Origin of the sequence: Micromonospora sp. NPDC005205 (assembly GCF_040608275.1) — a bacterium.
Taxonomy (GTDB): Bacteria; Actinomycetota; Actinomycetes; order Mycobacteriales; family Micromonosporaceae; genus Micromonospora.
Genome location: NZ_JBEXHV010000017.1, coordinates 1 through 55,267, shown reverse-complemented (window position 1 = coordinate 55,267; position 55,267 = coordinate 1). Strand labels below are relative to the sequence as shown.

Genomic DNA, 55,267 nt, shown 5'->3' with positions numbered 1-55,267 from the left:
GTGCTCGACCACCGACAGGTCGGGGAAGAAGTCGATGTCGTCCAGGGCGGCGGCCACCAGCGCCCGCACCTGAGGATCGGTCTCGTCGGCCCGGCGGCCCTGCACCAGCACCTCACCCGCGTCCGGCCGGTCAGCGCCGACGACACACCGCAGCAGGGTCGTCTTGCCGCTGCCGTTCGGGCCCAGCACCACCGCGATCCGGCCCGCCGGGAGCGTGAAGCTCACCTCGTCGAGCACGACCAGGTTGCCGAAGTTGCGACTGAGTCCCCGTACCGAGAGCGCGTCCACGATCACAGAGTCTCCCAGAGCCACGCCACCGACCAACCCGAGCGACCTACGTCACCCGGCCGTCGGCGTCGTTGTCCAGTCGGGCGTCGGCGGCGGCCAGCCCCTGGGCGTCGGCGACCTCCTCGGCCACGGCCGCCGCGTCCGCCCAGTGCCGCCGCGCGTCGGCCTGGTCGCCCAGCGCGGAGCAGGCGTCACCCAGGTAGAGCAGGGTACGCGCCAACCCGGCCGTCGGCCGCGTCTCCTCGCGCAGCCGGCGGCTCTCGGCCAGCAGCTCGTACGCCGTGCGCGCCTGCCCGGGGGTGCTGCTCAGCAGCGTCGCCCCGGCGTTGAGCAGCGCCGTCGCCCGGCTGGTCGGGTCGTTGACGGACTCGTACTCGCGCAGTGCGGCCCGCCACGCCTGGGCGGCGTCCAGGTGCTCGCCGAGCGCCGCGTGCACCAGAACCAGGTTCGTCAGGGCCGCCGCGTACCCGCGCGCGTCACCCACCGACCGGAACGTGTTGGCCGCCCGCACCAGGTGGTGGTGTGCCGTGTCCGGTTCGCCCCGGGCCAGTTGGGCCGCGCCCAGGCCCAGCTCGGTGAGGGCGTGCCCGGCCCGGTCGGCGCCGGAGCGGTGTCGGCGCGACATTTCCAGGTGCTCCACCGCGTCGTCGAGCTGCCCCAGGTCGAGCAGGGCCAGACCGAGGTTCATCCGCGCCTGGGCGTTGCCCCGCCGCCCCCGCTCGTTGACGGCGAGGGTGAGCGCCGCCGCCGCCCCCTGCGGGTCGTGCCGGCGTCGACGCAGCACCCCCAACTCGTTGTGCGCCCACCCGGCGATCTCCGGACGGTCGTCGGCGGTCGGGGTGGCCAGCACGGTGCGGCAGACCTGCTCCCACTCGTCGAGCCGCTCGGCGTACGCCAGCCACCCGCACAGCGCCACCGCCAACCGGAACCACCACCGGCGCACCCGCCGGGGCAGGGTCTCCTTCGCGCCGGCCGGCACCCGCACCACCGCCAGCAGCAGCTCCTGGTGCAGGTCGAACCAGCCGTACGGGTCGTCGTCCAACGGCAGCGACCACTCCCGGTCGGGTGAGGAGCCGAGCACCGCCAGGTTGGCCGCGTGCCGTTCGGCCCGACGGGCCAGGTGCCGGGTCAGCCGGGCCTGCGCGGCGACCCGGGCCCGGACCGGATCCGCGTCCCGCAGGTGCAGCCGGGCGCTGCCGGCCAGCAGGGGGCGGATCTCGTACCGGTCGCCGGGCGCGCCGACCACGAACGCCGCCGCGGCCAACCGGTCGAGCAGTGCGGTCACCAGCTCGGGGTGTCGTCCGGCCAGCGCGGCGATGCTGGGCCGGTCCACCGGGGCGGGGACCAGCGACATCAGCCGGTACAACCGTCGGGCCTGGCGGGGCAACACCCGGTACGCGATGTCCCGTTCGGTGACCAGGCGGGCCGCCGGTGAGACGGCGAGCCGCTGGTGCGGTGGCGTCTGCACCGCGCGGCGCAGCGCGTCCAGCACGTCGGAGTGCCGCCAGCCGTGCTGAGCGGTGCGGTAACCGAGCGCCCGGACGGTACGCGGTTGCCGCCCGCACAGGTCGACGATCTCGCGTACCGCCGGGTCGGTGCGTGGGTCGGCGCGACGGACCCGGGCGGCGGGCGCGGCCCCACCCGCCGTCGCGAACAGCTCCACCGCCTCGGACGTGCCCGGTTCGGCGATCCAGTGCGCGACCACACCCTCCAGACCTACCAGCGCCGGACCACCGGCGAGCAACAGGCGGCAGGTGCGCGCGGTGGGCGGCAACAGAGGCCGCACCTGGTCGGGACGGTCGACGTTGTCCAGCACCAGCACGATCTTGCGACCGTCGAGCTGACCGCGCAGCGCGTCGGCGGCGGCGGCGAGCGCGTCCGGCCGGCCGGAGGTCGGCGGGGCGGTGCCCAGGATCCGGGCCAGCGCGGTGAGCACCTGCCGGGCCGTGCGGGGTCGGCCGCGCCGCCGCAGGTCCAGGTAGTACTGACCGTCGGGGAAATCCTCCCGGCACTCGTTCGCGGCCTGCACAGCGCACGCGGAGGTGCCCACCGCACGCCGGCCCAGAACCGCCACCGCGTGCTCCCGGGCGAGCAGACCGACCAGGGCGTCGACGTGCTCCTCACGACCGGTGAACTCGGCCGTGTAGGGCAGGTTGGGAGCCCCGGCGGCCGGGGTGGTGAGCACCTCCGTCGGCTCGGGGTCGACCTCCCGGCCGGTCCGGCGGCGGCGCACCTCGTACACCACGTAACCGACGACGCCGCCGGAGGCCAGGACGATGGTCACCGGCCCGAGCACGCTGGCCGCCAGCTCGGAGAGGACATTGCCGGCCAGGTTGCTGGCCACGTTGGCGAGGACGCTGCCGACCACGCCGCCGATCGCGATCAACGCCGGCCAGCGTGAGCCGCCGCGCGCACCACCCGGCCCGGTCACCGCACGCCCCCGGAGACGAGCCCGGCGACCAGGTGCCGCCGCGAGAGGACCACCAGCACCACCGGCAGCACCGAGGCGAGCACCGAGCTGGCGGCCAGCGCGCCACTGTTGCTCACGAAACTGCGGGTCTGCTCGGCCAGGAACGGCCCGAGCGGCGAGGACCCCGACGCGCTGAACAGCCGCCCCACCACCAGGTCGTTCCAGACCTGGACGAACTCCAGCACGGACACCGCCACCACCGCCGACAGGTTGTGCCGGGCCAACCGGCGCAGTGTGTGCCACCACCGACGTCCGCCCAACCGGGCGTCGCGGACCTGCTCCACCGGCAGGTCCGCGAACGCGTTGCGCAGCACCAGCACCGCGAACGGCACGCCCAGCGCGATGTGCACCAGGGCCAGGCCCTGGGCCGTACCGGAGGAGAGCACCAGGCCCAGCACCTCGTTGACCGGCCCGGCGATGACCTGGATCGGCACGACGCTGGCCGCCAGCAGCAGCAGCCCGGTGGCCTGCGCGGCCGGCCCGGTCAACCAGGCCAACGGGTACGCGGCCAGCAGCGCCACCACCAGCACCGTGGCGGTCACCGCGGTGGCCAGCAGCAGGGTGAAGCCCAGCGTGCGCCACAGCTCGGTGCCCGTGATCAGGTCGCGGTAGGACTCGCCATTCGGCGGCGCTGACCACCAACCGCGAGCGGCCGCGTCCACCTGGCCGTGGGCCGACGTGGCGACCAGCACCACCAGCGGCACCAGCCAGGCGATCGCGGCACCCGCCGCGAGCAGCCGGAACACCCGTCGGGGCGGGGCGACCGGGGCGGGCTCCGGTGCCGCCTCGACGCGCGGCGGGGGCCAGGCCTGCCGGACGAAGAGCGCGGCCACCATGATCCCGCCGATCACCGCCACCAGCCACACCACGCCGAGCGCGGCGCCGTCGCCGGTGGTGGTGCCCCCGGACGTCTGCCAGATCCGCAGCGCCAGCACCGAGGCCTCGTCGCGGACCGAACCGGGGGTCATCACCAGGATGAGGTCGAACGTGCGGCTGGTGCCCACCGCCACCAACGCGAAGACCACAGCGGTCGTACGCAGCAGCAGTGGCCGCCACTGCGCGTCCCACAGCACGTGGCGACGCGTACCGCCGTAGGCGCGGACCGCGTCGGCGAGGCTCGGCGGCACCGCGTCCAGCGCGGAGCGGAAGACCAGCACCGCCAACCCGACCCAGGCCCAGACGAACGCCGACATCAACGCGACGGTGACCATTCCCGGCCCGAGCAACTGCGGGGCGTCCTCGACCGGGCGGCCGGCCAGCCGGGTCGCGACCAGGGTGGCCAGCCCTCGGCTCGGGTCCGGGTCGTACATCAGCCGGAAGGTGACCCCGGTGACGACCAACGGCAACGCCACCGGCACCAGGAGGATCAACCGGACCAGGCCGCCCTCCTGGGAGCGGCGGGACGCGGCGGCGAGCAGATAGCCCAGTGCCGTCACCACCGCCGGCACCAGCAGCGCCCAGAGGACCGTCCGACCGACCACCGCGCCGGTGCCCGGGGCGGCGAGCGCGGTCCGGAAGTGCGCCGCACCGACCCAGCGACCGTCGGTGGTGACGCTGGCGTGCAGGGTCCGCAGCACCGGCCACAGCACCAGCCCGCCGAGCAGCACCGCGGCCGGCAGCAGCAGGGCCGACGTGGCCCCCGCCGCCGGATAGGCCCGACCGCGCCGGGCTGGACCGACGTCGTCGAGGACCGCCAGCTCGCCGAGGACCCGCACCTGGCTCATCGGCCGCCCCCCGCGCTGCGGGCCGCCGCGGCGAGCAGGCCGGTGGCCCGGCGGATCGCCTCGCCGGCGCGGACCCCGTCGGTGACGTCGGCGAAGAAGCCCTGCATGATCCGCCAGATGCCGACCCCGTCCGAGCCGGTGAACGCCCCGCGCAGTTGGTCGGAAAGGTCGAAACGCAGGGTGCCGGGGGCCCGCATCTCCGTGGCGAGCTGCTTGCCGACGCCGTCGGTGTAGCTGGTGATCGAGACGTTGGTGTTGGGCGACAGGTAACCGCCTTCGCGTAGCCACGGCTGGAACGAGTCGGCCCTGGCCAGCCATTCGACCAACTCGACCCCGCCCCGGGCGTCGGCGAACGCCACTGCCGCGTCCCCACCGACGATCAGGGGACCCCCGCCCGGCTGGGTGCCCGGGAACCGGAACGTGACAGGTGCCTCCGGGCCGCGCCGGAACGGACGAACGACGTCGGCGGTGAAGTCGGCTCCCAGGAGCATCACCGCCCGCTTCGTGTGCACCACCTGGATCACCGACTCCTCGTACTGGGTGAGCAGGGCACGACGACCGCCACCGACGAACGCGCCACCGATGCTCCACAGCCCGGCGAGGCGGTCCAGGGCGTCGCGTACCGGCGTGTCCTGCCAGTCGGCACCCTGTTGGGCGAGGGCGTAGTAGCTCCCGGGTGCCATGTCGGCCAGAACGTTCTCGAACCAGTCGGTGAGCACCCAGCCGTCCGCGGCGCCGATGGCCAGGGGCGCCGGACCGCCGTCGCGTCGGGCACGCGCGGCCAGCTCCCTGGTCTGGTGGAGCAGTTCGTCCCAGGTGGTCGGCGGCGCGGGCAACATGGAGGGCAGGTGCCAGACCAGCGACTTGTGTGCCGCCTTGACCCAGACGCCGTAACGTTCGCCCTCGGTCATCAGCAGATCGCTCAGCTCGACGCGCACGGCATAGTCGGTGGACGGGCGCACCGGGCTCAGCCAGCCGCGCTGGGCGTACTCGGTGACCAGGCCGGGGCGCGGCAGGATCGCCACGTCCGGGATGGTGCCGGCGAGGTGTCGGGCGCGCAGGAACGCGTCGATGTCGTTGCCGGCGCTGATCACCTGCACCGGGGCGGGGTAGCCGGCGACGACCTCGCGGAACCGGTCCAGCTCGCTCGTGCTCCACACCACGGCGACCTGCACCGACCGGGTTCCGCCGGAGCAGCCGGCGGCCAGGGCGGTGGCGCCCGCGGCGGCGGCGCGCAGCAGCGTACGGCGACCCACCCGGGCGGCCGGCCTCATCGGGCCGCCTCGCTCGGCTCGGTGACCAGCTCGTGCCGCACCGGTATCTCGGCCAGGGTGGCCGGGTCGGCGGTGCAGACCAGCACCGCCACCCCGGGGGCGTCCGGCGGCGAGAGGCGAGGCATCAGATCACCGAGGCGGCTGTCGCCCGCCGAACCGGCCGGCAGGTCGACCACCAGCACCTCCGGCAGGCAGGCCGCCGCTCGGGCGAGCGCCACCCGGAACCGCTGGGCGTCGGAGATCTGGTGCGGCAGCAGGGCGAGGGAGAGCGCCAACTCGAGCCGGTCGACCACTGTGGCCGTCCAGTCGTTGGCCACCTCGTGCACCCGTTCGCGTTTGCGCTGGCCGTACTCGATGTTGCGCCGCACGGTGAGCTGCGGCAGCAGCGCGCCACCGGCGGGCACGTAGCCGATCTGCCGGCGCGGCGGCGGCAGGCTGGTGACGTCCCGGTCGCCGACGAGGACGCGGCCGGTCACCGGCGGGGCCAGCCCGGCCAGCACCCGGGCGACCGCCGTGCCGAACCGGGGCGGCGCCACCAGGGCGGCGAGTGTGCCGGCGGGAACGTCGAGGGTCACCGGCCCGGTGCCGGGGACGGCGACCAGTGCGCGTAGCCGTAACGTGGCCCTCACCTCCGGTGACCATTGATGACCGTCCCAGGGTGGCATACCGTGCCGACAACCGACGCCCCCGACCTTTCCACTGTGGAGACGGTCGGGGCTGTTCAGGCGGGGGAGTAGAGCGCGGCGAGCCCGGCCGCCGTGGCGGCCAGCCGTTCGCGCAGCGCCACCGGGGTCAGTACCTCGACGTCGGCACCGAGGCGCAGCAAATCACCGTGGGCGTGGGTGAGCGACTCGATGGGCAGCACCGCTGTCACCCACCCCCGCGCGTCCGGTGGCCCGGCGCTGGTGTCCATCGCTGTCACCACCGGATCGCTGCCGATCTCGCGCAACCGCTCCCGCCCGGCGGGGGAGAGCCGGACGTGGGCCTCGTCGCGGTGCAGTCGGGCCCGGAACTGCACCACGTGCGCCCGCCACCAGGACGGCAGGTCGAAGTCGTCCGGGCGGTCGAACTCCTGCGCCAGCGGGGTCAACGCGAGGATCTGGTTGACCCGGTAGGTCGCCGGCGCGCCCCGGCCGGGCTGGTCGGCCACCACATACCAACGGCCGCCCTTGAGGACCAGGCCGTACGGCTCCAGGACCCGGGTCACCTCGCCGTTCCAGCCGCGGTAGCGCACCTCGACGCGGTGCTGGCGCCAGACCGCCTCGGCCGTGCGGGCCAGCTCGGGGGAGGCGTCGCCGTCGGCGTACCACCCGGGAGTGTCCAGGTGGAAGCGTTGTTGCAGTCGGGTCGCCCGGTCGCGCAGCGGCGCGGGGAGCGCGGCGTGCAGCTTGAGTTGCAGCGCCGCCACCACGTCGCCGTAGCCCAACTCGTCGGCGGGGCCGGGCAGACCGGCGAGGAACAGCCGGTCGGCCTCCTCGGCGGTCAGCCCGGTCAGTCGGGTCCGCCAGCCGTCGACCAGTTGGTAGCCGCCGGCGTGCCCGGCCTCGCCGTAGAGCGGGATGCCGGCGGCGTGCAGCGACTCGACGTCCCGGTAGATGGTGCGGGGGGAGACGGCCAACCGCTCGGCGAGCTGCGCGGCGGTCAACCGCCCGTGCGACTGGAGCAGCAGCAGGACGGAGAGAAGTCGAGAGGCCCGCACTTCACTGACACTAGTTGTCAGGGGACCCGTCCTACCGTCCCGGCATGGCATTTCGCGACAAGGAACTACGAACGCCCGGGCCAGTGCTGATCGGCGGCCGGCAACTCAAGCGCTACCACATGGACCAGCCGGAGCGGCCGATCGAACCCGAGGTGGAGAGGGCCGCGTACGACCTGCTGCCCGACCTGCTGGCCGACGTCGTCGACGACGGCACCCCGGCCGCCGGGTGGGTGGTGCTGCACCGGGGCGCGGACACCGGCGCCTATCTGCTGGCGTACACCTGGGTGTGGGACAACGCGCTGGAGATCCGTGTCGCCGCGGCCGGGCAGCCGGCGCTGGACTGTCCCGACGACGACCCGGCACACTTCGTCCACCTACGCCGCCCGGCGGTGGGCTGCGTCTGGGAGTTGGCGGTTCTGGAACACGAGCGGGCCGCCTGGGTCCGGCACATGCTGCTGCCGGAGAGTCCGAATCTGACCGAATATCTGCGTGACACGCGAGCGGAAGGGCCGGTGGGCCGCTGATGGGCGACTTCGACTTCTTTGTGGGCACCTGGAACGTCGTCAACCGGCGGCTGCGCAAGCGGCTGGTCGGCTCCGACGAGTGGGAGGAGTTCCCCGGGGTGTCGGTAGCGCACGGCTTCTTCGCCGGCGGCGGTCACTTCGACGAGATCACCTTCCCGACCAAGGGATCCGCCGGCGCCACGATCCGGGTCTTCGATCCGGCCCGGCAGGAGTGGTCGATCTACTGGACGAGCAGCGACACCGGGGTGCTGGGGCTGCCGCCGATGGTGGGCCGCTTCGTCGACGGGGTCGGCCACTTCTACGCCGACGACCAGCACGAGGGGCGTCCGGTCCGGTGCCGGTTCATCTGGTCGGGCATCAGCGCGACCACCGCCCGGTGGGAGCAGGCGTTCTCGGTCGACGGCGAACAGACCTGGGAGACCAACTGGATCATGGAGTTCACCCGAGCATCGGACTAGTGGTCTCGCGCTGACGTCCGGTGGGTGATCCTGAGCGACGTCAGGCCACCGGCGTGCTCGGGCCCACGTCGCGGCGGCGCAACAGGATGGTCAACGCCACGAGGACGACCAGCAGGGCCGCCATCGCGTACACCGGGGCCGGACCGAGCGGTGCGAGCAGTGCCAGCAGCGCGACGACCGGGAAGGCGACGACCACCGCGCCGTGCTGCTGGCGGCGCACGTGCAGCATCCAGACCGTGAGCAGGAAGACGGCGATCGGGACGGCCACCGCGTACCCGGCGACCCTTCCCGAGATGTGCGCGAGGTGCCGCTCGTGGTCCACCGACACGCTCAGACCCGCGCCGACCGCGGCTACCGCCGCGAAGATCAGGTAGTGGCCGTAGCCCCAGACCAGCGTGTACGGCATACGGTCGGGCGCGTCGATGGGCCGGTCGAAGTAGAGCCACCACAGGGCGAACACGATCACGGCGGCCGCCGCCGCGAGCGACCAGAGGTGACGGTCACCGGCGTCCACTCCGGTCTGGATGGCCACCGACGTGGCAAGCACCACGTCACCGAGCACGATCAGGGTGAACAGCCCGTACCGTTCGGTGATGTGTCGCGGATGCCAGGGGGTCATGCCCGGGCGCTCGGCCACCGCCGGCACCAGCAGGTCGGCCACGACCAGCAGCAGCAACGCCGCGGTCCCCCACGCCTGCGGCAGGGCCAGTCGGAGCAGCCAGCCGATCTGGACGACGGTGACGCCGATCGCGTACCGCCGGGCCGCCGGGCGGTGCGCCGGGTCACCGGCGGCGGCCCGGCACCACTGCACGACGAGCGCGATCCGCATCACCACGTAGCCGTACGTGATGACGCTGAAATCGCCGTCGTTGAACGCGCGAGGCACGCCGGCGGCGATGATCAACGCGCCGGCGATCTGCACCAGCGTCGCGATCCGGTAGAGGTCGTCGTCAGTGTCGTAGGCCGAGGCGAACCAGGTGAAGTTCATCCACGACCACCAGATCGCGAAGAAGACCAACAGGTACCTGGTCAGCGCGTGGCCGAGCTGATCCTCGGAGACGGCGTGGTGCAGGTTGGCGGCGGCCTGCGACACCGCCACCACGAAACACAGGTCGAAGAAGAGCTCCAGCGGCGTGGCCGAGCGGTGCGGCTCGTCGCGACGACGTGGCCGCATCGGCCGGTAGAACGGCCGCACCGACCGGGGCTGGGTCACCGAAACTCCTCAGACCGCCCGCCGGGTCAGCCGCGCCGACGGCCGTGGGTCAGCCCCTCCAACACCAGGGTCAGCCCCGCGCCGACCAGCCAGACGTCCTTGGCCAGCCCCGCGCCCTGCTGGGTCGGGCGGATGCTGCCGGGTTCGCGCATCCCCGGCGTCTTCAGGTAGAGCTGTACCAGGCCCGCGCCGAACGCGGTCAGACCGAGCCCGGCCAGGGGCGCCGGGACGAACGGCGCGATCAGCGCGGCCCCCAGGGCGATCTCCGAGTACGACAGCAGCTTGGCGAATCGCGCCGGCTCCAGTTGACCGAGCTGGGGCATGGCGGCGACCGCCATCCCGTGCAAGCCCTCTGCGGCGGTCCCCTCCAGAGTGCGCTTGCCCAGACCCGAGTTGAGGAAGTACGCGCCGATGCTGACCCGTAGCGGCAGGTGCGCGAATTTCATTGTCACTCCCGTTGGCCGTGGTCGAATGCGGCCCGCGTACCCCGCACCGCCCGCGATAACCCGCCGGGCCGGCTGGGCTGGCCGTGGTGGTCGCGGTAGGTTCGCCAGGGGCCCACCGCCGAGCCCGTGGCACACCCGCCCACCCGGCACGCGGCCCCGCCGCAGACCACCAGCAGGAGGCGCAGTGAGCCAGGAAGTCCGGGGAGTCATCTCCCGCAGCAAGGGCGCACCGGTCGAGGTCACCACCATCGTGGTGCCCGATCCCGGGCCCGGTGAGGCGATCGTCCGGATTCAGTCGTGCGGGGTTTGCCACACTGATCTGCACTACCGCGAGGGTGGCATCAACGACGACTACCCGTTCCTGCTCGGTCACGAGGCGGCGGGCATCGTCGAGCAGGTCGGCGAGGGCGTCACCGACGTCGCCCCGGGTGACTTCGTCGTCCTCAACTGGCGCGCGGTCTGCGGGGTCTGCCGCGCCTGCCGTCGCGGGCGCCCCTGGTACTGCTTCAACACCCACAACGCCACCCAGCGGATGACCCTCACCGACGGCACCGAACTCGCACCGGCTCTCGGCATCGGGGCGTTCGCCGAGAAGACCCTGGTGCACGCCGGGCAGTGCACCAAGGTCGACCCCGCGGCCCGACCCGCCGCCGTGGGCCTGCTGGGTTGCGGGGTGATGGCCGGGCTGGGTGCGGCGATGAACACCGGAAACGTCACCAGGGGCGACTCGGTCGCGGTGATCGGCTGCGGCGGCGTCGGGGACGCGGCGGTCGCCGGTGCGGTCCTCGCCGGCGCCACCACGATCGTCGCTGTGGACACCGACAGCCGCAAGCTCGACTGGGCCCGCAAGTTCGGCGCCACGCACACAGTGAACGCGTCCGAGACCGACCCGGTCGAGGCGATCCGTGCCGCCACCGGTGGCTTCGGCGCCGACGTGGTGATCGACGCGGTGGGCCGACCGGAGACGTGGAAGCAGGCGTTCTACGCCCGCGACCTGGCCGGCACCGTCGTGCTGGTCGGCGTACCGACCCCGCAGATGCAGATCGAGCTGCCGTTGCTGGACGTCTTCGGGCGCGGCGGGGCGCTGAAGTCCAGCTGGTACGGCGACTGCCTGCCCAGCCGGGACTTCCCGATGCTCACCGAGCTGTACCTGCAGGGCCGGCTCGACCTGGACGCGTTCGTCACCGAGGAGATCGCGCTCGACCAGGTCGAGAATGCCTTCGACCGGATGCACCACGGCGACGTGCTCCGCTCGGTGGTGGTGTTCCCGTGACCGCCCGCGTCGACCACGCGGTCACCTCGGGCACGTTCTCCCTCGACGGGCAGACCTTCGACGTGGACAACAACGTCTGGGTGATCGGTGACGACCGCGAGTGCGTCGTCCTGGACGCGCCCCACGACGTGGCCGCGATCCTCGCCCTGGTGGGCGACCGGCAGGTCCGGGCGATCCTGGCCACCCACGCCCACGACGATCACGTACGGGTGGCGCCCGAGCTGGCCGAGGCCACCGGCGCGCCGGTGCTGCTGCACGCCGCCGACCGGGTCCTCTGGGACATGGTCCACCCGCACCTGCCGCCCAACGGCGAAGTGCACGACGGGCAGATCATCAAGGTGGGCGGTACCACGCTGCAGGTGCTGCACACCCCCGGGCACAGCCCCGGGGCGTGCAGCTTCCACGTGCCGGAGTTGGGCGCGGTGTTCACCGGCGACACGCTCTTCGCCGGTGGTCCCGGCGCGACGGGCCGCTCGTACAGCGACTTCGACACCATCGTCCGGTCGATCCGCACCCGTCTGCTGACACTTCCCGCGGAGACGGTCGTGCACACCGGCCACGGCGACGACACGACGATCGGCGCGGAGGCACCGCACCTGCAGGAGTGGCTGGACCGCGGCCACTGAGCCCAGCACACCGGCCTGCTGGGCGCGGTCGACGGGCTCAGCGTTCGTCGGCCGCGCTCAGCACCGGTTTGACGTCCAGGATCGGGGTGCCGTCGAGGGCCTCCAGGTCGGCCACCTCGACGCGCAACCCGTCCACCGTCAGGACCCGCACCCGGTGCAGGCCGATCGGGTTGGGCCGGTGCGATGAGCGGGTGCTGAACACCCCGGTCTCCGGACGGTTCGCGTCGCCGCGTGGATGCACAGCGAGCACGTCGCGCCGGGCACGGTCCAGCCAGGTCAGCACCAGCAGCTCCGTGCCGACCCGCAGGTCACGCACGGCCCGCTCGATCTGTGGGTCGAAGACCAGCCACGCCGTCGGCGCGCCCTCGTCGCCCTGCCGTGGAGCGCTCCCCGCGTCGGTCAGCGGCGAGGCGACCCGGCCGACCGGGTGCAGCAGGTAGCCATCGTCACTCGCTGCCTGGACCATCGGCGCTCCCTCCTGGACGTTCCAACCTAACCCGACCGCGACGCTAGGATCCCGCTCATGGCCGCCGACTCGCCCGTCCCCGCCGTCCGTCAGTTGCGCCTCGTGGTGGAGGCCGCCGACCACGAGGCCGCCGTCGCGTTCTTCCGCGACGCGCTGGGCCTGCCGGAGGAGGCGGCGTTCAGCGGCGAGGGGGATGCGCGGGTGGTGATCCTGGACGCCGGCCGCGCCACGCTGGAGATCGCCAACCCGGCGCAGAAACGCCTGATCGACGAGGTTGAGGTGGGCCGGCAGGTCGCGCCGCGCATCCGGGTGGCCTTCGAGGTGGACGACACGGAGGCGACGACCGCCCGACTGGTGGCCGCCGGGGCGGGCGAGATCGCGCCGCCGACGCGTACGCCGTGGCAGTCACTCAATTCCCGCCTCGACGCGCCCGCCGGGCTTCAGATCACCATCTTCCAGGAACTCCTCGGGCCGAACGAGGGCGTCGGGACGCGCGATGCGGGGCCCGCTGCCTGACCCACCGTGCTGGCCTCGACGCTCACTCACCGTAGCGAAAAACCGCCAGCTGCCTGCCTCCCCAACATCCCGCACGGCCCTTTGCTCTGCTTACCTATCTGCACCACGTCGCGTCAGCTGCGCATACGCCCTTTTCGCCAGCTACCGCGGTCCGTCCTCGTGGTCACGAAACGTGACCGGTGCGTATAGGTAAGCAGAGCAAAGGCTGACGTTCGCACATCGCTCTCGCGCTCCGAAAACACCCTGTGTCACGGCCGTCCGGTCTGATGCCGGCGGGGCCCCGGTGTCCGACTCTGCGCGTGACCAGGGCCGCAGCCAGCCGGGGTTCGGGCAATTCCGGAATGCCCGACACGTGAACCCGGTTGTGTCCCCCGTACCGCCGGAGCCCAAACCCTTTTCCGCGGTCATCTCCCGAGGAGTGTTCACCCCGGAGCGCTCCGCACGATCGAAAGGGCAACCATCGTGAAGGTCGACTTCACTCGATGGCTCCCCGCCATCGCTAAGGACTCGTACCGCAAGACCGCGCTGAGCGTGGCGGGTGTGGCTGCTCTCGGTGGTCTGGCCCTCGCGCCGACCGCGGTCGCCGCACCGGTCACCTCCGGACCGCACCAGGGTGCCGTCGCCGCCATCGACCGCGCCACCGGAAAGGCCGCCACCACGGCCCGCCAGGACGACCAGCCCGTCGAGTCGGGCCTCACCACCGGCTCCGCGACCGGCAAGCCGCCGGCCGGCAAGCCGAGCCGAGCCCAACTGATCCCGCACGGCATCGAGGGCGCACAGTCGCGCGTACCGCTCGACGACGCGCAGTTGGCCAACGCCCGGGCCATCGTCGACGCCGCCAAGAAGACCGGCGTCGGTGACCGGGGCGCGGTGATCGGCGTCGCCACCTCGTTGCAGGAGTCGAAGCTGTACAACCTCGGCCACCTCGGCGCGTACAACGACCACGATTCGCAGGGCCTGTTCCAGCAGCGTCCGTCGTCCGGTTGGGGCACGCCCGACCAGATCACCGACCCGGAGTACGCCGCCACGGCGTTCTTCACCGCACTCAAGAACGTCGGCGGCTGGCAGGACCTGCCGCTGACCGCCGCCGCGCAGACCGTGCAGGTCTCCGCCTTCCCCTACGCGTACGCGCAGTGGGAGGAGCAGGCGGCGGACATCGTCCAGCAGATGTGGTGACACCCGCACACGAGGCCGGCCGGCTCCCTTCGACGGGAGCCGGCCGGTTCTGTGTGTCCGCTCAGCAGGCCGGGTAGAGGCGGCGGGTGCCGACCCCGGCCGCGTACGCGTCCCGGTCGCTGAACCGGCAGCCGTAGTCGGGTCGGGCCACCACCGCCGGGTCGGTCACGGTGTCGCCGGCCGGGCGCTTGCCGGTGCGTACCCAGGAGACCAGGTCGTCCCAGGCGGTGCCGGCCTCCGCCGGGGTGAACTCACAGTGCTGCGTCGCCCGGATAGCCCGTTGAACCACCAGCCTGCTGCGACCGTTGCGCGCCACGTCGGTGGCGTACGCCTGCTCCATGCTGAACGGTACGAACAGGTCACCGAGACCGTGCAGGCTGAGTACCGGCGCGGTCGGGCGGCCGGCGATGCGCGGCACCTCGGTCAGCGTCGGCAGCAGCCGCTGCCGCAGGTTCTCCGGGGCGACCCGCTGCACCGTCGCGTTGACGTTCACCGGGCTGTTCGGGGTGTAGCGGGTGAGCAGGTTGGTGGACAGCTGGCCGGGCCGCTGGGCGGGGGAGTTGCCGCTCCCGGTGGGCACGCTGATCGAGAAGAGGAAGTCCTTCCAGACCGCGAACGCCGCGTCGGCGCCGGGACGCGGCCCGCCGGAACGGTTCACCGTGATCGCCCGCAGCTGCTTGCCCCGGTCCGTTGTGGTGTCCGGCCCGGTGGGGGTCAGCCCGGCCAGACCGAGCGCCACCTGGATGCGGGGCACCGCGTTGGTCAGATAGTCGGCCGGCGTGGGATACGCCGGCACCCCGGAAAGTGTCTGCGCGACCAGGTTGTAGTCCAGGTAGAAGTCGAGCAGCGTCTGATCACCGAGCACACCGCACATCGGCAACGCGCCGTCGTAGAAGCCGGGGTACTGCTCCAGTGAACGACCGATGACGTACCCACCCATCGACACCCCGGCGACGTAGGTGTGCTGCGGTCGGCGGACCGTCTGCCCGAAGTGGTCGGCGAGATCCTTCGTCCCCAGCACCCCGGAGCGGATGTCGAAGCCGTTCCGGTCGTACGAGGACGACGCCCACGCGTACCCCTGCTCCAGCAGGCGCTGGCGCAGCCCGAAGGCTGGCGGTTCCGGCGAGAGCACAGTGCCCTGGCCGCGGTAGCCGTGCGCCCACAACACCAGGTCGCCGTTCCACCGGGCGGGGACCTCGATGATGTACCCGGCGTGGCGGTGCACGCCCTGGCGTACCGTCGTCGGCCGGCCGCCCACCACCAGCGGCGCCAACGCCGGATTCTCGATGGTGTAGCCGGGCAGTGGCTCTCCGCCCCTCGCGTCGCGACCGGTGGCGCTGGCCGGCGCCGCACCGGCCAACCCGAATGCGAGGGTCAGCGTCGCGGCGGCGGCGAGCAGACGGCGGAGGTGACGAACGGGTGTGGACAGCATCGATGCTCCCCATCGGGCGGTTGTCGCCCGGGGGCGACCAGCGGGACGGTTGCCTACCGGTCGGTAGCGTCCTGAACCTAGAACCGCCGTCGACCAGTGTCAATGGGTGCGCTGATCCGCCGGTCAACACGACGATCCAGCCCTACCCGGTCGTTCAGGCCGGTGGGCCGATCGGGTTGACTGGTCGCCGTGGACGAGTCGATCTGGGAGGCGGCCAGAGCGTCACGCGGCTGGCTTGACGCGGCGAACGGCACCGGGCAGACCGAACTGACCTGCCGCATCCTCAAGCTCACCGAGGAGGCGGGGGAGGCTTCGGCTGCCTGGATCGGGTTGCTCGGGCAGAATCCGCGCAAGGGTGTCACCCACACCCGCGAGGACGTCGCGGCGGAGTTGGCTGACGTCGCCTTCACCGCGCTGGTGGCCATCGAAAGCCTCGGGCTGGACGCGCAGACGGCTCTGGACGCCTGCGCCACAAAGGTGCGCTCCCGCCTGACGGGGCAGTAAACCGCCCTGACGTCCGGGATGCCCCGACTTCCGTGAGCCCGAGTGGATCACGTGGTTGACCGGTGCTCCGACGCCGCAGGCCCGGTGCCGTGTGGGCGTTGTGTCCGTTTCTGGGGTGTGGCCGGGTGCACTCCCGGGCCGGAATCATGGCCGGGCCGGGGCCGTTACACACTCTGACGATCGCAGCACCACCGACCCGCCGCCCGGCCCCTGCGGGCTGGTCACGCAGGTCGGAATGACAGCCTCCACCCGGTCGTTACACATGGACCCGGCGCCACGAGCCCCCGCTCGGCAGGTCGCCGACTCCGACGCCCGATCAGGTGGCGTCACCCCCTCAGACTTTCCCCTTTGTTTGTGCAGCGCCGGACGAGGTGCTCACACCCGTAACTGCCGTTCCCCTTTGGCGGTGCGGGTGTCCTACCCCCGAAGGAGCTACCCCCATGAACACGATCATGCGTAAGAGCGTCCTGTCCGTTGCTGGTCTCGCGTTCGCCGGTGGTGTCTTCGCCGGCCCCATCGCGCACGTGGCCAACCCCGTCGACGCCAAGCCCGTCGCGGTTGCGGTGCAGGCCGACAAGCCCGACACCAGCAAGTTGATCCCGCACGGCACCCAGGGCGACCAGTCCCGGATCACCCTCGACGACGAGCAGACCGCCAACGTGAAGGCGATCATCGCCGCCACGAAGAAGGCCGGTCTGCCGGAGCGGGCCGCGGTCATCTCGATCGCGACGAGCCTGCAGGAGTCGAAGCTGGAGAACCTGGGCCACCTGGGCGACATGAACGATCACGACTCGCTGGGCCTGTTCCAGCAGCGTCCGTCCAGTGGTTGGGGTACGCCGGAGCAGATCACCGATCCTGAGTACTCGACGACGGCGTTCCTGAAGGGTCTGAAGCAGGTTGACGGGTGGCAGGACATGGCGCTGACCGACGCCGCGCAGACCGTGCAGGTGTCGGCTTACCCGGACGCCTACGCCCAGTGGGAGCAGCAGGCCGCCGACCTGGTCGGCCAGTACTGGAACAGCTGACCCGCGTCGCGGCACACAGCACGACAGCATCGGCCGCTGGCCGGCACCCGCAACCGGGGTGCCGGCCAGCGGCCTTTCTGCTGCCGCCAGGCGGACGACGACCTGTACCGGATCAGTGCCCCGGCCGGCTCGGGTGTGGCGGGCCGACCGGCGGTGCGGGGGGAGACCGTGCGGCTCGACCTCGTGGAGTCCGGTACGCGCGGGCCACGGGCGGTGCGGGTGTTGCTCAACGAGCGGGTCGCCTGGCGTGTCCACCTCGTTGGCGGGGTGAGCAGTCAGGTGTTGGACCTGACCCGGGCCCGTCTGCTGGGCGTGGAAATCGCCGGAGGCTCCAGCCGTACCGAGATTCTCCTGCCGCCGATCACCGCCGGCGGTCCCGGTAACCCGACCGGCCCGCGTTCCGACCAGCCCGCCAGCATCCTGACCGTACGGCTCACCGGTGGGACCAGCCAGCTCGACGTCCGGATCCCGGGGGAGACTCCGGTACGGTTCGGGCGGGAGCCGGAGCCGGCTCGGTGGTGGTACGCGACGACCGCTGGGACGGGGTGGCCGCGGGCTCGGTGCTGGGTACGCCGGGTTGGGACCGGTCGCCGGAGCGCCTGTACCTGGACCTGGTCGCCGGTGCCAACAGCGTGCTGGTCTCCTCCAGCAACCGGTGAACCAAGGCCCGGGCCAGCGCACGCCGGGCCAGCCAACCACGGGCTGGTGAACCGCGCTCGCCCTGGCTGGAAGCGCCGCGGTCGCGAGCCGGCGTGCGCGTACAGTCGGGCGGTGGAGCGTACTGAATCAATGCTGGCGCAGACCCGACCGCCTGGCGTGGCCGACGTTGATCCCGGCAGTGTGTTGTTGCCCGGCCACGACGTGCCGTTGGGCCGGTACACCACAGTGCGGCGGCTGCTTCCGCAGCGCGCGCGCCGGATGGTCGGCGCGTGGTGTTTCGTGGATCATTTCGGCCCGGACGATGTGGCGCAGCGGCCCGGTATGGAGGTGCCGCCGCACCCGCACACCGGGCTGCAGACGGTGACCTGGCTGCTCGACGGCGAGATTCTGCACCGGGACAGCCTCGGCAACGTGCAGCCGATCGTGCCCGGCCAACTGAATGTGATGACCTCCGGGAACGGTATCGCCCACTCCGAGCGCTCGCCGGCCACCCATCCGCCGGTGATGCACGGTGTGCAGCTCTGGGTGGCTCTGCCGGATCCGGCGCGGGCCGGAGCGGCCGACTTCGCGCACCACGCCGACCTGCCGCGCTGGCGGGACGGCGATCTGGACGGCACGGTGCTGGTCGGCGAGTTCGCCGGGGAGCGGTCACCGGCGGTGGTGCACACCCCGTTGGTGGGGGTGCAGCTGGAGTTGAGCGGTGAGGCGCCGGCGACGATGGCGTTGCGGCCCGATTTCGAGTACGCCGTGCTGGCAATGTCCGGGTCCGCGGAGGCGGCCGGGGTCGGGTTCGAGCCGGGGGCGCTGCTGTATCTGGGCTCGGGCCGCCGGGAGCTGACGGTGCGGGGCGGGGCCGGGGCCCGGTTGCTGCTGCTGGGCGGTACGCCGTTCGAGGAGCCGTTGGTGATGTGGTGGAACTTCGTGGGTCGGTCCCACGAGGAGATCGCCGCCGCCCGGGAAGACTGGATGGCCGGTGACGGGCGCTTCGGTGTGGTCGCCGACGACTCGGCGCCGCCGCTGCCGGCGCCCGCCCTGCCCACGACCCGCCTGAAGGCCCGCGACCGCACGGGTGGCCTGCACGGCTGACGCCCCCGCATCTCGTCGATCTTGCAGTTTTGGTCCCCGGAATGCGGAATCTGCGGGCTTTTGTCGCGACAGAAACTGCAAGATCGCCGGGCCGCGCCGCGCCGGGCCGGGCCGCGCCGGGCCGCGCCGGGCCGGGCGCGCCGTAGGTGACCGGTCGGCCGTGACGTGCCCTGGCCCACACTTCCCCAAATTCTGACCAAACGGAGGATGTTCTGCCGTATGGTTGGACCCGGCAGTGCTGGCCGCTCGGTTCGAGCGAGCCTCCACCGCCTGGTGACCGCGACCGGTTCGGATGCGGTTCACCGCCTGGGCAGGCTTGCGTGGCGCCCTGGGTCGCGGTTCGTGACCAGGGGCGCCCGCCTGTCCCGGGCTCTTCGGTCGGCCCCGCCCCGTGTCGCGCTCCCGGGGGACTGAGCGGCCCGGAGCGTCACCAGCCGTCATCCCGCCAGACCCGCCAGCAGGTTCACCGTCACGGCGATGATGAACGCGCCGAACAGGTACGACACCATCGAGTGGCGCAGCACCGTACGACGCATCTCGTTGCTGGTCAGGTTGGTGTCCGAGATCTGGAACGTCGTCCCGACGGTGAACGCGACGTACGCGAAGTCGGAGTAGCACGGCGGCTCGGGCTGGTTGAAGTTCACCCCGCCGTCCGGGCCGGTGTAGTAGATCCGGGCGTACCGGGCGGCGAACACGGTGTGGACCACGAACCAGGAGAGCACCACGCTGAGGACGCCCAGGCCGCTGTGCAGCTCCCGGGTCGGCCCGGGGGGCGCGCTCTGCGCGCTGGCCACGACCAACCCGACGGCCAGCAGGCTGGCCAGGCAGGCGACGAGCAACAGGGCGTCCCGGATCGCCCGGTTCGGGTCCTCGTGGACGGCCAGCTGGGCGGTCCGCAGGGCGTCCATCGGCCAGATTTTGTGCCAGACCAGCACGAGCCAGCTCAGCGCGCCCACGTCCCAGCCGGCCAGCGCGGCGAGCGGCAGGGGAAGCAGCAGCGCGAAGACGCAGCCGGCGACGACGCCGGCCACCGCCACGACGGCGAGCTGCTTCGCAGCCGGGAAACGCACGTCGGCTGGCCGGTCGGGGCCGGTCTGGGTCATTCGGGACGCTCCCGGGTCGGGGTGGTGGGCGTCACCGCCGGGTCAGATGCCGCGCAGGTGCTGCGAGACCCGGTTGTGCTTCTTGTCCCGGGCCTGCTCGGCCCGCTGGGCGGGGCCGACCTCGGGCGCGGCCTCGATCCCGGCCGACCGGGCCACCTCGGTCCCGTTGGCGTAGTCGACCGGCGGCAGGGCGCGCAGCGCCTTCAGCACGTCCGGCGGGGCACCCTCCCGCTCGGCCTCGCGGACCACGTCGTTCTTCTCGGCCGGGTAGTCCAGGCTCGACAGGTACTGCAGGACGTCGGCGTAGCTCGCCATGGCGTGGGCTCCCTCGGGCATCGATGTGGTGACGACCGGCGGCGGTTACCCGCCCGCCGGCCGGTCACGCCCGCCCGGCGCAGGAAACCCGGTGCCGTTTCTCCTCGGCGCCTGCGGGTACCCGCAGGCGCCGACGCGAGCCAAGGGAGTACGCGATGAACTACGACACCTTCATCGACCAGGTTTCCCAGCGCACCACGACGTCGTCCGAGCGGGCGGTCGAGCTGACCCGGGCCGTGTTGGAGACGTTCGCTGAGCGGTTGACCGGCGGTGAGAATCTGGACCTGGCCGCTCAGCTGCCGCAGCCGTTGCAACTGGTGCTCAAGCCGAGCCCTAGTACCGAGCAGGCTGACCGGTTCGGTGCGGCCGAGTTCGTCGCCCGGGTCGCTCTGCGCGCCGGGGTGGACGAGCCGGCCGCCCGGGACGCCAGTCGGGCGGTCTTCACCACACTGCGGGAGGCGATCACCGGCGGTGAGTTCGACGACGTGGCGACGCAACTCCCGCGTGACTATCGGGGCCTGGTCGAGCAGGCGATGGCCCCGGGGGCGACGCTTCGCCGCGGTTGACAGTGCTCGTACCGGGCGTACACAGCGGTTTACCAGGGCAACCATCGATGTCCCGCTTGGCGTCGCGATTCCACCTGGCCTAACCTTGTCGTGCGAGGGGAGTACTTCCTACGAACCATTCCGGTCAGTACGGCGCGCCCGGCGCGCCTCGGGTGGTTGCCCACCAGGTGGTGGGTGAAGGAGACCTCGAACATGACGGTGTTCGAGGAGACCCAACATGGATCATGTGTCGTATCTGTCCGCCGCCAGTGACCTGTCGTCGGTGGGCACTCCCACGCTGTGGGCGGTCACCATCATCGGGGTCCTCCTGCTGTTGGTGCTGGACTTCCTGGTCACCCGCCGCCCGCACGAGGTGTCCATGCGGGAGGCCATCGGCTGGTCGGCGTTCTACATAGCGCTGCCGCTGGCGTTCGGCGCCTGGATCTGGGCCCGCTTCGGCTCCCAGCAGGGCGTCGAATACCTGACCGGTTACCTGGTGGAGAAGTCGCTCTCGGTCGACAACCTCTTCGTCTTCATGTTGCTGCTGGCGGCGTTCGCGGTGCCGGCGGTGCTCGCCCAGCGGGTGCTGCTCTACGGCATCGCCGGTGCGCTGGTGCTGCGGGCCGTCTTCATCGCCCTCGGCGCGGCGGCGTTGCAGACCCTCGACTTCGCCTTCCTGCTCTTCGCGATCATCCTGATCGCCACCGCGGTGAAGCTGCTGCGCGATGCCATGTCCGGGCATCAGCAGGAGGTCGACATCAACAAGATGCGTTCGGTGAAGCTGCTGCGCAAGGTCATGCCGGTGGTCGACGACTACCACGGCACCAAGATGACCGTCCGGCAGGGCGCGAAGCGCGCACTCACGCCGTTCGCCCTCGTGGTGGTCGCGGTCCTGGCCACCGACATCGTCTTCGCTGTCGACTCGGTGCCGGCCGTCTACGGCATCACCGAGGACCCGTACCTGGTGTTCGCCACCAACGCGTTCGCCCTGCTCGGTCTGCGGGCGCTCTACTTCGTCCTGCACGCGGCGCTGAGCCGGCTGGTGCACCTCAGCTACGGCCTGGCCATCATCCTGGCGTTCATCGGCCTCAAGCTGGGTCTGCACTGGGCGCACGGCATCTGGGACAGCGTGCCGCAGATCCCCACCCTGGCCTCGCTCGGCGTGATCATCGGTGTGCTGGTGGTGGTCACGATGACCAGCCTGCGCGCCACCCGGGGTGGCGACCTGCCCGAGGACCGCGAGGTCGTCGCGGAGCGGCACTGACCGCGCCGCGCCGGCTCACGACGGGGTACGCGGGAAAGCTCCCGCCCCACCGGCGTGGGTGGTACGACTGTGCAATGGGAATCGTGTCACCGGGCTTTCAGGGTCGGCCCCGAACGCAGGAGCCGGCCCTGCCACCCGGTCAGTATCTGACCGAGGACTTTCCGGTGCTCTCGGCCGGTCCGACGCCCCGGGTGTCACTGGACACCTGGGAGTTCGTCATCTCCGCCGAGAACGGCAGCGACCACCGGTGGTCGTGGCAGGAGTTGATGGCCCTGCCGCAGGAGACGCCGACTGTCGACATCCACTGCGTCACGCGCTGGTCCAAGCTCGGCACCAACTGGAAGGGCGTCTCACTGGACACGCTGCTCGCCGGCGTGGACACGGGGGCGCACTTCGCGCTGGCGCACTCCTACGGCGGGTACACCACCAACCTGCCGCTCGACGACCTGCGCGGCGGTCAGGCCTGGGTGGTGCACACCTTCGACGGCGCCCCGCTGCCCGCTGAGCACGGCGGGCCGGCGCGACTGCTGGTGCCGCACCTGTACTTCTGGAAGTCCGCCAAGTGGGTGCGCGGCCTCCGACTCAAGACGATGGACGAGCCAGGGTTCTGGGAGACCGCCGGGTACCACGACTACGGCGACCCGTGGCGCGAACAGCGGTACCAGGGTGACTGAGCGCGCGGTGGCGACGAGCACCCAGCGCCGGACCCCCAACCGTTGGCAGGTGGGCCGGCTGGTGGAGCGCCGGGTGGAGACACCGTCCGCGCAGACCCTGGTGCTGGAGGTGCCGGACTGGCCGGGGCACCTGCCGGGGCAGCACGTCGACCTGCGGCTCACCGCTCCGGACGGTTACCAGGCGGCACGGTCGTACTCGATCGCCGGGCCGGCCGTGGACGGGCCGGGAGGACCGCGCATCGAGGTGACAGTGCAGCGGGTGCACGACGGCGAGGTGTCGCCGTACCTCATCGATGTCTTTGGGAACGGCGACCCGATCGAGGTCCGCGGACCGCTCGGCGGCTGGTTCATCTGGCGACCCGAGGAGACCGCGCCGGTGCAACTGGTCGCCGGCGGCTCCGGCGTCGTGCCGCTGATGGCGATGATCCGGGCGCGGCGGGCGGTGGGCAGCAAGGCGCCGTTCCGGCTGATCTACTCGGTGCGCACCCCGGGTGACGTGATCTACGCCGACGAGCTGCGCCGCCGGGTCCGCGACGACTTCGGCCTCGACGTCGCGTACGTCTACACCCGGGAGGCGCCCGAGGGTTGGCGCGGCGAGCCGCACCGGATCGGGCTGGCCGACGTCAACACGCACGGGTGGCCACCGGACCTGGAACCACTCACCTACGTCTGTGGCCCGACCGCGTTCGTGGAGACCGTGGCCGACCTGCTGGTGGGGCTGGGTCACCCGTCGCGTCGGGTCAAGACCGAACGGTTCGGCCCCACCGGCTGACCACCGCTCACTCACGCAGTGTCGAGGAGATTCGATGACCGAGATGTCGTACCTGGACGGCAACATGCTCGACGGCCCGATGCGTGAGCTGTTCACCGTCGACCTGAGCAGCGCGATGGGCCGCTGTGAGAACTGCGGGACGACCGGTTCGATGGCCAGCCTGCACGTCTACTCGAACGCCCCGGGCCTCGTCGCCCGCTGCCCCTCCTGCGAGGAGGTGATGGTGCGCCTGGTGCGCGGGCCGGACCGTGCCTGGCTGGACATGCGCGGCACCACCTTCCTCCAGGTGCCGATGCCGATGGAACAGACGTTCCCCGGCCCGCTCTGACGGAACGCTCGCCCGGCTGAGGCAGGATGGCCGGATGAGCACCGGTCGATGGCGTGGTGTGCCGCTCGCGGTCCGGTGCGTGGTGGCTGTCGCCGTGCTGGTCTTCGCCTACGGCACCGCTGTGCACGTGGTGCAGTTGGTCCTGCCCCAGTTCGGGCCGCAGCTCGCACTGCCCGGGTGGCTGACGTTCTACTTCACGTCCCTGACGCTGTGGGATCCGTTGGCGGCACTGCTGTTGGCCGCTCGCCGGGTGCAGGGGCTCGTGCTGGGCTGCGCGGTGCTGGTGACCGACGCGGCCGCGAACGGGTACGCCAACTACGTGCTGGACCCGGCGACCGGTGTCACCCCGGGCCGGATCGGGCAGGCCGTCATCACCGCCCTCGCCGTCGGTCTCGTCGCGCTCAGTCCCTGGCTGGCGCCGTGGTTCGCGCGACGAGCGACCGTTCAGTAGCGGAGGAGGTCGTAGGCACGGGCGAGGTCGTCGGCCCACGGCGAGTCGTAGTCACGTTCCCACGCGCGGAGCAGACGGTCGCGGGTCGCCGCGCGGCGCGGATACCTGGCGAACGCCTCCCGTACGCCGGCCAGGGCCGTCGTCAGCTCGTTCTCCACCGGCCGATTCTCTCATCGACGACTCACTGGGCGGTGCCCGCGAGCAGCCACCGCCGGACGGGAATCTCCAGCAGTACCCGCTCGCCGTCCGGGCCGACCTGCCGGCCGACGGCCCAGCCGTCGTACTTGCCCGCGAACGCCTCGACGACCGTGCCCGGGAATCCACTTCGGTGCAGGTGGGCGGCGCCCTCCGCCACCACCGGAGCGTTGCCGCTTTCCAGAGCCAGGGACACCCGTGGGTCGGCCAGGACATTGCGGGCCTTGACGCTGCGGCTCCCGCAACCGACCCAGAACGTCGCGGAGAGGTAGACGAACCAGACGGGCGTGAGGTGCGGGGACCCGTCGCGTCGGACCGTGCACAGCCAGATGTTCAGCTCCCGTGACAGTCGTTCCTCGACGTCGGCTGAAGGGGGCGAGGGGGTTCGGTTCATCGGGCAAGTGGATCACGAGCCTGCCTGTGCCGGCGGTGGCCGTCGAATACTCGGATGCGGCTGGCCCGGCTCGTCCCTAGGCTTTGCGCCCCAAGGACCGTATGGCATCCGGTCGGATCGGAGATGACCCGCGCGATGACGGCTCACCTGTTCGCGATCACCTATGACGCAGCCCAGCCCGTACGCCTCGGTCGGTTCTGGTCCGGGCTTCTTGGTCGGGACATGGTGGAGGATCCGCGCGACGGCGTCCTGGTCCTGCCGGGGGCCGACCCCGAGCTCCGGCTGCGCTTCGTGCCGTCTGACCAGCCGAAGGTCGTCCAGAACCGGATGCACTTCGATCTGACCAGCAGTTCGCTGGAGGACCAGCGGCAGACGGTGGCCCGGGCGTTGGAGCTGGGCGCGCGGCACGCCGACATCGGGCAGGGCCCGGAGATCGATCATGTGGTGCTCGCCGATCCCGAGGGCAACGAGTTCGACGTGATCGGGCCGGGCAACAACTTCCTCGACGGCTGCGGCTTCGTTGGTGCGCTGGCCTGCGACGGTTCGCAGAAGGTCGGCTACTTCTGGAGTGCCGCGCTGGGCTGGCCGCTCGTCTGGGACCAGGACGAGGAGACGGCGATCCAGTCGCCGCACGGTGGCACGAAGATCTCCTGGGGTGGTCCGCCGTACATGCCGAACGGGGGCAGGGACCGGGTGCGTTTCGACCTCGCGCCGGGTGTTGGCGTCGACTGGCAGGTCGAGGTCGACCGTCTGCTGTCGCTCGGGGCCACCCGGGTCGACGCCGACCAGGATGGGACAGGCCGGCTGGTGCTGGCTGACCCCGATGGTCAGGAGTTCAGCCTGCGGACGTCCCGTTAGCCCGTAAACGCCCCGGTCACGCGGCAGCCGGTTGGACAACAGCGGCGCCGGTCGGTCAGAGTGGTCCGCCGTGAGATACCTGCGTACCGGTGGTGCCGCCGCGATCCGGCGACCCCGGCCCACCGACTCGGACGAGTTCGTCGCCGCCGTGCTGCGCAGTCGGGACCTGCACCATCCCTGGTTGGCCGCGCCGGCCAGCCCGGAGGAGTACGAGCTCTATCTGCGCCGGATCCGTCGCCGCGACAGCGCCGGCTACCTGATCTGTGACCGGGCCAGCGGCGAGATCGCCGGCTACGTGAACATCAGCGGGATCGTTCTCGGCGCGCTGCGCGGTGGCTACCTGGGGTACGCGGCGTTCCTGCCGTACAGCGGGACCGGTCACGCCTCGGCGGGCGTCGCCCTGGTGATCGACCACGCGTTCACCTCGGCCGGGTTGCACCGGCTGGAGGCGAACATCCAACCGGGCAACGAGCCGTCGCGGCGGGTGGCCCGCAAGCTGGGTTTCCGGTTGGAGGGTTTCTCGCCGGACTACCTGTTCATCGACGGCGCCTGGCGCGACCACGAGCGTTGGGCGATCACCGCACCAACCCCCACCTGAGTGGTCGGCCCGGCCGTGCCGGACCGACGAGTCAGGGGGTCAGCATCGGGCCTTTCACCCGGACCGGGTGATGACGATCCGTACCCTTCTTCCTACGGTGGGTTTCATGGCTGCCGTTCGCGCGACCCCTACCAACCCCATGCCCGGTCTGTCCGTCGCGGACGCGGACAGCGCCGACCAGCGCGCCATCCCGCCCGAGTTGGGCCCCGACTCGCTCGCGGTACTCAGCGGACCGACGTTCCTGTACTCCAACGCGTGCGGAGACGTACCGACGGGCAGCATCGGTGGGCTCGTCCACCTGGACACCCGCCTGATCAGCGGCTGGAGCCTGACCGTCAACGGTAGTGCGCTGCTGGTGCTGCGCGCCAAGACCATCGAACACTATTCGGCGCAGTACGTGCTCACCAACCCGGAACTGCCCGGGCTGCCGCCGAACACCCTGGGCCTGCGGCGCCTGCGCTACGTCGGCGACGGGCTTCACGAACGCGTGGAACTAGTCTCCTACCGACTGGAGCCGGTCCGGGTGGAGCTGCGGCTGGCCGTCGCCGCCGACTTCGCCGACCTGTTCGAGGTCAAGTCGAGGGTCCGGGACCGCTCCGCCGAGATCAGCCGGAACCACGCCGCCGACGGGTCCGAGCTGTGCTTCTCCTACCAGCGCGGTGACTTCTCCGCGCAGACCCGGGTGTGCTGCGCGAAGCCCGCTGACCGCATCGAGGGTGATGACCTGGTCTGGGAGCTGGAGCTGGGCCCTCGCGAGGAGTGGCACGTCGACCTGGACGTGCCACTGCCGTCCGGTATGGGGGTGGTCGAGCCGGTCCGGGGCGACATCGCCGACGTCATCCACGGTCGGGCCGACGACCCGCTGCGCCGGTGGGTTGAGGACCGGGCGGAGCTGCGCAGTGACAACGCGGCGTTGGAGCGCACCGTGCGGCAGTCCCGCAACGACCTGGCGGCACTGCGGCTCGACCTGGAGGTCAAGGGCCAGCGGATCATGCTGCCCGGTGCCGGCCTGCCCTGGTTTCTCGCCGTCTTCGGCCGGGACACCCTGATCACCGCGTATCAGACGCTGGTCGCCGGACCCGCGCTGGCGAAGGGGGCCTTGCTCGCCCTGGCCCGGCTACAGGGTGAGACGTGCGACGACTTTACCGACGAAGAGCCCGGAAAGATCCTGCACGAGGTGCGCAGCGGCGAGTTGACCCGCAGTGGCGAGAAGCCGTTCGGGCCGTACTACGGCAGCGCCGATGCCACCCAACTCTGGCTGATCCTGCTCTCTGAGTACTGGCGCTGGACCGGCGACGACGAAACTGTCCGGCACCTGCGGGACAACGCGATGGCCGCGTTGCGCTGGATCGACGAGTACGGCGACCGGGACGGCGACGGCTACGTCGAGTACGCGACCCGCTCGCCCGAAGGGCTGGGCAACCAGTGCTGGCGGGACTCCCCGGACGGGGTGTGCTTCGGCGACGGCCGAATCCCCGTACTTCCGCTGGCCACCAGCGACCTCCAGGGCTACACCTACGACGCCAAGATGCGGCTGGCCGAGTTGTTCGACGGGCCGTTGGACAACCCCGTGTTGGCTCGCCGGCTGCGCGACGAGGCCAACACCCTGCACGAGCGGTTCAACCAGGACTTCTGGATCGAGGAACGGGGCGGCTTCTACGCGGTCGCCCTGGACGGCGACAAGAACCGCGTCGACTCCAAGACCTCGAACATGGGTCACCTGCTGTGGAGCGGGATCGTGCCACCGGAGCGGGCCGACGCGGTGGTGCGACAACTCATGTCACCAGACATGTTCTCCGGTTGGGGCATCCGCACCCTGTCCCGGGAGGAACGGCCCTACAACGCCCTCGGCTATCACCTCGGCACGGTCTGGCCGCACGACAACTCGATCGCCGCGCTCGGCCTGGCCCGGTACGGCTACCGGGCCGAGTCGAACCGGATCAGCCTGGCGATGATCGAGGCCGCCGAGCAGTTCGGCTACCGGTTACCGGAGGCGCTCAGCGGTTTCGACCGGGAGCGGCTGCTGTTCGCCGTGCCGTACCCGACCGCGTGCAGCCCGCAGGCGTGGGCGGCCGGCACGCCGCTGGCCCTGATCCGCGCCATGCTCGGCATCAATCCGGTCGAGGGCCGGCTGGTCCTCGATCCGGACGTCCCGGAGGAACTGGGCCGGATCGTCGCCGAGCGGGTCCGGGCGTTCGGCCAACAGTGGGAGGTCGAGGCGATCGGTCGCAGCGGCCACATCCGGCTCCAGCCGAGCTGAGCGCGGCTGGCAAGGAGGACGGCTGAGCGCGGCTGGCGAGGAGGACGGCTGAGCGCGGCTGGCAGGCCGGACGTTTGTCGCGGGCTTCGACGGGAAACGGCCCGCAATGACGAAACCTCGTGTGGTGATCGTGGGGGCCGGGTTCGCCGGTTACCACGCGGCGAAGACGTTGAGCCGGATCGCCCGGGACCGGGCCGAGATCGTGGTGCTGAACTCCACCGACTACTTCCTCTACCTGCCGCTGCTGCCCGAGGTGGCGGCCGGGGTGGTCGAACCCAGACGGATCGCCGTGCCGCTGACCGGGACGCTCAAGGGCGTACGGGTGGTGGTCGGCGAGGCGGACCACGTGGACCTGCAGAACCGCTGGGTCGGCTTCACCCAGGCCGAGGGGGAGCAGAACCGGCTGGCGTACGACCGGCTGGTGCTCGCGGTGGGCAGCGTCAACAAGCTGCTGCCCATCCCCGGGGTGACCGAGTACGCACACGGTTTCCGTGGCCTGCCCGAGGCCGTCTACCTGCATGATCACATCGTCCGGCAGGTCGAACTGGCCGAGCAGGCCGAGGACCCTGCCGAGCAGCAGGCCCGCTCCACGTTCGTGGTGGTCGGAGCGGGTTACACCGGCACCGAGGTCGCGGCGCACGGGCAGCTGTTCACCGACGCGTTGCACGCGCAACGGCCCCGGCTCACCGTCCGGCCCCGCTGGATGCTGCTCGACGTGGCGTCCCGGGTGCTGCCGGAGTTGGACAAGCGGATGTCGGACACCTCGCACAAGGTGCTCAACCGGCGTGGGGTGGACGTGCGGATGGGCACCTCGGTGGCCGAGGCGACCTGCGACGGGGTGAAGCTCACCGACGGTGAGTACGTGCCGACCTGCACCCTGGTGTGGTGTGTGGGGGTGCGCCCCGACCCGTTCGTCAACGAGCTGGGCCTGCGGACCGACCGGGGTCGGCTGGTCACCGACGAGTTCCTCAACGTCCCCGGCTATCCGGAGGTGTACGCCATCGGCGACGCCGCCGCGGTGCCCGACCTGGTCAACCCGGGCAAGGTCTGCGGGATGACCGCTCAGCACGCGCAGCGGCAGGGCAAGCGCGCGGCGCACAACATCGCCGCGTCGTACGGGTTCGGCCGCCGCAAGCCGTACAAGCACCACGACCTCGGCTGGGTCGTCGACCTGGGTGGCAAGGACGCGGCGGCGAACCCGTTGCAGGTCAACCTGGCCGGTCTGCCGGCCAAGGCGGTCACCCGGGCGTACCACCTGATGGCGATGCCGGGAAACCGCACGCGGGTCAGCGCGGACTGGGCGTTGGACGCCGCGTTGACCCGCTCTGCGGTCCAGTTGGGGCTGGTGCCGGCGAACGCGGTGCCGCTGGAGAGCACGTCTCCCGAGGTGGCGTCCCGGTCCCGCTGAGCGGGCAGGCGGCGGCGCCGGCCGTACCCGGAATGGTCAGTCGGTGGAGCCGGCCGGTCGCGCGGACCGCGCGGCCGGACCGGCGGGCGGGGCGGGCCGCAGCCGGCGCGGGCCGTACTCGCGCAGCAGGGTCTGGACGATGCCGGCGGCGGGGATGGCCAGCAGCGCGCCGAGCAGACCGGCCAGCTCCGCCGCGAGCAGCAGACTGACGAGCACCGTCAACGGGTTCAGCCGGACCGCGCGGGACAGGATGAGTGGCTGGAGCAGGTGGTTCTCCAGCTGCTGGTAGACCACGAAGAAGACCAGCACCACCACCCCGGCGGTGGGGGAGTGCAGGAAACCGGCACCGGCCGCGATCACCGCGCCGAGGGTCGCCCCGACCAGCGGTATCAGGTCGGCCACCGCCACCAGGAGGGCGATCACGGCCGCGAAGGGCACCCCGGTGAGAGCCAGCACCGCGTAGGTCAACGCCCCGCAGATCACGCTGATCAGCAGATTCCCGGTGAGATAGCCGGTCACGGTGCGCGACACCTCCCGGCCCACCCGGCGCAGCCGCTCGCCCCGACCGTCCCCGGCCGCCGTGAGCAGGCCGCTGGTGATCCGCGGCGCCTCCAACACCATGAGGTACGCCAGCACGATGACCGTGACCAGCCCGGCGACCGACTCGACGACGACGCGCAGCACACCGACAGCGGGTTGGCGCAGGCGACCGCCGAGGTCGTGTAGCTGCCCCGAGTGGTCGCTGACGTAGCGCCGCGCCCCGGTGCGCTCCAGTAGCTGCCCCACCGGGCCCCGCCCGGCGCGGGCCTCCCGCAGCAGCTCGGGTGCCCGGTCGGCGAAGCGGCCCAACTCCCCGAACAGCGGCACCAGGATGAGCGCGGCCAGGATCGCCAGCAGGACGAACGCGGCGAGGAACACCAGCAGTGTGGCCAGCGCCCGACGCCGGACGAAACGGCGTTGCAGCCGGTCGACGAGGGGCTTGAGCGCGACGGCGAAGAACGCTGCGACCACCGCCCAGACCAGCACCCGCCGGGTCGCGTACACGAACCCCAGCGCGAGCGCGGTCGCCAGCACCAGACCGATCACGATCAGAGTTCGGCGGCCGGTCACCCGATCGTCGACGTTGCTCATCCGGCGGGCCTTCCCCGCGCACGCCGTCGGAAACCCGGCAATGCGGGGCACAACATCGCTTAGTGGCGCGAGTTGTCGTCCGCGTCGCTGACGGGGTGGGCGCCGGCGGCGAACGTGTCGAGCGCGCCGGCGTGCAGCAGCCCACCGGGCACCGGGTCGCGCAGGGCGGCCACCGCCAGCCGGGCCACCGGCAGCCCGCCGGGGCGGGAGGTCGCGGCCAGCACCAGGTTGCCGTACCTGCGGCCGCGTAACATCCGCCGGTCGCCGACCACGCACACGTCGGCGAAGACCGCCCGCAAGGTGGCCACCTGCACCCGGGTACCGACCAGCGGAGGCAGATCGGTGACGTTGACCAGGTACAACCCGTCGGGACGCAGGGCGCGGGCGACCTCGGCGGCGAACTCGACGGTGCGCACGTGCCGGGGCATCCGGGCCGCGCGGTAGATGTCGGCGATGACCAGGTCATAGCGGCCGTCCGGGGTGCCGGTCAGGGCGTCCCGGGCGTCGGCGACCTCCACCCGCACCTCCGGCGGCAGCGGCGGCAACTCCCGGGCCACCAGCTCGACCACCGCCGCGTCCCGCTCGACGACCCGTTGCGGGGAGCCGGGCCGGGTGGCGGCCAGCCAACGGGGCAACGTCAACGCGCCGCCGCCCAGGTGCAGGACGTTCAACGGCGCGCCGGCCGGGGCCGCCACCTCAACGGCCGAGGCGATCCGCCGGACGTACTCGAAGTGCAGGTGCCGGGGATCCTCGACATCCACGTACGACTGCTCGACCCCGGCGGACAGCAGTGTCCGCCCGGTCCGGCGGACCGGATCGGCGACCAGTTCCAGCCGGTCGGCGGCGCGGTTCATGCCCGGCACGCTAGCCGAGCCCACCGTGCACCCGGCACGGCGGACGGGCCGGCGGAGCGGGTTCGTCCCCGCTCCGCCGGCCCGACGGTGTCGTGGTGGCCGGTCAGCCGCCGGCCATCCCGGCCCCCACCTCGTCGATCGCGTCGTCGATCTGGCGGGCGAGGTCCACGTCGAGCGCGGTGACCCCGTTGGCCTGGTTGGTTCGCACTGTCAACACGGCGGCGGTGTCGCCCGGACGTCCGATGCTCGGGCCGCGGCCGTTGTCCTGGCGAAGCCGGTCGAGCCGGGCGAGCACCCGGTCCAGGTTGTCGGGCGGCAGCGCGACCACCCGGTAGAGGCCCTGGCTGTCGCCGGACCAGTAGGGCAGGTCGTCCAGCGCCGCGCTGATCTCGTCGGCGTCCAGCGTGGGTGTGGTGGTGGAGGCGCCCACCAGGCCGCCGCCGGCCTCCGGCGGGTTCAGCAGGTCGCGCAACCCGTCGGGTACGTGCAACGACTCGACCAGGTCGCCGTCCTGCTCGACGAGCGCGGCGATCGTCGCCTCCGCCTGGTAACGGGCCTGCTCCGGGGTGTTGCCGCTGATCCGGCCCACCTCGGCCAGGAAGCCGGGCAGGTCCTGGTGCCGCTCGATGCCGTCGACCGGCAGCACGTCGTGCAGCGACGCCGGCACCGCGGCGAGCAGCCGCTGCCGCTCGGCGGCCTCCAGGGCGAACGCGAGGACCAGAACTGTCGCCTCGGTGCCCACCTTGGCGGTCTTGAAGTCGACCCCGGCGCGACGCCGAACCTCGTCGACCAGGTCGTGGTAGCCCATGCTGTTCACACCGGCCGCGCCGCTCGGCGGGGACGGCTGCGGTCGCGGGTTGTCGGCGCTACCGACCGGCGGCGGTGCCGGCCCCCCACGCGTGGTGTCCGACTTGTGCGGTCCGGCCGCTGGTGGGCCGGCCCGCTTACCCGCGTCGAGGCTCGTGAGCTGCTTGGACGCGCTCAGGCTGGCGCCGATCTCGCTGGGCTGGCGATTCTGTTCCCGGGCCTGCCGGGCCAGGGCCCGGCGCCTCTGGTTGTCGCCCTCCATCTGCTTGCGCATGGTGGCATCCCTTCCGCTGGGGATCGTGGCTGCGCCAGTCGCCTTCCCGCCGTCCCGGAGAAGGAAACGGAGGCCGCCGGCCGGGTCGGACCAACCTGCGCCACGCTTCATCCGGCGGGGGTGAGGGGTGCTCACCCGCACGGCCCGCACGATCGGGTCAGGACCGGAGTTCTTCCGAGGTACGCGGAAGGAAGGTCGTCATGAAGGAAGTTGTCGAGATCGTCCCCGCTCGACCCGGCTGGTACGCCCGCTGGCAACTCACACCCGAGGTCACCAGGTGTTACCCGGTGAGCCTGTGGGCGCTGGTGGAGGAGGCCGACGGAACGGGCCGCGAGGTGATCGGGATGGACTGCATCGGTCAGTGGCCCGGTGCGGACGACAACGAGGCGGGTGGGCAGTTCGTCCGCTACCTGTACCAGACGCCCGATTCGGGGGAGCCCGAGGACGTTCACCCGGCCCCGATCGGCGAGCTGCGTGAGGACGGCCCCCGGCTCCAGCCGATGACGGCACCCTAGACATTCCTCCGGCCCCCGACCCCAGGTCCCAGGGTCGGGGGCCACCCCGTCTGGTGCGGGGTGGCCGGTGGGTCAGCCGGTGGCGCGCCTGTCGTCGGCGGCGTACGCCTCGGCGAGCAATTCGGTCAGGCCCGTGCGGTCCAGTATCCGCTGAAGCTGAGGGCTGACCCCGGTCAGTCGGATCGCCCCGGCGGCGCGGTGCACCACCAGCAACGCGCTGAGCCCTGAGGAGTCGCAGAGGGTCACCCCGGTCAGGTCGACCAGAACCGGGGCGTCGTCGCCGCGCAGCCCGGCCGCCGCGGCGATCAGCTCCGGTGCGCTGTCGTAGTCGAGTTCGCCGGTCAGCCGGAGTCGGACGTTTCCGGCGGCGAGCCGGATTGTCTCGATGGTCAACAGCTGGTCGGGCATCCCACCATTCTGCTTGTCGAGTCACAAAACGCAAAGCGGGGGCGGTGACGCGCCCCCGTGTCCCTCGTCCGACGCCCCGCCGTGGCGGTGCCGGCCACCTGCCGTGAGATGCCGCTTTCCGGGTTCCGGCGTAGGGTGACGGGAGAGTTTTGACCATGGAAGCCGGTTCCGGCACGGGTTCGGTGAACGACAAAGGAGTGAGGCTCAGCTGGTGACTGCTTCCGACGTCAGGGACTGGGACCCGGGCGACGGACGGCTCTCCACGCCGAGCACGACACGACCCTCGGCGTGGTCCGCCGACGTTCGCCGCCCCACCGCGGCCCTGCCGCCGCTGGCACCCGACCGGGGGCAGGCCACGCCCGACTGGTTGGAAGTCGTCGAGCACTTCCGGGAGGGTCTGGTGGTCTGCGACGCCGATGGCGTCGTGCGGCACGTCAGCCCGGTGGCTGAGCGGTTGCTGCCCGAGGTGACTCCCGGCGAGCTGCTCGGCGCGGCCGGTGTGCCCGGGTTGAGCGACGGTGTCCCCGGGAGCTTCACCCATCGCGGGCGCCGGCTCACCGCGCGCCAGGTGCCGCTCTCCGGTGACCGCTGCTGCTGGTACGTCGAGGACGTCACCGACAGCGTCAGCCGCGCCGACGCGCTGCTCGCCGAACGGGCTCGCTCGGCGTTCCTGGCCGTGGTCGGCGACAAGCTGGGCAACCCACTGCACCCGGACCGGGCTGCCGCCGCTGTCGTCCGACTCGCCGTGCCGACCCTGGCCGAGGTGGCGGTGCTGGTGCTCGCTCCGCAGGCCGGGCGCGCCCGCTGGTGGCGGGCCTCACGCACCGACGACGAGGTGCCGACTGTGGACAGCGGCGTACTGGTTGGCGGCGAGCTGCCGACCGCCATCGCCGACGGGCTGACCGGGGCCGAGCCGCACGCGGTGGACTGGTTGGTCGAGCAGGCGGTCGACGCCGGTTGGCTGCCGGGGCTGGCCGGCACCGACAGCGCCGCCCGGGTCGTTCCGCTGCCGGGTCGCGACGCGCCGGTCGGTGTGCTGCTGGTGGCCCGTCGCGCCACCCGCTGGTACGACGAGGACGACGTGGAGCTGGTCCGCGCGTTCGCGGCCCGCGCGGGCGCGGCGTTGACCACCGCGCTGCTCTACCGCGACCAGGCCGAGGTGGCCGACACCCTCCAGGCCAGCCTCCTGCCGGTCGAGCCGGTCGAGGCGACCGGTGTGCAGTGGGGCACCGCGTACCGGCCCGCGCAGTCGGGACTGCGCATCGGCGGCGACTTCTACGGCTCGCACCGGCTCCCCGACGGGGGTTCGTTGTTCTTCCTCGGCGACGTGTCCGGCAAGGGCGTCGAAGCCGCCGTCTTCACCGGTCAGCTGCGCCAGTGTCTGCAGGCGCTGCACCGGTTGGAGTCGCACCCGGCGCGGTTGCTGCGGCTGCTCAACGACGCGTTGCTGGAGACGACCCAGGCGCACGGTGAGGGCCGCTTCGCCACCATCGTGCTCGGCGTGGCCCGCCCGGAGCGCGACGGCGGCCTCACCCTCACCATGGCCGGCGGCGGGCATCTGCCACCACTGGTGCTGCGCGCCTCCGGTGAGGTGGAGACGGTGCCGTTGCGCGGCATGCTGATCGGGGTGGTGCCCGACCCCCGCGTCGGCGAGGTGACGGTGCGGCTGGCGCCGGGCGAGACCTGCCTGCTCTACAGCGACGGGGTGACCGAGGCCCGGGGCGGCCGGCGCGGGGACGAGCAGTTCGGCCCGGAGCGGCTGATCAGCGCGCTGACCGGCTGCCATCGGATGCCCGCGCCGGCCCTGGCCGAACGGGTCGAGCAGATCACCTGCGACTGGCTGGCACAGGGCGACCACGACGACATCGCCGTGCTGGCGCTGCGGGCGGCCGGCCTGGGCGGGCGCGGGACACGGCACCTGCACTCGGTGCCCGCCGGCGTCGACCACGTGAGGGAACCTGACGCGTGACCGCCGCCACGGCCGCCAATGACCTCGGCGAGGCGTACTCCGGATATCTGGAGCATCTCGCGGACGCTGACGAGTACGCCGCGACCGACCTGGCGATCGGTCTGCTCGACGCGGGCGTCCCAGCGGAGCGGGTGCTGCTCGACCTGGTCGCGCCCGCGCAGGCCGAGGTGGGTGAGCGGTGGGCCCGCAACGAGTGGAGCGTCGCCCAGGAGCACGCGGCCACCCACATCAGCGAGCAGGTGGTGGCGGCGGTTTCCGCGCACGCGAGACCGCAGCCGATCAACGGCCGGGTCGTGGTCGCCTGCATGGACGGCGAGTGGCACGCGTTGCCGCCCCGGCTGGTGACCGAGGTGCTGCGGTTACGCGGGTGGCAGGTGACCTTCCTGGGCGCCAGCGTCCCCGCGGCGCACCTCGTGTCGTACCTGCACCGCTACGACGCGCACGCGGTCGCGTTGGCGTGCGCGCTGCCGATGCGCCTGCCGTACGCCCACCGCATGATCGAGGCCTGCCGCCGCTCGGACGTCCCGGTGGTGGTGGGCGGGCGTGGGTTCGGCACGGACGGCCGGTGGGCGCGCCGGCTCGGGGTGGCCTGGGCACCGGACGCGCCCTCGGCGGCCGAGCTGATCGCCGACGAGCGGGCGCTGCGCGCGGCGCCGCCGGCGCGGCTGGCCCACCTGGCAGACGACGAGTACGCCAGCCTGGTGCGCCGTCGCGGTGAGCTGATCGACAGCGCGTTGGCGGAACTGCGGGAGCGGGTGCCGGCGGCACGGGCGTACACGGCCGCGCAGCTCGACTCGACGGTGAGCGACCTGGGCCACATGGTGGATTTCCTGGCCGCGGCGGTCTACGTCGACGACCCCTCCCTGTTCACGGAGTTCGTGGAGTGGCTGTCGGGGATTCTGGAAAGTCGTGGGGTGCCCGCCGGGGCGGTTGTCCTGCCGCTGGAGCACTACGCCGTCGCTTTGCGGGACTTTCCCCGGGCGGCGCGGGCGCTGGCGCTGGGATGCGCGGCGCTGCCCGGCACCGCCCGCTGACCGACCCGTCGGGGGCATCCGGATCGATCACCGCGCTCGGCGGCGGACGGGTCAGCTCTGCGTATACTTGCCGGACTGCAAACGTCCCACCCTCGTGGTGGAGCGAGGGGGAGAACGGTGACGTTCAGCGTCAACTACGTCGAGCGCGACGGGGGTGGCGCCTGCCTGCGGCTCGTGGGCGAGCTGGACCTGAGCACCGCCCCCGAGCTGACCGCCGCGATCGAGCGGCTCACGGCGGCGGGCGAGACCCGGGTGCTGCTCGACCTGACCGACCTCACGTTCTGCGACTCCACCGGGATGGCCGTGTTCGTCCGGGGCGACAACCAGGCGGCGGCCGACGGGGGGTGGCTGCGGCTCACCGGTGCCCACGGGCGGGTCGAGCGGGTGCTGCGGGTGACCGGCCTCGCCGACGTGTTGCGGTACGAACCGGAGTCGGTCGACCCCGCGTCCCGCAGTGCTTCCTGATGGGCTAGATTTCCCCGCCAGCATTTTCCCCGCCAACGCGGTGACCGTCAGGGTCCCGTCCCCGTCGACTCCGAGGCAGGTAGTGATGGGCGCAGACAGCCCGCAGCCGGTACGCATCCTGGTGGTCGACGACGACCCGGGTGATGTGCTGATGATCGAGGAGGCGCTGGCGGACTCCGACGTCGACAAGATCATCGACGTGGTGAGTGACGGCGAGGAGGCGATGGAGTTTCTCCGCGCCGAGGGCCGCCACGAAGACGCCCGCCGACCCGACGTGATCCTGCTGGATCTGAACATGCCGCGCATGGACGGTCGCCAGGTGCTCGGGGCGGTCAAGCAGGACGAGGATCTGCGGACCATCCCGATCGTCGTGCTGACCACCTCCAACGCCGACACCGACATCGTCGGCAGCTACACGTTGCAGGCCAACGCGTACGTCACCAAGCCGATCGACCTGGACGACTTCAACGACGTGGTGCGCCGCATCGATGAGTTCTTCGGCCGGGTCGTCGTGCTGCCCAAGCGGGTCTGAGCCTCGCGCCACCTGCGCGCATGCTGAACATTTTCCTCGAACCTCCTCGGCGCGAGCGGTCGCGGCCGAGGATCCAGGTGGGGAAGTAACAGCAGCTGCCTGGGGGGCGACAGTATGAGGTTCTCCGTCGTTGAGACCGGTTACGACCAGCGACAGGTGGATTACTGCCTGGACGAGTTGGGGGTTCGGTTGTCCCGGCTCGCGGCGCGCGCCGAGGGCGCAGCCGGGGCGGCCGGGGAATGGGACGAGATTCGTCAGGAGGCAGCCGCGCTCGGCGGCCTCCTGCGACGACTCGACCTGGGCGACGCCACCGCCACCCGGCCCGCCGGTGACGCGGTGCGCCACGAGGCGGCCGAGTTGCTGGCCCAGGCCCGCGCCGAGCTGGACGAGGCCCGCGACGAGGCACGGCGGGTGCGGGAGCGGGCGTACGCGGAGGCCGTGCAGGCCCGACGCGACTTCGAGGCGGCGCTGGACGCTCGCCGACGGCGCGAGGTTCGGGTGGACGAGATCCTCAGCCAGGTGACCGTCGAGCAGGTGCCCGCCGACACCCCCACCGCAGCCGCCGGGGTGCCGGGCAGCCGGGTCGGGGTCGGCGGCGTGGACGAGGGTGCGCAGCCTCCGCCGGGCCGTCGCTGAGACGCGCGGCGTGGGAGCCCGGCTCAGGCGGTGAGCGCCGCCGCGATGGTGGTCGCCCGATCCTCGTGCTGGGCGTACGCGTCCGGGTAGGCGGAGATCTGCACGGACTGGGCGGCTGCCGTGACGCTCATGTCCTGCCAGCCGGGGATCTCGTTGAGCGCGCTGTAGAAGGCCCGCGCGGCGTACGACGGGCGCATCAGCTGGGCCACCGTGCCCCAACCGCTGCTGGGCCGCTGCTGGAACAGCCCGACCGAGTCGTGGTCGGAGCCGCTGCCCTGGTTCGGGTACTCCGCCGACTCCGGCAGGACGTCGCTGGCCAGGTTGTAGAGGTTGCTCTCCTGCATGGCGGTGGACAGTGCCACCACCAGGGCGCGGCGCGGCATCTTCATCTCCAGGCCGACGTCCACGATGATCTTCGCGTTGTCCATCTGCGCCTGGTCGAGGCCGGCGACCGGCCGGGGGCGGCGGGGTTTGACAGGCTTCTTGGGCGCCTTGCGGACGACGGTGGGGGTGGGCGTGGGCTTCGCCGTCGGGCTGGGCGGCAGGATCCGGGCGGGGGCGGCGTCGCGGTCCAGCGACCGGGAGGCGCGTTCGTCGGCGATGGCGGCGCGGTCGGCCACCGCCTCGGCGAGCGGCTCGACCGTACGGGGGGTGTCGTCGTTGCCTCGCGCGGTGGCGACCGCGACGAGGCTGAGGCAGCAGGTGACGCCGGTGGCCAGCGCCACCCGCACCGGGGTCGAGCCCAGCAGGGCCCGCCGCGGCGCTTCGGCAGCGCGGTGACGGCCGATCGTCCGTTCGGTTGAGGCGGCGTCGTCCGACGGGGTGGTCAGGCGCGCGTCGGTCAGCTTCTGGGCGGAGGGGTCGTCGGGGTGCACCTGACGAGGCTAAAGAGCTGAATGCCCGATGCCACCAGCCCGTACGGTGGCATGCGCCACAATTTGCCCTGATCATGCCGACTTCAATGGGCAAAGCGGGAGCAGACCTGACCAACCTCGCGACTCACGCCAGACGGTTATTCCCGACTTGCCGGGTGAATCCGCTCGCCCCGCCCCTGCGCCGGCCGCATCTCCGGCCGCCGTCAGGGGTAAGCCGAACAGCCGAGGCGCACCTCCACCAACCGGCCCCCCACCGACCCGCCGCCCGCACCGCCCCAGGATCCCCACCCAGCTCGCCGATCTTGCACTTGCTGTCGCGGCATAAGGGGCACGTCCCTCATTTCGACGACCGAAAGTGCAAGATCGGCGCGATGAGGCGCGCGTGCGCTAGATCGGCGCGGTGGGGCGACTGAAGGTGCGAGGTCGGCGCGGTGGGCGGGCAGCCTGGGGCCTGGGTCAGTGGCGGCCGTTCTCGGCTGGGGTGACGGTCAGGCGGTGACGACTGGCGTCGCTGCTGGAGAACGGCCAGAGGCGGTCGGCGTACTCGACCAGGTCGGCCAGTTGATCCCGGCTCAGCCCGGCTGAGGAGATCTCCGCGTGGACGTCGGCCCGGTACCGGCCGTCGTTGTCCCGCCCCAGCTTCGCCTCCGCCCGGACCTGCACGGTGTGCGCCTCGTCGGTGATCTCCCCGGCCACCTCCACCGCCGCGTGATGCAGGCAGGAGGCGAAGGCCGCGGCCAGCAACTGTTCCGGGGTCAGCCCGGTGCAGTGCGGCGCCAGCGGTGAGGCCAGCGCGGTGGAGAGCCCGCCATCGTCGGTGCGTACGTGACCGCCCTCGGCGGTCGCTGTGGCCTCACGCAGCCAGGAACTCTGATCCGGCATCGCGTTTCTCCCGTCGCTCACCAGGCCGGCTACCCCTTCGCAGCCCGGCGAAACGCCACGGGGTCGCGCCGTCGAACGCCACGGGGTCGCGCCGTCAGCGCCCGGCGGGCAGGTTCGGCTCGTCCACCAGCACCACCGCCTCGGTGGCCTCCGCGGCGGCTCGTTCGGTCCACGGCGACGTCGGGGCCGGCCGGCGGGTCGTCGGCATCGTCATCGGCACGTACACCCGGGCGTCCACTGCCTCGGCCAGCAGCAGCGCTGCGACCAGGCTCGTCGGACGCTGCCCGGGGTCCTCCGCGAGGCAGGAGTGGCACAGCTCGGCGACCTCCGGTGGGAGCCCGGCGATGTCGGGCAGCGGCTCCGGTGGCTGACGGCGGCGTGCGAGGAGCAACTCGCTGGAGGTCGTCGCACGGTAGGGCAGGCGGGCCGTCAGGCTGTAGTAGAGCAGCACGCCGAGGGCGTACATGTCGGCGGCGGGGGTGGCGGGCGCCTCGTCCAGCTGTTCGGGCGCCAGGTACGCCGGGGTGCCGAGCACCATGCCGGTCGGCATCGGGTCGGGTTCTCCGGCGGCGATGGCGATGCCGAAGTCGAGCACCTTCACCCCGGCCGGGGTGAGGATGACGTTGGCGGGCTTGACGTCCCGGTGCACGATGCCCTCGGCATGCGCGGCGGCCAGCGCGGCGGCGACCTCCGCGCAGACCCGCACCGCGATCTGCCAGTCCAGCGGGCCGGCGCGCAGGTGCACGGCGAGCGTCTCACCCTCGGCCAGCTCCATGACGATGTACGGAACGGTGCGGCCGGGCCACGTCGAGGAAATGCCGAAGTCGTGCACGCTCGCCACGTTGGGGTGTTCCAGGCGGGCCGCCGACCGGGCCTCCGCCCGGATCCGGTCCACAGTACCGTTCCGATCGTCGCGACCGGGCGAGATGAGCTTCACCGCGACCGGCCGGTCCAGCACCTGGTCGTAGGCCCGCCACACCTCGGACATCCCGCCCACACCGATGCGCTGTTCGAGCCGGTACCGCCCGTCCAGCATCCGCATCGACCACTCCTCGTCCTCGCCCCGCCGACGGCGGATGCTCAGGTGCCGGTACCCGAGCGCCGAGCTGGGCAAACCGGAGCCCGACTCGGGGCGGACGGGCCCCGCGCACCTCGCTGCGCGAGGGCGGTGGGTGCGGTAGCTTGCGAGCCAGAGCCGGTGTCACCGATTGTGCCGGCACGGTCACCCGAGGGGGCGCCGCGATGAGCGAGGTCACCGTACGCTTCGTCGGCGGGCCCGCGGACGGCCTGGTTCGGCTGCTGCCAGCCGGCTCGGACGGCGCCCCACCCCAGCGTTGGATCATGCGGCACCCGGACGGCACGGGGTCGGTGCAGCCCGGCCCCGACCACCTCTACGAACGCGACCGGCCCGACGAGGCCGGCGGCTGGAGCATGCGCTTCGTGCGCACCGACGCGTACGGGGTGTCCGAGTGACCACGAGGCGGGGCTGACCGATGGTGTCGCCGGCGTCGCGTCGGCCCGCCCGCACAGCCCGCGCACAGCTTCCGCAGGGGCGCGGCACAGGCGTGGCGGCCACCATGGGGCCCATGGTCATGAACGGGCAGGCCGCGCCCAGCCGGATCGAGCTGCGTCGCCCCGACGGGGAACCCGTCCGGGTGCTGGTGGTCGACGACGAACCCACGCTCACCGACCTGCTGTCGATGGCCCTGCGCTACGAGGGCTGGCAGGTCCGCACCGCCGGCAACGGCATGGCGGCGTTGAGCACCGCCCGACAGTTCCAGCCGGATGCCGTGGTGCTCGATGTGATGCTGCCCGACCTGGACGGCTTCCAGGTGCTGCGCAGGCTGCGCGAGCACGCCCCCACCGTGCCGGTGCTCTTCCTGACCGCCCGCGACGCGGTCGAGGAACGCATCGCGGGGTTGACAGTCGGCGGCGACGACTACGTCACCAAACCGTTCAGCCTGGAGGAGGTCATCGCCCGGCTGCGAGCACTGCTGCGTCGCTCCGGGCTGGCGATCGCCGCTCAGGAGGAGGCGGTGCTGACCGTGGGTGACCTCAGCCTCGACGAGGACAGCCACGAGGTCCGCCGGGCCGGCCAGCTGGTCACTCTCACCGCTACCGAGTTCGAGCTGCTGCGTTACCTGATGCGCAACCCGCGCCGGGTGCTCAGCAAGGCGCAGATCCTCGACCGGGTGTGGAACTACGACTTCGGGGGCCAGGCCAACGTGGTGGAGCTGTACATCTCGTACCTGCGCAAGAAGATCGACGCCGGCCGGGCACCAATGATCCACACGCTGCGCGGTGCGGGTTATGTCCTCAAACCCGCCGAGTAGGCGCCGCCCACTGCGCGCCGCCCGTGGGTGGCTGGCCGGGCGCTCCCTGCGTACCCGACTGGTGTTTGCCCTGCTCGCGCTTCTCGCGTTGGTGAGCGTCGCGATCGGGGGCCTGACCACTGTGGCGCTGCGGCACTTCCTGATCGACCGGCTGGACGCCCAGTTGGCCCCCGCGACGGCCATGCGGGGCGACCGTCCGGGACGTCCGGCCTTTCCCGGTGACGGACCGGGCATCCCATTCGGGCTGCCGTCCGGCGCTGTGGTCGCCGAGATCAGCGATGGCCGCGTGACCAGCGCCCGGATCCTGACCAACAGCGTCTCCAACGCGTTCCCCGACCCGCAGCCCGTCCAGGTGGGGGAGGTCGCCGTGCTGGCGGACCTACCGGTCGACGCCAGACCGCGCACCGTCGACCTCGGCGATCGCGGTGACTACCGGGCCGTGGCCCGCCAGTACTGGGACGGCCGGGTACTCGTCGTCGCGATCCCCCTCTCCGGCGTCCAGGAGACCATCTGGGCGCTGGTCGCCGCGCAGGCCGGGGTGGCTGCGGTCGGGCTGCTGCTCGCCGGTGTGGCGGGCGCGCTGATCGTGCGGGCGACCCTGCGACCGCTCAACCGGGTGGCCGCCACCGCCACCCGCGTCACCGAGCTGCCCCTGGACCGGGGCGAGGTGGCGCTCGCCGTCCGGGTCCCGGCCGCCGACACCGACCCACGCACCGAGGTCGGTCAGGTCGGCGCGGCGCTGAACCGGATGCTGGGCCACGTCGCCGACGCGCTCTCCGCCCGGCAGGCCAGCGAGACCCGGGTACGCCAGTTCGTCGCCGACGCCAGCCACGAACTGCGGACGCCTCTCGCGGCGATCCGCGGCTACGCCGAGGTGGCCCGCCGTGGCCGCGACGAGGTTCCCCCCGACGTGGCGCACGCGCTGCGCCGGGTGGAGTCGGAGAGCACCCGAATGACCAGCCTCGTCGACGACCTGCTGCTGCTGGCCCGCCTCGACACCGGCCGGCCGCTCGCTGTCGAACCGGTGGACCTGACCGCTCTGGTGGTGGACGCTGTCAGTGACGCGCACGTCGCCGGCCCCGAACACCGCTGGCAGCTCGAACTGCCCGACGTGGCGATCCGGGTGCCCGGCGACGCCGCCCGGCTGCACCAGGTGGTGACGAACCTGCTCACCAACGCCCGGGTGCACACCCCGCCCGGCAGCACTGTCACCACCACCCTGGCCGTCGACGCCGCCAGCGCCGTGCTCACCGTCGCCGACGACGGGCCGGGGGTGCCGGTGGAGCTGCAACCGGAGATGTTCGAGCGGTTCGCCCGGGGCGACAGCTCCCGGTCCCGCGCGCACGGCAGCACCGGCCTCGGCCTGGCCATCGTCGCGGCGGTGGTGGAGGCCCACCACGGCACGGTCGGGGTGCAGAGCCGTCCAGGTCGGACAGTGTTCACCGTCCGGCTGCCGAATCCCACAGCTGACGCATAGTCTGCGCACGGGGTCGCGCCAGCCTGGCCGCCGAGGCTGGCCGCATGGACAGAACCGAGACCCTGCCGACGGCACCCGCCGCATCCGAGCCGTCGACGGCCGCCCACCCCGACGAGCACTCGCCGCCGACGCGCCGCCCGCCGGCCTGGGCCAGGCCCGCGTTGGTGATCCTGCTGCTGGCCACCGGCCTGCTCTACCTGTGGGGGCTGGGCGCGTCGGGCTGGGCGAACTCGTTCTACGCGGCGGCCGTGCAGGCCGGCTCGGTGAGCTGGAAGGCGTTGCTCTACGGCTCGTCGGACGCCGCCAACTCCATCACCGTCGACAAGACACCCGCGTCGCTGTGGCTGATGGCCCTGTCCGTACGGATCTTCGGGCTGAACAGCTGGGCGATGCTCGTACCGCAGGCGCTCTGCGGGGTCGCCTCGGTGGGCCTGCTCCACGCGGCAGTGAAGCGTTGGTACGGGCCGGCCGCCGGTCTGATCGCGGGCGCGGTCCTCGCGGTCACCCCGGTGGCGACGCTGATGTTCCGGTTCAACAACCCCGACGCGCTGTTGGTCCTGCTGCTGGTCGCCGGGGCGTACGCCACAGTGCGCGCGCTGGAGACGGCGAGCACCCGGTGGATCGTGCTCGTCGGTGTGCTCGTCGGCTTCGGCTTCCTCACCAAGATGTTGCAGGCGTTCCTTGTGGTGCCGGTCTTCGCCGGTGTCTACCTGCTGGCCGCGCCGACCGGGCTGTGGCGGCGGGTCCGGCAGTTGCTGCTGGCGGGGCTGGCGGTGGTGGTCGCCGCCGGCTGGTGGGTGGCGCTCGTCGAGTTGGTGCCGCCGAGCGCCCGCCCGTACATCGGCGGTTCGCAGGGCAACAGCATCCTGGAGTTGACCCTCGGCTACAACGGCCTCGGCCGGATCACCGGCGAGGAGGTCGGCAGCGTCGGCGGCGGTGGCCCCCGCCTGGGCGGCGGGGGTGGCCCGTTCTCCGGGCAGAACGGTGTGCTGCGGATGTTCGGTGGCGAGATCGGCGGTCAGGTCTCCTGGCTGTTGCCGGCCGCGCTGATCCTGCTGGTCGCCGGTCTGCTGATGGCCGGGCGGGCGGCCCGCACCGACCGCACCCGGGCCGGGCTCCTGCTCTGGGGCGGCTGGCTGCTGGTCACCGGCCTGATCTTCAGCTTCATGTCCGGGATCTTCCACGCCTACTACACGGTGGCCCTCGCACCGGCGATCGGCGGGCTCGTCGGCATCGGTGTGACGCTGCTCTGGCGGCACCGCCGACTGCAGCCTGCGCCCGGCGACGCTGGCGGCACGCGCTGGCAGCGGTGGAGTCCGCTGGCCGCCGCGGCGACGCTCGCCGGCACGCTCGCGGTAACCGTGTGGTGGGCGTGGGTGCTGCTCGGACGCAGCCCCGAGTGGTACCCGTGGCTGCGGACCGCGTTGCTCGTCGCCGGCCTGGTCGGCGCGGTGCTGCTCCTGCTGGTCACCCGACTGCCCCGCCGCCTGGTGCCGGTGGTGCTGGGCCTGGGCGTGGCGGCGGCCCTCGCCGGCCCGGTGGCGTACGCGGTGCAGACCGCCGCGACCCCCCACACCGGGTCGATCCCGAGCGCCGGCCCGTTCGTGGCGGGCGGGTTCGGCCGGGGCGGCTTCCCCGGCGGGCGACCGCCCGGTGGCATGGAACTGCCGGCCGGCGGCCAACTCCCCGGCGGCGGCCAGAACGGCGGCCGCAATGGCGGTCAGGGGCCCGACTTCCCGGGCGGTGGTCGTAACGGCGCACCCGGTTTCCCGGGCGGTCAGGGCCCCGGCGCCACCGGCGGGCAGGGGCGCTCGGCCGGTGGGGGCATGGGCGGGCTGCTCGACGCCCGTGAGCCGAGCGCCGCACTGCGCGAGCTGCTGGAGCGCGACAGCGCGGACTACACGTGGGTGGCCGCGACCATCGGCTCGAACAACGCGTCCGGTTACCAGCTCGCCACCGGTGAACCGGTGATGGCGATCGGCGGGTTCAACGGCAGTGACCCGTCACCGACGCTGGCGCAGTTTCAGCGCTACGTGGCCGACGGGAAGGTCCACTACTTCGTCGGAGGCGGTGGCTTCCGAGCCAACGGCGGCAGCGCGGCCTCCCAGGAGATCGCCGCCTGGGTCGCGGAGACGTTCACCGCGCAGACCGTCGACGGGGTCACCCTCTACGACCTCACCGCCGCTGCGGGGGCGTCGTGACCATGCTTGGCGGACCACGGCCCGCCATCCAGGCTCGACCCACCGCCGCCGTGCTGGACGTGGTCATCCCGGTCCACAACGAGGAGGTCGACCTCGGGCCGTGCGTACGACGACTGCACGCCCACCTGAGCGCACACTTCCCGTACCCGTTCCAGATCACTGTCGCCGACAACGCAAGCGTCGACGACACCCTGAAGGTGGCCGACGGACTGGCCGGTGAACTGCCCGGCGTCGAGGTGCTGCACCTGGACGCCAAGGGGCGGGGGCGGGCGCTGTCGGCCGCCTGGTCGGCGTCGTCAGCACCGGTGCTGGCGTACATGGACGTGGACCTCTCGACCGACCTGGCGGCGCTGTTGCCACTTGTCGCGCCGCTCATCTCCGGCCACTCCGACCTGGCGATCGGCACCCGGCTGGCACGTACCTCCCGGGTGGTGCGTGGCACCAAGCGGGAGGTGATCTCCCGGGCTTACAACCTGCTGCTGCGCGGTGCGTTGGCGGCGCGGTTCTCCGACGCGCAGTGCGGGTTCAAGGCGATCCGGGCCGACGTGGCCACGGAACTGCTGCCGGTGGTGCGCGACACCGGCTGGTTCTTCGACACGGAGCTGCTGGTGCTGGCCCAGCGGGCGGGGCTGCGCATCCACGAGGTGCCGGTGGACTGGGTCGACGACCCGGACAGCCGCGTGGACATCGTCGCCACCGCCCTGGCCGACCTGCGCGGCGTGGGTCGGCTGGGCCGGGCGCTGCTGACCGGGACGCTGCCTCTGGCCGACCTGCGCGCGCAGCTCGGCCGGGCACCGCTGACCGCGCCACGTGCCCAGCCGCTGGCCGGGCCGGGTGGGACGCCGCTGGCCGGGCCGGGTGCCCGGCCAGGAACGGCGCTGCCAGGACAGGTGCCGGTCGGGCTGCCCCGGCAGGTGGTCCGGTTCGCGGCGGTCGGGGCGGCGAGCACGCTCGCGTACCTGCTGCTGTTCCTGGCTACCCGGAGCGTGCTCGGCGCGCAACCGGCGAACCTCCTGGCGTTGTTGCTGACCGCGGTGGCGAACACGGCGGCGAACCGGCGGCTGACGTTCGGCATCAGCGGACGCCGACACGCAGCCCGGCATCACGCGCAGGGGTTGCTGGCCTTCGCGCTCGGTCTGGCGTTGACAAGCGGCGCTCTGGCGGTGCTGCACCTCGTCTCTGCCGTACCGGCCCGGCCGGTCGAACTGGCCGTGCTGGTGGCCGCGAACCTGGCCGCCACCGTCTTGCGCTTCGTGCTGCTGCGCCTCGGCATGCACCACCGCCGTACCTGAGTCACCGGCCGGTCAGTCGACCAGCATCTCGGTGAGGACCTCGACGACGCGTCGGGTGTGCCGCCCGTCGGGGTCCTCATCGGTGTTCAGGTCGGTCACGCTCATCCCGAGCAGCCGGTCGGTGCGGGCCAGCGGTGTGACCAGCGCGATCAGATCCGCCCAGCGCGGGCCGTCCGGTTCGGGGTAGGTCACCGCGGGCAGGTCGCGCGGGTCCACCACGTCCAGGTCGAGGTGCAGCCAGGCTGGTCCGTCCCCGTCGGCGGCCAGACCCGCGCCGACCGTCGCCGCGCCCCGGCGCCGCAACTCGGCGGCGTTGATCTGGTCGATCGCCGGGTCGATCCGGGCCGCCTCGACCCGGCTGCTCTCGTCGGTGGCCGGGCGGTGCCCGAGCAGGTGGACGCGGCCGGGCTCGATCAGCGTGCCGCCGGGGCCGACGGCGACCGGTCCGTGACCGGTGACCACCGAGAGGTCCATGTCGGCGGCTTCACCGGTCGGTGAGGTCGTGCCGTCGAGGAAGTCCGGGTGGGCGTCGACGAACCACAGGTCGGTCGCCGGGGGTAGGGCCCGGCAGATGCCGGGCAGGATCGCGCAGTCGCCGCCGAGCACAAGTGGTCGGTGGCCGTCCGCGATCAGCGCGCCGATGCGCGCGGCGATGGCGCCGCCGGCCCGGACCAGGCCCGCCGCGCCGATCACCCCGCTCGCCGGGTCGCGGTTCGGGTCGCGCAACCGCGCCTCGTCGATCTGTCCGTCGTCGTCGGCGGCGAGGGCCTCGCGCAGGCCGGCGCGGCGCAGCGCGGCCGGGGCCCGCTCCTCGCCGCGCCCGGCTCCGGAGGAGTCCAGCGGCGCGTCCACGATCATCCAGCGCACGTCCGCAGCGTACCGGCGGGATCGGCCGGTCCCGGCCACATTCTGTGGCGAGGCTGGGAGTACGCCGATGTGCCCGCGACAGCGACAGGGACCGGCGTACGGTGAGGGACAAGTCCGGCTTTCTGGGTCAAAAGCCTCATCGGTGTACGCCCTGCGACGCCGGTGTCGAGGCGGCGAGGCAAGGAGCGATCGGTGGAACATCTGGCCTACCTGGACGCGGGGTCCGGCAGCCTGATCGTGCAGGCGGTCGTCGGTGGGGTGGCTGGCGCCGCGGTCGCCGCAAAACTCTACTGGCGACGGCTGGTCGACCGGTTCCGCCGGCAACCCACCGACCAGCGCTGAGCGGGCCTGCTCCGACGATGGCGATCTCACCCACCGAGGTGCGGCCCGAGCCGGCCTCCTTCCGCGACCCCGCCAACCGGGTCTTCCACGTCGGCGACGAGGTGCTGCGCGGGCTGGATCCCCAGGCCGCCGAGCACTGGCGGGCACTGACCGGCAGCACGTTCTTCCCGGCGCTCGTCGCCGCGCGCAAGGTCTGCGCCACCGAGGATGCCCCGCCCACCCTGGTGCCGGCCGCGACCGGAACGCCGTGGGCGGCTGTGCTGCGCCACGAGCGCATCCCGTTCGTCTCCCACCCGTACGAGTGGTCGTTCAGCATGCTGCGCGACGCGGCCCTGCTGCATCTGGAGATCCTGACCGCCGCGCTCGGCGAGGGTTTCACCACGAAGGACGGCTCGGCGTACAACCTCCAGTGGCGCGGCGCCGAACCCGTCTTCATCGACATCGGCTCCTTCGAGCCGGTCCGCGACGGCGAACCGTGGGCCGGCTACCGGCAGTTCTGCCAGACAGTGCTCTACCCGCTGCTGCTCACCGCCCACCTGGGCGTCGACTTCCAACCGTGGCTGCGCGCCCGGGTCGACGGCATCGAGGCCGACGAGCTACGGCCGCTGTTCAACGGGACCCGCCGGCTGCGCCCCGGTGTGCTGACCCACCTGCACCTGCACGGGGCCATGCAGCAACGCAACGCCGCCGCCAGCACCACCGAGGTACGCGACCAACTGCGGGCCGCCGGCTTCTCCCGGGAGCTGCTGCTCGCCACCGTCCGCGGCATCGAGAAGCTGGTCCGCAAACTGGACCGCCGCCCGCCCGAGAGCCACTGGTCGGACTACCAACGCACCTGCGGCTACTCGGCCCGCGACCGGGTGGCGAAGGAGCAGTTCGTGGCCGTCGCGGTGGCCACCGGCACCCGCCCCCGGCTGGTGCTCGACCTCGGCGCCAACGACGGGCGGTACTCCCGGCTGGCGGCCGGGCACGCCGACTACGTGGTCGCCGTCGAGCAGGACCCCACCGTCGTCGACGAGTTGTACCGACAGCTGCGCTCCGAGGGGCAGCGCCGCATCCTGCCGCTGGTGCTGGATCTGGCCGATCCCTCGCCGGGTGGCGGCTGGCGGGGCGTCGAGCGGGCCGGCTTCGCCGAGCGGGCGTCCGCCGACGTGGTGCTCGCCCTGGCCGTGGTGCACCACCTGGCGATCGGGCGCAACGTGCCGCTGCCGGAGGTCATCGACTGGCTGGCCGGGCTGACCGCGCCGGGTGGCGCGGTGGTGGTGGAGTTCGTCCACCCGGAGGACCCGATGGCGACCCGGCTGCTGGCCAACAAGCCCGCCGGTCTCTTCCCGGACTACCGACGCGACACCTTCGAGACGTTGCTCGCCGCCCGAGGGCGGATCACCGACCGGCTGGAACTGCCCTCGGGCACCCGCACGCTCTACCGAACGGTGATCGGTGGCTGAACCGGTCGCCGCCGCCCCGTCGACAGCGGACGACCCGCCGCCGGCCGCCGTGCGGTGGGACCGGGGCTGGCGCGCTGAACTGGGCCGGCTGCTGGAGATCGTCGCGCTGGTCGGTCTCGTGGTCACCCAACCGCTGCTGGACGTGCTCGGCCGCAGCCCCGACTTCTTCCTCTTCCACCGCGCCGACCCGGCCCAGATCCTGCTGCTGCTCGCCCTGGTGACGGTGCTGCCCACGGCCGCTGTGGCGCTGCTCGGCGCGCTCAGCCGACTGGCCGGCCGAACCACCCGCGCCGTCACCCACACCGGGCTGGTCGGGCTGCTGGTCGCCGCCCTCGCCGTGCAGGTGGGCCGACACGTCACGCCACTTCGGGGCGTACCCCTGCTGGTGGTGGCCGTGCTGGCCGGAGCCGCCGGCGCCGCCGCTCACCGGCGATGGCGGGCGCCGGGCCGGGTGCTGCGACTGGCCGCCGCCGGCCCGGTGGCCTTCGTGGCGCTCTTCCTGCTCGCCTCGCCGACCTCGGCGGTGGTCCTGCCGCGCGGCGACGGCGGTGCGGCCGGCACCGCGCAGGGCTCGGCCGTGCACCCGCCGGTGGTCATGCTGATCCTCGACGAGCTGCCCCTGGTCAGCCTGCTCGGCGCGGACGGGAAGATCGACGCCGGACGGTATCCGCACTTCGCCGAGCTGGCCGGCGGTTCCACCTGGTACCGCAACTCGACAGGGGTCAGCGGGTGGACGCCCAACGCGCTCCCGGCGATGCTCACCGGCCGCTACCCGGCCAAGCCGGTCGCCCCGCACTACTCGCAGTACCCGGACAACATCTTCACCGCCTTCGGCGGCCTGTACGACATCCGCGCCGAGGAGAGCATCACCAGGCTCTGCCCACCCAGCCGCTGCGAGCAGCCGGTCACCCCGGAACAGGGGCTCGGCGTCCTGGTCCGGGAGACCGGCAAACTGCTCGGCCGGGTCGCCGGGCCGACGGAGAGCGCTGTCGACCCGGAGGACTCCTACCGCGAGCAGACCCGCGCCGAAGCCGGCCTGGACGCCGCCGAACCGGTGCCGGCCGACCCGAAGTTCCGCTGGGACAGCCTGGACGACAACCAACCGGCCCGGTTCACCAGCTTCCTGGCCGGGCTGAAGCCGACAACCCGGCCCACCCTGCACTTCCTGCACCTGCTGATGCCCCACTCACCATGGGCGTACCTGCCGTCCGGGGCGCGCTACGACGCCCCCGAGGACCTGCCCAACGACGGCGCCGGTTGGGTCGACCTGGCCCGGGCGCGGCACCTCGCCCAGCTCGGCTACACCGACCGGCTGATCGGCGAGACGCTGCGGACGCTGCGCGCCAACGGCCTCTACGACCAGGCCCTCGTCGTGGTGACCGCCGACCACGGGGTCAGCTTCCGCCCCGGCGCGCAGGGCCGCGGCATGGACGCCATCAAGGCCGCCGCCGGCGAGGTCGCCTGGGTGCCGACGTTCGTCAAGGAACCCCGGCAACAGACCGGCCGGGTGGACGACCGCAACTGGGAACACGTCGACCTGCTGCCGACCGTGGCCGACGAGGCCGGCATCCGGCTGCCCTGGGCTGTCGACGGCCGCTCCGCCCGGCAGGCCCCCCGCACCGACGGTACGAAGCACTTCTACGACCGCCCCGGCGAACCGGTCACCTTCCCCGGTGGCGTGCCCGCCCCACCGCCCCTGCCGACACCCCACCCCCTGGTCGGCACCGAGGTACGCGCCGGCCCTGCCGCCGGCAGCGCCCGGGTCGCCGACCTGGCGGCGTTCACCGCCACCGATCCGGACACCGGCACCCTTCCGGCGCTGGTCTGGGGCGACGTCCCGGACCGGATCCCGGACGGCACCCTCCTCGCCGTCGCCGTCAACGGTCGCATCGGGGCCGTCGTCCCGGTGGTGCCGGCCGACCCCGGCGGACGCCGGTTCGCCGCGCTGCTCGCCGACGACAAGCTGTTCCGCGCCGGCACCAACCAGCTCGACGTCTTCCAGGTCGCGACGGACGGTACGCTGCGACGCCTCACCCTCTCCTGACCTGGCTTCCGGGCCCGGTCCGGCCTGGTCTCCGGGGTTGGTCCGGCCCGTGCTTCCGGGTTCGGGCCGGTCCGGCCCCGTCTGGCGGGATACCGGGTTTCCCGGCCGCCCGGTCGGGAATCGGGTGACGCATACCTCACCGCCGAACCACGGCGGGCGTTGTCCCCCGAGCCGCAATTACGGTAGAAGCGAAGGCAATTCAACGTAGATCTGCCGGCGAAGCGAGGAACCACATGACGGAAGTCAAGCTCGATCACCCCGGTGGGCAGCTGTCGATGCCGGTGCATCCTGCGGTCGAGGGCCCCGCCGGTGTCGGGGTGAGCAAGCTGCTGAAGGAAACCGGGATGACGACGTACGACCCCGGTTTCGTCAACACCGCCGCTGCCTCATCCGCGATCACCTACATCGACGGCGACGCGGGCATCCTGCGTTACCGGGGATACCCGATCGAGCAGTTGGCCGAGAAGTCCTCCTTCCTGGAGGTCTCCTACCTGCTCATCTACGGTGAGCTGCCGACCGAGCAGCAGCTGACCGAGTTCACCGAGTGGATTCGGCGGCACTCGCTGCTGCACGAGGAGATGCGCCGCTTCTTCGACGGCTTCCCCCGGGACGCCCACCCGATGGCGGTGCTCTCGTCCGCGGTGAGCGCCCTGTCCACCTTCTACCAGGACAGCCTGGACCCGTTCGACTCCGAGCACGTGGAGATCTCCACGGTCCGGCTGATGGCGAAGGTCCCCACCATCGCCTCGTACGCGTACAAGAAGTCCATCGGTCAGCCGCTGCTGTACCCGGACAACTCGCTGGGGTACGTGGACAACCTGCTGCGGATGACGTTCGGCGTGCCGGCGGAGCCGTACGAGGTCGACCCGGTGATGTCGAAGGTGCTGGACATGCTCTTCGTCCTGCACGCCGACCACGAGCAGAACTGCTCCACGTCGACCGTCCGCCTGGTCGGTTCCAGCAACGCCAACCTGTTCGCCTCGGTCTCGGCCGGCGTGAACGCGCTGTTCGGCCCCCTGCACGGTGGAGCGAACCAGGCGGTGCTGGAGATGCTCCAGCAGATCCACGCCGGTGACGGCGACGTCCGGTCCTTCGTCCGCAAGGTCAAGGACAAGCAGGACGGCGTCAAGCTGATGGGCTTCGGCCACCGGGTCTACAAGAACTACGACCCGCGGGCGGCGATCGTCAAGAAGGCCGCGCAGGACGTGCTGGGCCGGATGGCCAAGCCGGACCCGCTGCTGGACATCGCCATGGAGCTGGAGGAGATCGCCCTCGCCGACGACTTCTTCGTCTCCCGTCGGCTCTACCCGAACGTGGACTTCTACACCGGCCTGATCTACAAGGCCATGGGGTTCCCGACCAAGATGTTCACCGTGCTCTTCGCGCTCGGCCGGCTCCCCGGCTGGATCGCCCAGTGGCGCGAGATGATCAACGACCCGGAGACCAAGATCGGCCGTCCGCGGCAGGTCTACGTCGGCTCCGCCGAGCGGGACTACGTCCCCTTCAACGAGCGCTGACCCGCTCCTCGCTTCACCAGCAGGCCGTCGACCCCACCGGGTCGGCGGCCTGCCGCGTTTCCGCGCTGCGCTGTCCCGTCCCGTCCCGTCAGAAGGCGGAGATGTCCTGGGCCCGCTCGGTGCGGCTGAGTGCGCTGATCAGCGCGGCCTGGCCACGCGGCGGACGGCCAGGCGGACCAGCAGGTCGCGCACGGGCTCGAAGACGTCCGCCGGGAACTCCGGCGTGGGTACGCCGATACTCACCGCCAGGTCGTCGGAGTGGACCACTCGCGTTACAGGAAGTCGGGGTGTCCCCGGCACTGGGACACCCCGACTTCAAGAAAGCCGAGTCGATCAACGGGCCGGGCCGGGCCCAGACCGAACCGGGCCAGCAGGGTCAGCGCAGGCCGGCGGCGGCCAGCAGGTTGCCCTCGGGGAGTGCCGGGAGGGCGCGACCCTGCGACATCCGCTGCTCGGCGCGCTCGGCGGTGAACGCGGCGTCGTGGTGGATGGCGGCGGCGTAGCTGGCGGCGGTGCGCTGGGCGATCGCGGCCCAGCCGTACTGGTCGCGGACCGTCCGGCGGGCGTTGCGGGCCATGACGCGGGCGCGGTCGGGGTCCGACAGGAGCGCGTCCACGGCGTCGGTGAGGCTGTCCGGATCGTGCGGGCGGAAGGTCATCCCGGTGACGCCCGGCTCGACGATATCGCCGAGGCCACCGGTGGCGGCGACGGCCAGGGGAGCGCCGGCCGCGGCGCCTTCCAGGGCCACCATGCCGAACGGCTCGTAGATGCTCGGAACGGCGAAGCAGTCGGACGCGGCCATCAGCGCCGGCAGGTCGGTGCCGCCCAGGAAGCCCGGCATCGTGACCATGCCGCCCAGGCCGCGGCGGTGCACCTCGGCCTCCAACTCGGCGCGGTACGGGCCGTCGCCGGCGATCACGGCACGCAGGCCGGGGTGCCGCTCGCGCAGTCGGGGGAGCGCCGCGATCAGGTGCTGGACGCCCTTCTCGTACACGAGGCGGCCGGCGAACGTGACGAGCGGGCCGTCCCCGGCGAAGCGGGCGCGGGCGGCGGCCACGGCACGGGCGGGCACCTGCCAGCGGTGCGGCTCCACGCCGTTGGCGACAACGTCGACCCGTCCGGCCGGTACGCCGAACAGGGCGTTGACCTCGTCACGCATGTACCCGGAGCAGACGATCACCCGGTTGGACTCGCTGCTGAGCCACTGCTCGACGCCGTGGATGGTGCGGTTCATCTCCTCCGGGAGCCAGCCCTGGTGCCGGCCGGCCTCGGTGGCGTGGATGGTGCTGACCAGCGGGATGTCCAGGTGGTCGCGCAACGTCATCGCGGTGTGGGCGAC

Annotated in this window: 59 protein-coding genes (1 of these 59 cut by a window edge); 35 read left to right on the top strand and 24 right to left on the bottom strand. The window is 72.3% G+C overall.

Annotated elements, in window-relative coordinates:
- The 6 genes from ABZU43_RS25905 to ABZU43_RS25880 all read right to left on the bottom strand — a co-directional run.
- A protein-coding gene (locus ABZU43_RS25905; protein WP_112602474.1) for an ABC transporter ATP-binding protein crosses the window boundary here: on the bottom strand, positions 1–294 show its beginning. 330 nt of this gene lie to the left of the window's left edge; the window shows 294 of its 624 coding nt (coding positions 1–294); it begins with the start codon at positions 292–294; the stop codon falls past the left edge of the window.
- Positions 295–334: 40 nt separating this feature from the next.
- Positions 335–2,674 carry a tetratricopeptide repeat protein gene (locus tag ABZU43_RS25900; RefSeq protein ID WP_355009063.1) on the bottom strand — a complete coding sequence of 780 codons (2,340 nt, stop codon included), beginning with the start codon at positions 2,672–2,674 and terminating at the stop codon, positions 335–337.
- 41 nt (positions 2,675–2,715) lie between these two features.
- Positions 2,716–4,482: a hypothetical protein gene (locus tag ABZU43_RS25895; protein WP_355009062.1), complete on the bottom strand. Its 1,767-nt coding sequence runs from the start codon at positions 4,480–4,482 to the stop codon at positions 2,716–2,718.
- Positions 4,479–5,756 (bottom strand): extracellular solute-binding protein, encoded by a 1,278-nt coding sequence (locus tag ABZU43_RS25890; RefSeq protein ID WP_355009061.1) that lies wholly within the window; start codon positions 5,754–5,756, stop codon positions 4,479–4,481. Before ABZU43_RS25890 ends, ABZU43_RS25895 begins: the two co-directional genes overlap by 4 nt.
- Positions 5,753–6,385, bottom strand: a complete 633-nt coding sequence (locus ABZU43_RS25885) for an ATP-binding cassette domain-containing protein (RefSeq protein ID WP_355009060.1) — start codon at positions 6,383–6,385, stop codon at positions 5,753–5,755. Before ABZU43_RS25885 ends, ABZU43_RS25890 begins: the two co-directional genes overlap by 4 nt.
- Positions 6,386–6,477: 92 nt before the next feature.
- On the bottom strand, positions 6,478–7,455 hold the full coding sequence (locus tag ABZU43_RS25880) for a WYL domain-containing protein (RefSeq protein ID WP_355009059.1): 978 nt from the start codon (positions 7,453–7,455) through the stop codon (positions 6,478–6,480).
- Between the two features lie 44 nt (positions 7,456–7,499).
- Here ABZU43_RS25880 and ABZU43_RS25875 point away from each other — a divergent pair, with 44 nt between their 5' ends.
- Complete coding sequence (locus ABZU43_RS25875) at positions 7,500–7,979, top strand: hypothetical protein (RefSeq protein WP_355009058.1); 480 nt, start codon at positions 7,500–7,502, stop codon at positions 7,977–7,979.
- On the top strand, positions 7,979–8,437 hold the full coding sequence (locus ABZU43_RS25870) for a hypothetical protein (protein WP_355009057.1): 459 nt from the start codon (positions 7,979–7,981) through the stop codon (positions 8,435–8,437). Before ABZU43_RS25875 ends, ABZU43_RS25870 begins: the two co-directional genes overlap by 1 nt.
- Before the next feature lie 40 nt (positions 8,438–8,477).
- Here the strand turns inward: ABZU43_RS25870 and ABZU43_RS25865 are convergent, their stop codons facing one another.
- Positions 8,478–9,650 carry a low temperature requirement protein A gene (locus ABZU43_RS25865; protein ID WP_355009056.1) on the bottom strand — a complete coding sequence of 391 codons (1,173 nt, stop codon included), beginning with the start codon at positions 9,648–9,650 and terminating at the stop codon, positions 8,478–8,480.
- Between the two features lie 26 nt (positions 9,651–9,676).
- Positions 9,677–10,096 (bottom strand): hypothetical protein, encoded by a 420-nt coding sequence (locus ABZU43_RS25860; protein WP_355009055.1) that lies wholly within the window; start codon positions 10,094–10,096, stop codon positions 9,677–9,679.
- A 184-nt stretch (positions 10,097–10,280) separates the two neighbouring features.
- Between ABZU43_RS25860 and ABZU43_RS25855 the strand changes: the two genes are divergently transcribed.
- Positions 10,281–11,369, top strand: a complete 1,089-nt coding sequence (locus tag ABZU43_RS25855) for an S-(hydroxymethyl)mycothiol dehydrogenase (protein WP_203117359.1) — start codon at positions 10,281–10,283, stop codon at positions 11,367–11,369.
- Positions 11,366–11,995 (top strand): MBL fold metallo-hydrolase, encoded by a 630-nt coding sequence (locus ABZU43_RS25850; protein ID WP_355009054.1) that lies wholly within the window; start codon positions 11,366–11,368, stop codon positions 11,993–11,995. The genes ABZU43_RS25855 and ABZU43_RS25850 overlap by 4 nt, the downstream gene beginning before the upstream one ends.
- 37 nt (positions 11,996–12,032) lie before the next feature.
- Here the strand turns inward: ABZU43_RS25850 and tsaA are convergent, their stop codons facing one another.
- Positions 12,033–12,461 (bottom strand): tRNA (N6-threonylcarbamoyladenosine(37)-N6)-methyltransferase TrmO, encoded by a 429-nt coding sequence (tsaA, locus tag ABZU43_RS25845; RefSeq protein ID WP_355009053.1) that lies wholly within the window; start codon positions 12,459–12,461, stop codon positions 12,033–12,035.
- Between the two features lie 57 nt (positions 12,462–12,518).
- Here tsaA and ABZU43_RS25840 point away from each other — a divergent pair, with 57 nt between their 5' ends.
- Positions 12,519–12,977 carry a VOC family protein gene (locus tag ABZU43_RS25840; protein ID WP_355009052.1) on the top strand — a complete coding sequence of 153 codons (459 nt, stop codon included), beginning with the start codon at positions 12,519–12,521 and terminating at the stop codon, positions 12,975–12,977.
- Positions 12,978–13,439: 462 nt separating this feature from the next.
- Positions 13,440–14,153, top strand: coding sequence for a hypothetical protein (locus tag ABZU43_RS25835; protein WP_355009051.1), 714 nt, complete (start codon positions 13,440–13,442; stop codon positions 14,151–14,153).
- Between the two features lie 61 nt (positions 14,154–14,214).
- Here ABZU43_RS25835 and ABZU43_RS25830 read toward each other — a convergent pair whose 3' ends face one another.
- Positions 14,215–15,585: a hypothetical protein gene (locus ABZU43_RS25830; protein ID WP_355009050.1), complete on the bottom strand. Its 1,371-nt coding sequence runs from the start codon at positions 15,583–15,585 to the stop codon at positions 14,215–14,217.
- Between the two features lie 189 nt (positions 15,586–15,774).
- On the opposite strand from ABZU43_RS25830, the gene ABZU43_RS25825 reads away from it, so the two are divergent.
- The 4 genes from ABZU43_RS25825 (at position 15,775) to ABZU43_RS25810 (ending at position 18,860) form a co-directional block, all read left to right on the top strand.
- Entirely contained in the window at positions 15,775–16,089 is a 315-nt protein-coding gene (locus tag ABZU43_RS25825) for a MazG-like family protein (RefSeq protein WP_355009049.1), read from the top strand.
- A gap of 440 nt (positions 16,090–16,529) precedes the next feature.
- Complete coding sequence (locus ABZU43_RS25820) at positions 16,530–17,114, top strand: hypothetical protein (RefSeq protein ID WP_355009048.1); 585 nt, start codon at positions 16,530–16,532, stop codon at positions 17,112–17,114.
- 515 nt (positions 17,115–17,629) lie between these two features.
- On the top strand, positions 17,630–17,773 hold the full coding sequence (locus tag ABZU43_RS25815; protein WP_355009047.1) for a hypothetical protein: 144 nt from the start codon (positions 17,630–17,632) through the stop codon (positions 17,771–17,773).
- 112 nt (positions 17,774–17,885) lie between these two features.
- Positions 17,886–18,860 carry a pirin family protein gene (locus tag ABZU43_RS25810; RefSeq protein WP_355009046.1) on the top strand — a complete coding sequence of 325 codons (975 nt, stop codon included), beginning with the start codon at positions 17,886–17,888 and terminating at the stop codon, positions 18,858–18,860.
- 437 nt (positions 18,861–19,297) lie between these two features.
- Here ABZU43_RS25810 and ABZU43_RS25805 read toward each other — a convergent pair whose 3' ends face one another.
- Positions 19,298–19,963 carry a DUF1345 domain-containing protein gene (locus ABZU43_RS25805; RefSeq protein ID WP_355009045.1) on the bottom strand — a complete coding sequence of 222 codons (666 nt, stop codon included), beginning with the start codon at positions 19,961–19,963 and terminating at the stop codon, positions 19,298–19,300.
- A gap of 42 nt (positions 19,964–20,005) precedes the next feature.
- Entirely contained in the window at positions 20,006–20,278 is a 273-nt protein-coding gene (locus ABZU43_RS25800; protein ID WP_184186396.1) for a DUF2795 domain-containing protein, read from the bottom strand.
- Between the two features lie 155 nt (positions 20,279–20,433).
- Here ABZU43_RS25800 and ABZU43_RS25795 point away from each other — a divergent pair, with 155 nt between their 5' ends.
- The 6 genes from ABZU43_RS25795 (at position 20,434) to ABZU43_RS25770 (ending at position 24,312) form a co-directional block, all read left to right on the top strand.
- Positions 20,434–20,844 carry a DUF2267 domain-containing protein gene (locus tag ABZU43_RS25795; protein WP_355009044.1) on the top strand — a complete coding sequence of 137 codons (411 nt, stop codon included), beginning with the start codon at positions 20,434–20,436 and terminating at the stop codon, positions 20,842–20,844.
- Positions 20,845–21,061: 217 nt separating this feature from the next.
- A complete protein-coding gene (locus tag ABZU43_RS25790; protein WP_355009043.1) occupies positions 21,062–22,087 on the top strand; it encodes a TerC/Alx family metal homeostasis membrane protein in 1,026 nt (341 codons plus the stop codon).
- Between the two features lie 74 nt (positions 22,088–22,161).
- Entirely contained in the window at positions 22,162–22,761 is a 600-nt protein-coding gene (locus ABZU43_RS25785) for a sulfite oxidase-like oxidoreductase (protein WP_355009042.1), read from the top strand.
- Between the two features lie 7 nt (positions 22,762–22,768).
- Positions 22,769–23,533, top strand: coding sequence for a ferredoxin reductase (locus ABZU43_RS25780; RefSeq protein WP_355009140.1), 765 nt, complete (start codon positions 22,769–22,771; stop codon positions 23,531–23,533).
- A gap of 34 nt (positions 23,534–23,567) precedes the next feature.
- Positions 23,568–23,861 (top strand): DUF6510 family protein, encoded by a 294-nt coding sequence (locus ABZU43_RS25775; protein ID WP_355009041.1) that lies wholly within the window; start codon positions 23,568–23,570, stop codon positions 23,859–23,861.
- Between the two features lie 34 nt (positions 23,862–23,895).
- A complete protein-coding gene (locus ABZU43_RS25770) occupies positions 23,896–24,312 on the top strand; it encodes a hypothetical protein (RefSeq protein WP_355009040.1) in 417 nt (138 codons plus the stop codon).
- On the opposite strand, the gene ABZU43_RS25765 is transcribed toward ABZU43_RS25770, so the two are convergent.
- Positions 24,306–24,470 carry a hypothetical protein gene (locus tag ABZU43_RS25765; protein WP_355009039.1) on the bottom strand — a complete coding sequence of 55 codons (165 nt, stop codon included), beginning with the start codon at positions 24,468–24,470 and terminating at the stop codon, positions 24,306–24,308. The genes ABZU43_RS25770 and ABZU43_RS25765 overlap by 7 nt on opposite strands.
- Before the next feature lie 23 nt (positions 24,471–24,493).
- Entirely contained in the window at positions 24,494–24,901 is a 408-nt protein-coding gene (locus tag ABZU43_RS25760; RefSeq protein ID WP_355009038.1) for a pyridoxamine 5'-phosphate oxidase family protein, read from the bottom strand.
- A 135-nt stretch (positions 24,902–25,036) separates the two neighbouring features.
- On the opposite strand from ABZU43_RS25760, the gene ABZU43_RS25755 reads away from it, so the two are divergent.
- The 4 genes from ABZU43_RS25755 to ABZU43_RS25740 all read left to right on the top strand — a co-directional run bounded on the left by ABZU43_RS25755 (position 25,037) and on the right by ABZU43_RS25740 (position 30,025).
- On the top strand, positions 25,037–25,759 hold the full coding sequence (locus tag ABZU43_RS25755; RefSeq protein WP_355009139.1) for a VOC family protein: 723 nt from the start codon (positions 25,037–25,039) through the stop codon (positions 25,757–25,759).
- Positions 25,760–25,829: 70 nt separating this feature from the next.
- A complete protein-coding gene (locus tag ABZU43_RS25750) occupies positions 25,830–26,357 on the top strand; it encodes a GNAT family protein (RefSeq protein WP_355009037.1) in 528 nt (175 codons plus the stop codon).
- 106 nt (positions 26,358–26,463) lie between these two features.
- Positions 26,464–28,617 (top strand): glycogen debranching N-terminal domain-containing protein, encoded by a 2,154-nt coding sequence (locus ABZU43_RS25745; RefSeq protein ID WP_355009036.1) that lies wholly within the window; start codon positions 26,464–26,466, stop codon positions 28,615–28,617.
- A gap of 106 nt (positions 28,618–28,723) precedes the next feature.
- Entirely contained in the window at positions 28,724–30,025 is a 1,302-nt protein-coding gene (locus ABZU43_RS25740) for an NAD(P)/FAD-dependent oxidoreductase (RefSeq protein WP_355009035.1), read from the top strand.
- A gap of 36 nt (positions 30,026–30,061) precedes the next feature.
- Here the strand turns inward: ABZU43_RS25740 and ABZU43_RS25735 are convergent, their stop codons facing one another.
- From ABZU43_RS25735 to ABZU43_RS25725, 3 genes are all read right to left on the bottom strand, one after another.
- On the bottom strand, positions 30,062–31,156 hold the full coding sequence (locus tag ABZU43_RS25735; protein ID WP_355009034.1) for an AI-2E family transporter: 1,095 nt from the start codon (positions 31,154–31,156) through the stop codon (positions 30,062–30,064).
- 59 nt (positions 31,157–31,215) lie between these two features.
- Positions 31,216–32,010: a fused MFS/spermidine synthase gene (locus tag ABZU43_RS25730; RefSeq protein WP_355009033.1), complete on the bottom strand. Its 795-nt coding sequence runs from the start codon at positions 32,008–32,010 to the stop codon at positions 31,216–31,218.
- Between the two features lie 103 nt (positions 32,011–32,113).
- Positions 32,114–33,091, bottom strand: coding sequence for a DUF2267 domain-containing protein (locus ABZU43_RS25725; protein ID WP_355009032.1), 978 nt, complete (start codon positions 33,089–33,091; stop codon positions 32,114–32,116).
- 200 nt (positions 33,092–33,291) lie between these two features.
- Between ABZU43_RS25725 and ABZU43_RS25720 the strand changes: the two genes are divergently transcribed.
- Entirely contained in the window at positions 33,292–33,606 is a 315-nt protein-coding gene (locus tag ABZU43_RS25720) for a hypothetical protein (RefSeq protein WP_355009031.1), read from the top strand.
- Between the two features lie 72 nt (positions 33,607–33,678).
- Here ABZU43_RS25720 and ABZU43_RS25715 read toward each other — a convergent pair whose 3' ends face one another.
- On the bottom strand, positions 33,679–34,014 hold the full coding sequence (locus tag ABZU43_RS25715) for an STAS domain-containing protein (RefSeq protein WP_355009030.1): 336 nt from the start codon (positions 34,012–34,014) through the stop codon (positions 33,679–33,681).
- Between the two features lie 211 nt (positions 34,015–34,225).
- Between ABZU43_RS25715 and ABZU43_RS25710 the strand changes: the two genes are divergently transcribed.
- From ABZU43_RS25710 to ABZU43_RS25690, 5 genes are all read left to right on the top strand, one after another.
- Positions 34,226–35,983, top strand: a complete 1,758-nt coding sequence (locus ABZU43_RS25710) for a PP2C family protein-serine/threonine phosphatase (RefSeq protein WP_355009029.1) — start codon at positions 34,226–34,228, stop codon at positions 35,981–35,983.
- Entirely contained in the window at positions 35,980–37,017 is a 1,038-nt protein-coding gene (locus ABZU43_RS25705; protein WP_355009028.1) for a cobalamin-dependent protein, read from the top strand. Before ABZU43_RS25710 ends, ABZU43_RS25705 begins: the two co-directional genes overlap by 4 nt.
- Before the next feature lie 117 nt (positions 37,018–37,134).
- Positions 37,135–37,482, top strand: coding sequence for an STAS domain-containing protein (locus tag ABZU43_RS25700; protein WP_355009027.1), 348 nt, complete (start codon positions 37,135–37,137; stop codon positions 37,480–37,482).
- A gap of 85 nt (positions 37,483–37,567) precedes the next feature.
- Positions 37,568–38,014 carry a response regulator gene (locus ABZU43_RS25695; RefSeq protein ID WP_355009026.1) on the top strand — a complete coding sequence of 149 codons (447 nt, stop codon included), beginning with the start codon at positions 37,568–37,570 and terminating at the stop codon, positions 38,012–38,014.
- A gap of 114 nt (positions 38,015–38,128) precedes the next feature.
- A complete protein-coding gene (locus ABZU43_RS25690) occupies positions 38,129–38,650 on the top strand; it encodes an ATPase (RefSeq protein WP_355009025.1) in 522 nt (173 codons plus the stop codon).
- A gap of 23 nt (positions 38,651–38,673) precedes the next feature.
- On the opposite strand, the gene ABZU43_RS25685 is transcribed toward ABZU43_RS25690, so the two are convergent.
- From ABZU43_RS25685 to ABZU43_RS25675, 3 genes are all read right to left on the bottom strand, one after another.
- A complete protein-coding gene (locus ABZU43_RS25685) occupies positions 38,674–39,525 on the bottom strand; it encodes a hypothetical protein (RefSeq protein WP_355009024.1) in 852 nt (283 codons plus the stop codon).
- A gap of 456 nt (positions 39,526–39,981) precedes the next feature.
- Entirely contained in the window at positions 39,982–40,407 is a 426-nt protein-coding gene (locus ABZU43_RS25680; protein WP_124819422.1) for an OsmC family protein, read from the bottom strand.
- 94 nt (positions 40,408–40,501) lie between these two features.
- Positions 40,502–41,449, bottom strand: a complete 948-nt coding sequence (locus ABZU43_RS25675; protein ID WP_355009023.1) for a serine/threonine-protein kinase — start codon at positions 41,447–41,449, stop codon at positions 40,502–40,504.
- Positions 41,450–41,649: 200 nt separating this feature from the next.
- Between ABZU43_RS25675 and ABZU43_RS25670 the strand changes: the two genes are divergently transcribed.
- The 5 genes from ABZU43_RS25670 to ABZU43_RS25650 all read left to right on the top strand — a co-directional run bounded on the left by ABZU43_RS25670 (position 41,650) and on the right by ABZU43_RS25650 (position 47,710).
- Complete coding sequence (locus ABZU43_RS25670; RefSeq protein ID WP_112587606.1) at positions 41,650–41,880, top strand: hypothetical protein; 231 nt, start codon at positions 41,650–41,652, stop codon at positions 41,878–41,880.
- Between the two features lie 113 nt (positions 41,881–41,993).
- Positions 41,994–42,740 (top strand): response regulator transcription factor, encoded by a 747-nt coding sequence (locus ABZU43_RS25665; protein ID WP_355009022.1) that lies wholly within the window; start codon positions 41,994–41,996, stop codon positions 42,738–42,740.
- 31 nt (positions 42,741–42,771) lie between these two features.
- The gene (locus ABZU43_RS25660) at positions 42,772–44,217 is read left to right on the top strand and encodes a HAMP domain-containing sensor histidine kinase (protein ID WP_355009138.1); all 1,446 of its coding nucleotides are present in this window, start codon (positions 42,772–42,774) and stop codon (positions 44,215–44,217) included.
- Positions 44,218–44,261: 44 nt separating this feature from the next.
- A complete protein-coding gene (locus tag ABZU43_RS25655; RefSeq protein ID WP_355009021.1) occupies positions 44,262–46,418 on the top strand; it encodes a glycosyltransferase family 39 protein in 2,157 nt (718 codons plus the stop codon).
- Between the two features lie 2 nt (positions 46,419–46,420).
- Entirely contained in the window at positions 46,421–47,710 is a 1,290-nt protein-coding gene (locus ABZU43_RS25650; protein WP_355009137.1) for a dolichyl-phosphate beta-glucosyltransferase, read from the top strand.
- A gap of 12 nt (positions 47,711–47,722) precedes the next feature.
- On the opposite strand, the gene ABZU43_RS25645 is transcribed toward ABZU43_RS25650, so the two are convergent.
- Positions 47,723–48,568, bottom strand: coding sequence for an arginase family protein (locus ABZU43_RS25645; protein WP_355009136.1), 846 nt, complete (start codon positions 48,566–48,568; stop codon positions 47,723–47,725).
- 201 nt (positions 48,569–48,769) lie between these two features.
- Here ABZU43_RS25645 and ABZU43_RS25640 point away from each other — a divergent pair, with 201 nt between their 5' ends.
- The 4 genes from ABZU43_RS25640 to ABZU43_RS25625 all read left to right on the top strand — a co-directional run bounded on the left by ABZU43_RS25640 (position 48,770) and on the right by ABZU43_RS25625 (position 53,928).
- A complete protein-coding gene (locus tag ABZU43_RS25640; protein WP_165947858.1) occupies positions 48,770–48,919 on the top strand; it encodes a hypothetical protein in 150 nt (49 codons plus the stop codon).
- 17 nt (positions 48,920–48,936) lie between these two features.
- Positions 48,937–50,367, top strand: coding sequence for a methyltransferase domain-containing protein (locus tag ABZU43_RS25635; protein ID WP_355009020.1), 1,431 nt, complete (start codon positions 48,937–48,939; stop codon positions 50,365–50,367).
- A 49-nt stretch (positions 50,368–50,416) separates the two neighbouring features.
- Positions 50,417–52,411 (top strand): sulfatase-like hydrolase/transferase, encoded by a 1,995-nt coding sequence (locus ABZU43_RS25630; protein ID WP_355009135.1) that lies wholly within the window; start codon positions 50,417–50,419, stop codon positions 52,409–52,411.
- A 233-nt stretch (positions 52,412–52,644) separates the two neighbouring features.
- Positions 52,645–53,928: a citrate synthase gene (locus ABZU43_RS25625; protein WP_355009019.1), complete on the top strand. Its 1,284-nt coding sequence runs from the start codon at positions 52,645–52,647 to the stop codon at positions 53,926–53,928.
- A 138-nt stretch (positions 53,929–54,066) separates the two neighbouring features.
- Here the strand turns inward: ABZU43_RS25625 and ABZU43_RS25620 are convergent, their stop codons facing one another.
- Together ABZU43_RS25620 and ABZU43_RS25615 are read right to left on the bottom strand one after the other, a co-directional pair.
- Entirely contained in the window at positions 54,067–54,195 is a 129-nt protein-coding gene (locus ABZU43_RS25620; protein ID WP_355009018.1) for a hypothetical protein, read from the bottom strand.
- 109 nt (positions 54,196–54,304) lie between these two features.
- Positions 54,305–55,267 (bottom strand): glycosyltransferase family 4 protein (locus ABZU43_RS25615; protein WP_355009017.1); only part of this gene is annotated, 963 nt, incomplete at its 5' end.

Bases quoted from the DNA above. Each gene is read 5' to 3' on its own strand.
- ABZU43_RS25895 (WP_355009062.1), bottom strand. From the start codon at position 4,482: ATGAGCCAGGTGCGGGTCCTCGGCGAGCTGGCGGTCCTCGACGACGTC.
- ABZU43_RS25890 (WP_355009061.1), bottom strand. From the start codon at position 5,756: ATGAGGCCGGCCGCCCGGGTGGGTCGCCGTACGCTGCTGCGCGCCGCC.
- ABZU43_RS25875 (WP_355009058.1), top strand. From the start codon at position 7,500: ATGGCATTTCGCGACAAGGAACTACGAACGCCCGGGCCAGTGCTGATC.
- ABZU43_RS25870 (WP_355009057.1), top strand. From the start codon at position 7,979: ATGGGCGACTTCGACTTCTTTGTGGGCACCTGGAACGTCGTCAACCGG.
- ABZU43_RS25860 (WP_355009055.1), bottom strand. From the start codon at position 10,096: ATGAAATTCGCGCACCTGCCGCTACGGGTCAGCATCGGCGCGTACTTC.
- tsaA (WP_355009053.1), bottom strand. From the start codon at position 12,461: ATGGTCCAGGCAGCGAGTGACGATGGCTACCTGCTGCACCCGGTCGGC.
- ABZU43_RS25840 (WP_355009052.1), top strand. From the start codon at position 12,519: ATGGCCGCCGACTCGCCCGTCCCCGCCGTCCGTCAGTTGCGCCTCGTG.
- ABZU43_RS25830 (WP_355009050.1), bottom strand. From the start codon at position 15,585: ATGCTGTCCACACCCGTTCGTCACCTCCGCCGTCTGCTCGCCGCCGCC.
- ABZU43_RS25820 (WP_355009048.1), top strand. From the start codon at position 16,530: ATGAACACGATCATGCGTAAGAGCGTCCTGTCCGTTGCTGGTCTCGCG.
- ABZU43_RS25805 (WP_355009045.1), bottom strand. From the start codon at position 19,963: ATGACCCAGACCGGCCCCGACCGGCCAGCCGACGTGCGTTTCCCGGCT.
- ABZU43_RS25800 (WP_184186396.1), bottom strand. From the start codon at position 20,278: ATGGCGAGCTACGCCGACGTCCTGCAGTACCTGTCGAGCCTGGACTAC.
- ABZU43_RS25795 (WP_355009044.1), top strand. From the start codon at position 20,434: ATGAACTACGACACCTTCATCGACCAGGTTTCCCAGCGCACCACGACG.
- ABZU43_RS25790 (WP_355009043.1), top strand. From the start codon at position 21,062: ATGGATCATGTGTCGTATCTGTCCGCCGCCAGTGACCTGTCGTCGGTG.
- ABZU43_RS25785 (WP_355009042.1), top strand. From the start codon at position 22,162: ATGGGAATCGTGTCACCGGGCTTTCAGGGTCGGCCCCGAACGCAGGAG.
- ABZU43_RS25775 (WP_355009041.1), top strand. From the start codon at position 23,568: ATGACCGAGATGTCGTACCTGGACGGCAACATGCTCGACGGCCCGATG.
- ABZU43_RS25770 (WP_355009040.1), top strand. From the start codon at position 23,896: ATGAGCACCGGTCGATGGCGTGGTGTGCCGCTCGCGGTCCGGTGCGTG.
- ABZU43_RS25760 (WP_355009038.1), bottom strand. From the start codon at position 24,901: ATGAACCGAACCCCCTCGCCCCCTTCAGCCGACGTCGAGGAACGACTG.
- ABZU43_RS25755 (WP_355009139.1), top strand. From the start codon at position 25,037: ATGACGGCTCACCTGTTCGCGATCACCTATGACGCAGCCCAGCCCGTA.
- ABZU43_RS25745 (WP_355009036.1), top strand. From the start codon at position 26,464: ATGGCTGCCGTTCGCGCGACCCCTACCAACCCCATGCCCGGTCTGTCC.
- ABZU43_RS25740 (WP_355009035.1), top strand. From the start codon at position 28,724: ATGACGAAACCTCGTGTGGTGATCGTGGGGGCCGGGTTCGCCGGTTAC.
- ABZU43_RS25735 (WP_355009034.1), bottom strand. From the start codon at position 31,156: ATGAGCAACGTCGACGATCGGGTGACCGGCCGCCGAACTCTGATCGTG.
- ABZU43_RS25730 (WP_355009033.1), bottom strand. From the start codon at position 32,010: ATGAACCGCGCCGCCGACCGGCTGGAACTGGTCGCCGATCCGGTCCGC.
- ABZU43_RS25725 (WP_355009032.1), bottom strand. From the start codon at position 33,091: ATGCGCAAGCAGATGGAGGGCGACAACCAGAGGCGCCGGGCCCTGGCC.
- ABZU43_RS25720 (WP_355009031.1), top strand. From the start codon at position 33,292: ATGAAGGAAGTTGTCGAGATCGTCCCCGCTCGACCCGGCTGGTACGCC.
- ABZU43_RS25715 (WP_355009030.1), bottom strand. From the start codon at position 34,014: ATGCCCGACCAGCTGTTGACCATCGAGACAATCCGGCTCGCCGCCGGA.
- ABZU43_RS25695 (WP_355009026.1), top strand. From the start codon at position 37,568: ATGGGCGCAGACAGCCCGCAGCCGGTACGCATCCTGGTGGTCGACGAC.
- ABZU43_RS25690 (WP_355009025.1), top strand. From the start codon at position 38,129: ATGAGGTTCTCCGTCGTTGAGACCGGTTACGACCAGCGACAGGTGGAT.
- ABZU43_RS25680 (WP_124819422.1), bottom strand. From the start codon at position 40,407: ATGCCGGATCAGAGTTCCTGGCTGCGTGAGGCCACAGCGACCGCCGAG.
- ABZU43_RS25675 (WP_355009023.1), bottom strand. From the start codon at position 41,449: ATGCGGATGCTGGACGGGCGGTACCGGCTCGAACAGCGCATCGGTGTG.
- ABZU43_RS25670 (WP_112587606.1), top strand. From the start codon at position 41,650: ATGAGCGAGGTCACCGTACGCTTCGTCGGCGGGCCCGCGGACGGCCTG.
- ABZU43_RS25665 (WP_355009022.1), top strand. From the start codon at position 41,994: ATGGTCATGAACGGGCAGGCCGCGCCCAGCCGGATCGAGCTGCGTCGC.
- ABZU43_RS25655 (WP_355009021.1), top strand. From the start codon at position 44,262: ATGGACAGAACCGAGACCCTGCCGACGGCACCCGCCGCATCCGAGCCG.
- ABZU43_RS25650 (WP_355009137.1), top strand. From the start codon at position 46,421: ATGCTTGGCGGACCACGGCCCGCCATCCAGGCTCGACCCACCGCCGCC.
- ABZU43_RS25645 (WP_355009136.1), bottom strand. From the start codon at position 48,568: ATGATCGTGGACGCGCCGCTGGACTCCTCCGGAGCCGGGCGCGGCGAG.
- ABZU43_RS25635 (WP_355009020.1), top strand. From the start codon at position 48,937: ATGGCGATCTCACCCACCGAGGTGCGGCCCGAGCCGGCCTCCTTCCGC.
- ABZU43_RS25625 (WP_355009019.1), top strand. From the start codon at position 52,645: ATGACGGAAGTCAAGCTCGATCACCCCGGTGGGCAGCTGTCGATGCCG.